The organism is Nonomuraea sp. NPDC001831, assembly GCF_042892035.1.
Lineage (GTDB): Bacteria > Actinomycetota > Actinomycetes > Streptosporangiales > Streptosporangiaceae > Nonomuraea.
Genome location: NZ_JBIATU010000002.1, coordinates 1,055,046 through 1,111,332 on the forward strand (window position 1 = coordinate 1,055,046; position 56,287 = coordinate 1,111,332).

General features: G+C 72.3%; 49 protein-coding genes (2 of these 49 only partly in view). 21 read left to right on the forward strand and 28 right to left on the reverse strand.

Annotated features, from left to right (window positions below):
* From ACFYYW_RS10430 to ACFYYW_RS10465, 8 genes are all read left to right on the forward strand, one after another.
* Positions 1-918: the 3' portion of an AMP-binding protein gene (locus ACFYYW_RS10430; RefSeq protein ID WP_387647144.1), read on the forward strand. 396 nt of this gene lie to the left of the window's left edge; 918 of the gene's 1,314 nt are visible here — the last part of the coding sequence; its start codon lies beyond the left edge, outside the window; it ends in the stop codon at positions 916-918.
* Complete coding sequence (locus ACFYYW_RS10435; protein ID WP_387647147.1) at positions 915-1,943, forward strand: acyl-protein synthetase; 1,029 nt, start codon at positions 915-917, stop codon at positions 1,941-1,943. The genes ACFYYW_RS10430 and ACFYYW_RS10435 overlap by 4 nt, the downstream gene beginning before the upstream one ends.
* A complete protein-coding gene (locus ACFYYW_RS10440; RefSeq protein WP_387647149.1) occupies positions 1,943-3,211 on the forward strand; it encodes an acyl-CoA reductase in 1,269 nt (422 codons plus the stop codon). The genes ACFYYW_RS10435 and ACFYYW_RS10440 overlap by 1 nt, the downstream gene beginning before the upstream one ends.
* Positions 3,212-3,254: 43 nt before the next feature.
* Positions 3,255-5,429, forward strand: a complete 2,175-nt coding sequence (locus tag ACFYYW_RS10445; protein ID WP_387647152.1) for a hypothetical protein — start codon at positions 3,255-3,257, stop codon at positions 5,427-5,429.
* Positions 5,430-5,534: 105 nt separating this feature from the next.
* On the forward strand, positions 5,535-6,785 hold the full coding sequence (locus tag ACFYYW_RS10450) for a glycosyltransferase (RefSeq protein ID WP_352318748.1): 1,251 nt from the start codon (positions 5,535-5,537) through the stop codon (positions 6,783-6,785).
* On the forward strand, positions 6,772-7,470 hold the full coding sequence (locus ACFYYW_RS10455; protein ID WP_352318746.1) for a class I SAM-dependent methyltransferase: 699 nt from the start codon (positions 6,772-6,774) through the stop codon (positions 7,468-7,470). Before ACFYYW_RS10450 ends, ACFYYW_RS10455 begins: the two co-directional genes overlap by 14 nt.
* An 84-nt stretch (positions 7,471-7,554) precedes the next feature.
* On the forward strand, positions 7,555-8,229 hold the full coding sequence (locus ACFYYW_RS10460) for a polysaccharide deacetylase family protein (protein WP_387647156.1): 675 nt from the start codon (positions 7,555-7,557) through the stop codon (positions 8,227-8,229).
* Between the two features lie 28 nt (positions 8,230-8,257).
* Complete coding sequence (locus ACFYYW_RS10465) at positions 8,258-9,793, forward strand: hypothetical protein (protein ID WP_387647159.1); 1,536 nt, start codon at positions 8,258-8,260, stop codon at positions 9,791-9,793.
* Here ACFYYW_RS10465 and ACFYYW_RS10470 read toward each other — a convergent pair.
* From ACFYYW_RS10470 to guaA, 4 genes are all read right to left on the reverse strand, one after another.
* Positions 9,790-10,254, reverse strand: coding sequence for a response regulator (locus tag ACFYYW_RS10470; protein ID WP_352318742.1), 465 nt, complete (start codon positions 10,252-10,254; stop codon positions 9,790-9,792). The genes ACFYYW_RS10465 and ACFYYW_RS10470 overlap by 4 nt on opposite strands.
* The gene (locus ACFYYW_RS10475; RefSeq protein ID WP_387647163.1) at positions 10,251-11,873 is read right to left on the reverse strand and encodes a CHASE3 domain-containing protein; all 1,623 of its coding nucleotides are present in this window, start codon (positions 11,871-11,873) and stop codon (positions 10,251-10,253) included. Before ACFYYW_RS10475 ends, ACFYYW_RS10470 begins: the two co-directional genes overlap by 4 nt.
* Positions 11,870-13,048, reverse strand: coding sequence for a PP2C family protein-serine/threonine phosphatase (locus ACFYYW_RS10480; RefSeq protein ID WP_387647166.1), 1,179 nt, complete (start codon positions 13,046-13,048; stop codon positions 11,870-11,872). Before ACFYYW_RS10480 ends, ACFYYW_RS10475 begins: the two co-directional genes overlap by 4 nt.
* Before the next feature lie 288 nt (positions 13,049-13,336).
* A complete protein-coding gene (gene guaA, locus ACFYYW_RS10485; RefSeq protein ID WP_352318736.1) occupies positions 13,337-14,884 on the reverse strand; it encodes a glutamine-hydrolyzing GMP synthase in 1,548 nt (515 codons plus the stop codon).
* A 97-nt stretch (positions 14,885-14,981) separates the two neighbouring features.
* Between guaA and ACFYYW_RS10490 the strand changes: the two genes are divergently transcribed.
* Positions 14,982-15,935 carry a hypothetical protein gene (locus ACFYYW_RS10490; RefSeq protein WP_352318734.1) on the forward strand — a complete coding sequence of 318 codons (954 nt, stop codon included), beginning with the start codon at positions 14,982-14,984 and terminating at the stop codon, positions 15,933-15,935.
* On the opposite strand, the gene ACFYYW_RS10495 is transcribed toward ACFYYW_RS10490, so the two are convergent.
* The 4 genes from ACFYYW_RS10495 to ACFYYW_RS10510 all read right to left on the reverse strand — a co-directional run bounded on the left by ACFYYW_RS10495 (position 15,880) and on the right by ACFYYW_RS10510 (position 20,662).
* Positions 15,880-16,764, reverse strand: a complete 885-nt coding sequence (locus tag ACFYYW_RS10495; protein WP_387647170.1) for an SDR family NAD(P)-dependent oxidoreductase — start codon at positions 16,762-16,764, stop codon at positions 15,880-15,882. The genes ACFYYW_RS10490 and ACFYYW_RS10495 overlap by 56 nt on opposite strands.
* 39 nt (positions 16,765-16,803) lie before the next feature.
* The gene (locus ACFYYW_RS10500; protein ID WP_364415196.1) at positions 16,804-18,294 is read right to left on the reverse strand and encodes a DUF885 family protein; all 1,491 of its coding nucleotides are present in this window, start codon (positions 18,292-18,294) and stop codon (positions 16,804-16,806) included.
* A 10-nt stretch (positions 18,295-18,304) separates the two neighbouring features.
* On the reverse strand, positions 18,305-19,546 hold the full coding sequence (locus tag ACFYYW_RS10505; RefSeq protein ID WP_387647173.1) for an MFS transporter: 1,242 nt from the start codon (positions 19,544-19,546) through the stop codon (positions 18,305-18,307).
* Between the two features lie 117 nt (positions 19,547-19,663).
* Entirely contained in the window at positions 19,664-20,662 is a 999-nt protein-coding gene (locus ACFYYW_RS10510; protein WP_387647176.1) for a LacI family DNA-binding transcriptional regulator, read from the reverse strand.
* A gap of 50 nt (positions 20,663-20,712) precedes the next feature.
* Here ACFYYW_RS10510 and ACFYYW_RS10515 point away from each other — a divergent pair, with 50 nt between their 5' ends.
* Positions 20,713-21,426, forward strand: coding sequence for an alpha/beta fold hydrolase (locus tag ACFYYW_RS10515; protein ID WP_387647178.1), 714 nt, complete (start codon positions 20,713-20,715; stop codon positions 21,424-21,426).
* Here the strand turns inward: ACFYYW_RS10515 and ACFYYW_RS10520 are convergent.
* From ACFYYW_RS10520 to ACFYYW_RS10540, 5 genes are read right to left on the reverse strand one after another with little or no spacing between them, the layout of a single operon-like run.
* Complete coding sequence (locus ACFYYW_RS10520) at positions 21,401-22,378, reverse strand: PLP-dependent cysteine synthase family protein (RefSeq protein ID WP_387647180.1); 978 nt, start codon at positions 22,376-22,378, stop codon at positions 21,401-21,403. The two genes, ACFYYW_RS10515 and ACFYYW_RS10520, sit on opposite strands and share 26 nt — an antisense overlap.
* 23 nt (positions 22,379-22,401) lie before the next feature.
* Positions 22,402-23,142, reverse strand: a complete 741-nt coding sequence (locus ACFYYW_RS10525) for an MBL fold metallo-hydrolase (RefSeq protein ID WP_387647183.1) — start codon at positions 23,140-23,142, stop codon at positions 22,402-22,404.
* Positions 23,143-23,147: 5 nt separating this feature from the next.
* Positions 23,148-23,753: a TetR/AcrR family transcriptional regulator gene (locus ACFYYW_RS10530; protein ID WP_387647186.1), complete on the reverse strand. Its 606-nt coding sequence runs from the start codon at positions 23,751-23,753 to the stop codon at positions 23,148-23,150.
* Positions 23,754-23,755: 2 nt separating this feature from the next.
* On the reverse strand, positions 23,756-25,414 hold the full coding sequence (locus ACFYYW_RS10535) for an FAD-dependent oxidoreductase (RefSeq protein WP_387647189.1): 1,659 nt from the start codon (positions 25,412-25,414) through the stop codon (positions 23,756-23,758).
* Positions 25,411-26,916 (reverse strand): succinic semialdehyde dehydrogenase, encoded by a 1,506-nt coding sequence (locus ACFYYW_RS10540; RefSeq protein WP_352318716.1) that lies wholly within the window; start codon positions 26,914-26,916, stop codon positions 25,411-25,413. The genes ACFYYW_RS10535 and ACFYYW_RS10540 overlap by 4 nt, the downstream gene beginning before the upstream one ends.
* Before the next feature lie 124 nt (positions 26,917-27,040).
* Here ACFYYW_RS10540 and ACFYYW_RS10545 point away from each other — a divergent pair, with 124 nt between their 5' ends.
* Positions 27,041-29,308, forward strand: a complete 2,268-nt coding sequence (locus ACFYYW_RS10545) for a serine/threonine protein kinase (RefSeq protein WP_387647192.1) — start codon at positions 27,041-27,043, stop codon at positions 29,306-29,308.
* Between the two features lie 32 nt (positions 29,309-29,340).
* The gene (locus tag ACFYYW_RS10550) at positions 29,341-31,392 is read left to right on the forward strand and encodes a beta-propeller domain-containing protein (RefSeq protein ID WP_387647194.1); all 2,052 of its coding nucleotides are present in this window, start codon (positions 29,341-29,343) and stop codon (positions 31,390-31,392) included.
* A gap of 36 nt (positions 31,393-31,428) precedes the next feature.
* Here the strand turns inward: ACFYYW_RS10550 and ACFYYW_RS10555 are convergent, their stop codons facing one another.
* Together ACFYYW_RS10555 and ACFYYW_RS10560 are read right to left on the reverse strand one after the other, a co-directional pair.
* Entirely contained in the window at positions 31,429-33,165 is a 1,737-nt protein-coding gene (locus ACFYYW_RS10555) for a glycerol-3-phosphate dehydrogenase/oxidase (protein ID WP_364415242.1), read from the reverse strand.
* 68 nt (positions 33,166-33,233) lie between these two features.
* On the reverse strand, positions 33,234-34,004 hold the full coding sequence (locus ACFYYW_RS10560; RefSeq protein ID WP_387647196.1) for a DeoR/GlpR family DNA-binding transcription regulator: 771 nt from the start codon (positions 34,002-34,004) through the stop codon (positions 33,234-33,236).
* 128 nt (positions 34,005-34,132) lie between these two features.
* Between ACFYYW_RS10560 and ACFYYW_RS10565 the strand changes: the two genes are divergently transcribed.
* From ACFYYW_RS10565 to ACFYYW_RS10580, 4 genes are read left to right on the forward strand one after another with little or no spacing between them, the layout of a single operon-like run.
* Positions 34,133-35,005 carry an SIS domain-containing protein gene (locus ACFYYW_RS10565; protein WP_387647199.1) on the forward strand — a complete coding sequence of 291 codons (873 nt, stop codon included), beginning with the start codon at positions 34,133-34,135 and terminating at the stop codon, positions 35,003-35,005.
* Positions 35,002-36,135: an N-acetylglucosamine-6-phosphate deacetylase gene (nagA, locus tag ACFYYW_RS10570; protein ID WP_387647202.1), complete on the forward strand. Its 1,134-nt coding sequence runs from the start codon at positions 35,002-35,004 to the stop codon at positions 36,133-36,135. The genes ACFYYW_RS10565 and nagA overlap by 4 nt, the downstream gene beginning before the upstream one ends.
* Positions 36,135-37,037: a 1-phosphofructokinase family hexose kinase gene (locus ACFYYW_RS10575; protein ID WP_387647204.1), complete on the forward strand. Its 903-nt coding sequence runs from the start codon at positions 36,135-36,137 to the stop codon at positions 37,035-37,037. The genes nagA and ACFYYW_RS10575 overlap by 1 nt, the downstream gene beginning before the upstream one ends.
* Positions 37,038-37,047: 10 nt before the next feature.
* Positions 37,048-37,872: a class II fructose-bisphosphate aldolase gene (locus tag ACFYYW_RS10580; protein ID WP_352318705.1), complete on the forward strand. Its 825-nt coding sequence runs from the start codon at positions 37,048-37,050 to the stop codon at positions 37,870-37,872.
* On the opposite strand, the gene ACFYYW_RS10585 is transcribed toward ACFYYW_RS10580, so the two are convergent.
* The 6 genes from ACFYYW_RS10585 to guaB form a co-directional block, all read right to left on the reverse strand.
* Positions 37,862-38,296 (reverse strand): GNAT family N-acetyltransferase, encoded by a 435-nt coding sequence (locus ACFYYW_RS10585; RefSeq protein WP_387647207.1) that lies wholly within the window; start codon positions 38,294-38,296, stop codon positions 37,862-37,864. The two genes, ACFYYW_RS10580 and ACFYYW_RS10585, sit on opposite strands and share 11 nt — an antisense overlap.
* The gene (locus ACFYYW_RS10590) at positions 38,293-39,069 is read right to left on the reverse strand and encodes a phosphotransferase (protein WP_387647209.1); all 777 of its coding nucleotides are present in this window, start codon (positions 39,067-39,069) and stop codon (positions 38,293-38,295) included. Before ACFYYW_RS10590 ends, ACFYYW_RS10585 begins: the two co-directional genes overlap by 4 nt.
* Positions 39,070-39,109: 40 nt before the next feature.
* The gene (locus ACFYYW_RS10595) at positions 39,110-39,796 is read right to left on the reverse strand and encodes an SDR family NAD(P)-dependent oxidoreductase (protein ID WP_352318699.1); all 687 of its coding nucleotides are present in this window, start codon (positions 39,794-39,796) and stop codon (positions 39,110-39,112) included.
* Between the two features lies 1 nt (position 39,797).
* Positions 39,798-41,009 carry an RNA polymerase sigma factor gene (locus tag ACFYYW_RS10600; protein WP_387647211.1) on the reverse strand — a complete coding sequence of 404 codons (1,212 nt, stop codon included), beginning with the start codon at positions 41,007-41,009 and terminating at the stop codon, positions 39,798-39,800.
* Between the two features lie 192 nt (positions 41,010-41,201).
* Positions 41,202-42,323, reverse strand: coding sequence for a GuaB3 family IMP dehydrogenase-related protein (locus ACFYYW_RS10605; protein WP_352362831.1), 1,122 nt, complete (start codon positions 42,321-42,323; stop codon positions 41,202-41,204).
* 4 nt (positions 42,324-42,327) lie between these two features.
* The gene (gene guaB / locus ACFYYW_RS10610; protein ID WP_352318693.1) at positions 42,328-43,809 is read right to left on the reverse strand and encodes an IMP dehydrogenase; all 1,482 of its coding nucleotides are present in this window, start codon (positions 43,807-43,809) and stop codon (positions 42,328-42,330) included.
* A gap of 434 nt (positions 43,810-44,243) precedes the next feature.
* Here guaB and ACFYYW_RS10615 point away from each other — a divergent pair, with 434 nt between their 5' ends.
* Both ACFYYW_RS10615 and ACFYYW_RS10620 read left to right on the forward strand, forming a co-directional pair.
* A complete protein-coding gene (locus ACFYYW_RS10615) occupies positions 44,244-45,254 on the forward strand; it encodes a LuxR C-terminal-related transcriptional regulator (RefSeq protein WP_387647215.1) in 1,011 nt (336 codons plus the stop codon).
* Between the two features lie 39 nt (positions 45,255-45,293).
* Positions 45,294-45,671 carry a DUF5319 domain-containing protein gene (locus ACFYYW_RS10620; protein WP_090930411.1) on the forward strand — a complete coding sequence of 126 codons (378 nt, stop codon included), beginning with the start codon at positions 45,294-45,296 and terminating at the stop codon, positions 45,669-45,671.
* Positions 45,672-45,810: 139 nt separating this feature from the next.
* Here ACFYYW_RS10620 and ACFYYW_RS10625 read toward each other — a convergent pair whose 3' ends face one another.
* The 5 genes from ACFYYW_RS10625 to ACFYYW_RS10645 form a co-directional block, all read right to left on the reverse strand.
* Positions 45,811-46,446: a sigma-70 family RNA polymerase sigma factor gene (locus tag ACFYYW_RS10625; protein WP_090930520.1), complete on the reverse strand. Its 636-nt coding sequence runs from the start codon at positions 46,444-46,446 to the stop codon at positions 45,811-45,813.
* A 765-nt stretch (positions 46,447-47,211) separates the two neighbouring features.
* Positions 47,212-47,901: a GNAT family N-acetyltransferase gene (locus ACFYYW_RS10630; RefSeq protein ID WP_387647218.1), complete on the reverse strand. Its 690-nt coding sequence runs from the start codon at positions 47,899-47,901 to the stop codon at positions 47,212-47,214.
* Between the two features lie 170 nt (positions 47,902-48,071).
* Positions 48,072-49,691: a chaperonin GroEL gene (gene groL, locus ACFYYW_RS10635; protein WP_352318685.1), complete on the reverse strand. Its 1,620-nt coding sequence runs from the start codon at positions 49,689-49,691 to the stop codon at positions 48,072-48,074.
* A gap of 69 nt (positions 49,692-49,760) precedes the next feature.
* Complete coding sequence (gene groES / locus ACFYYW_RS10640) at positions 49,761-50,075, reverse strand: co-chaperone GroES (protein WP_226899011.1); 315 nt, start codon at positions 50,073-50,075, stop codon at positions 49,761-49,763.
* A gap of 171 nt (positions 50,076-50,246) precedes the next feature.
* Complete coding sequence (locus ACFYYW_RS10645; RefSeq protein WP_387647220.1) at positions 50,247-51,101, reverse strand: NAD-dependent epimerase/dehydratase family protein; 855 nt, start codon at positions 51,099-51,101, stop codon at positions 50,247-50,249.
* A 104-nt stretch (positions 51,102-51,205) separates the two neighbouring features.
* Here ACFYYW_RS10645 and ACFYYW_RS10650 point away from each other — a divergent pair, with 104 nt between their 5' ends.
* The 3 genes from ACFYYW_RS10650 to ACFYYW_RS10660 all read left to right on the forward strand — a co-directional run bounded on the left by ACFYYW_RS10650 (position 51,206) and on the right by ACFYYW_RS10660 (position 54,965).
* Positions 51,206-51,700, forward strand: a complete 495-nt coding sequence (locus tag ACFYYW_RS10650; RefSeq protein WP_352318681.1) for a MarR family transcriptional regulator — start codon at positions 51,206-51,208, stop codon at positions 51,698-51,700.
* 97 nt (positions 51,701-51,797) lie between these two features.
* On the forward strand, positions 51,798-52,961 hold the full coding sequence (locus tag ACFYYW_RS10655) for a methyltransferase domain-containing protein (RefSeq protein ID WP_387647224.1): 1,164 nt from the start codon (positions 51,798-51,800) through the stop codon (positions 52,959-52,961).
* A gap of 258 nt (positions 52,962-53,219) precedes the next feature.
* Positions 53,220-54,965: a hypothetical protein gene (locus ACFYYW_RS10660; protein ID WP_387647227.1), complete on the forward strand. Its 1,746-nt coding sequence runs from the start codon at positions 53,220-53,222 to the stop codon at positions 54,963-54,965.
* 88 nt (positions 54,966-55,053) lie between these two features.
* Here the strand turns inward: ACFYYW_RS10660 and tsaD are convergent, their stop codons facing one another.
* Entirely contained in the window at positions 55,054-56,085 is a 1,032-nt protein-coding gene (tsaD, locus tag ACFYYW_RS10665; protein WP_352318676.1) for a tRNA (adenosine(37)-N6)-threonylcarbamoyltransferase complex transferase subunit TsaD, read from the reverse strand.
* Positions 56,078-56,287, reverse strand: the end of a protein-coding gene (gene rimI / locus ACFYYW_RS10670) for a ribosomal protein S18-alanine N-acetyltransferase (RefSeq protein WP_352318789.1). Its footprint extends 222 nt past the window's final position; 210 of the gene's 432 nt are visible here — the last part of the coding sequence; its start codon lies off the right edge, out of view; the stop codon is at positions 56,078-56,080. Before rimI ends, tsaD begins: the two co-directional genes overlap by 8 nt.

The following is a 56,287-nucleotide window of genomic DNA, read 5'->3' on the forward strand; positions in this document are numbered from 1 at the left end:
TCCCGCGAGGCGGTCGCGGCCAACGCCGCCGCCATCGCCTCGGCGCTGTCGATCATGCCCGGCGAGATCGCGCCCACCAGCCTGCCGCTGCACTACAGCTACGGCCTGTCGGTGCTCAACAGCCACCTGCACGCGGGGGCGACGGTCGTCCTGACCGAGGCTGGGCTGCTCGAACGGTCCTTCTGGACCCACCTCGACGAGCACAAGTGCACCTCGCTCGCGGCCGTCCCCTACCAGTACGAGATGCTGCGCAGGCTGCGCTTCGACCGGGCCGAGCATCCCACGATCCGCACGCTCACCCAGGCCGGCGGCCGGCTCAGCCCCGAGCTGGTGTCGCTGTTCGCCGCCCAGGCCGACCGCTTCTTCGTCATGTACGGGCAGACGGAGGCCACGGCCCGCATCGCCGTCCTGCCGCCCGACCGGCTCGCCGACAAGCCGGGCTCGGCCGGGCAGGCCGTCCCCGGCGGGCGGCTGACGATCGACGGCGGCGAGGTCGTCTACCACGGGCCCAACGTGATGATGGGCTACGCCGAGACCGCCGCCGACCTGGCCAGGCCCGACGACCTGGGCGGGGTGCTGCGCACCGGCGACCTCGGCCGGCTCGACGACGAGGGCTTCCTCTACGTCACCGGCCGGCTCCGGCGCATCGCCAAGATCTTCGGCGTACGGGTCAACCTCGACGACGTCGAGCAGCTGCTGCGCGACACCGTGCCGGTCGCGGCGACCAGCGGCGACGACCGGGTCACGGTGTGGGCCGAAGGGCTCGACGCGGCCGGGTGCCGCAACCTGGCCCGCCGGCTGGGCGCCGAGCTGCGGCTCCACTGGAGCGGCTTCGACGTGCGCGCCGTCGAACGGCTGCCGCTGCTGCCCACCGGCAAGATCGACTACCGGGCGCTGGAGTCGGAGGCCGGGCGGTGAGCGTGTTCACGCTCGACGCGGCCGCCCGGGAGGAGGTGCTGGCCGGGGAGCTGGCGGCGCTGACCGAGCGGCACCGGCGGGCGTGCCCGCCCTACCGGCGGATCCTCGACGCGATCGGCGCCCGCCCGCCCTACGAGCGGGTGGCCGACCTGCCGTGGCTGCCAGTGCGGCTGTTCAAGACCCACGAGCTGCGCAGCGTCCCCGCCGAGGCGGTGTTCCGGGTCCTTACCTCCAGCGGCACCACCGGGCAGCGGCCGAGCCGGGTCTACCTCGACCGGGAGGCGGCCGCCGCGCAGCCGCGCATGCTGGCCGCGACCCTGCGGGCGGTGCTGGGCGAGCGGCGGCTGCCCATGCTGATCGTCGACGGCCGCTCGGTCGTCCGCGGCCCGGCCCTGAGCGCCCGGGGGGCCGGGGTGCTCGGGATGATGAACTTCGGCAGAGACCACACCTTCGTCCTCGACGAGCAGGGCGAGGTCGACAAGGCGGCCGTCGAGGCGTTCCTGGCCCGCCACGGCGGCGAGCCGTTCCTGGTCTTCGGGTTCACCTTCATGGTCTGGCTCCACCTGCTCGGCCTGGGGGCCGACCTGTCCCGGGGCGTGCTGATCCACTCGGGCGGCTGGAAGCGGCTGGCCGAGCAGGCCGTCGACAACGACGCCTTCCGCCGGCGGCTGGCGGCCGAGTGCGGGCTGACCAGGGTCCACAACTTCTACGGCATGGTCGAGCAGATCGGCACGGTCTTCCTGGAGGGCCCCGACGGCGACGGGCTCTACTGCCCCGACTTCGCCGACGTCGTCATCCGCGACCCCGGCACCTGGCGGGAGGTCCCGCCCGGTGAGCCGGGGCTGATCGAGGTGGTCAGCACCCTGCCCACCTCCTATCCCGGCCACGCGCTGCTGACCGAAGACCTCGGCGTGGTGCACGGCGTCGACGACGGCCACTGGCCGGGCAAGCGGTTCACCGTGCTGGGCAGGTTGCCGCGGGCCGAGGCGCGCGGCTGCAGCGACACGTTCGGGCAGGGCGGCTGATGAGCGATCCATCGATCACCACCCGGATCCCGCGAGTGGGCGACGCGGGCGGGGTCGAGGTGCGCTTTCCTCCCGGCGGCTCGCCCGTCCCCGTGGAGGAGCTGGTCGCGCAGGTGCGGCAGGGCGCGCCCCTTGAGGTGGGCGACGAGCGGGTGCGCGCGTTCCTGGCGGCGTTCGGCAAGCGGCTGCTGCGGCCCGCGCTGGCCCGCCGCCATCCCGAGCTGGGCTCGCTGGGGTTCTTCCTGCGGCCCAGCGAGCTGGCCCGCACCCTCGACGAGCTGCGCACCCCGCACGTACGCGTGCCGCGCGGCCTGGTCTTCCACCTCCCGCCGGCGAACGTCGACACCGTCTTCGTCTACTCCTGGGCCCTGTCGGCCCTGATGGGCAACCGCAACGTCGTCCGCCTGTCGCCGCGCGCGGGGGCGGTCGCCGAGGTCGTCCTCGACACGCTCCGGGAGGCGCTGGCCGACGCCGATCCGGTGGTGACGGCCACGCAGCGCATCGTCTCCTACGACCGGCGGGCCGAGGCGGTCACCGCCGCCCTGTCGGCGGCCTGCGACCTGCGGGTGATCTGGGGCGGCGACGACACCGTACGCGAGGTGCGCCGCCATCCGCTCGCGCCGCACGCCCGCGACCTGACCTTCCCCGACCGCTCGTCGTTCGCGGTGGTGAACGCGGCGGCCTGGTTGTGCGCGCCGCGCGCGGCCAGGGTGGCGGCGGCCGAGGGGTTCGTCAACGACAGCTACTGGTTCGACCAGGCCGCCTGCTCCTCGCCCCGCACCGTGTTCTGGGTGGGGGCCGACGACGCCTGCGAGGCGGCGCGGGCCGACTTCACCGAGCAGGTGTCGCGGGTGCTGGCCGGGCGCGGCTGGGACGTCGACGCGGCGATGGCGGTGGAGAAGCGGGTCTCGGTCTACGGGCTGGCCGCCGACGGGCTGGTCGATCTGATCGAGTTCCGGGGCAACGCGCTGGCCAACGTGACACTGGCGGCGGCGGCCGCCATGCCGCGGCGGTGGCTGGGCGCGGGCACGTTCGCGCACGCGCGGGTGCGCACCCTGGCGGAGCTGATCCCGCTGGTCGAGCGCAAGGACCAGACGCTGACCCACTTCGGCTTCTCGCTGGGCGAGCTGGAGGAGCTGGCCCGGGAGCTGGCCGGGCGCGGGGTCGATCGCATGGTGCCGGTGGGCAGCGCGCTGAGCTTCCACCGGGTGTGGGACGGCGTCGACCTGCCGGGCGAGTTCACGCGACTGGTGACCGTGGTCAGATGAGCCCTCATCGGACGAACCGGCCGCGCACGAGGCCGCAACACCGATGACGGCTGTGGTGGCGGAGGCCGCGGTCGGGGAACGGCGGGCGCCGGGATGGGTGCGGCGGCTGCTCGGCGGGTGGCTGCCGGCCGGGACGGTGCTGGGCGCGGCGGCCTGGGTGTTGCTCTGGTGCGGCGTTCCGGCAGTCGATCTGGCGGCCTTCGGCGCGTACGTCCTGCTCGGGGTGGCGCTGCCCGGGACGTTGCTCTGGCGGGCTCTCACCGGCGGCGGCCGGTCGTTCGCCGAGGACGTGGCCGCCGGGCTGGCCCTCGGGTACGCGGTCGAGGTCCTGGTCTACATCCCCGCCCGCGCGGCCGGCCTGCCGCTGCTCGTCCTGGGCTGGCCGGTCGCCGCCGTCGCGGCGTTCCTCGCGGTGCCGCGGTTGCGGCGTCACTGGCGGGGCCGGGCCGATCGCGAACGGATGCCCTGGTGGTGCGCCTGGTCGCTGGCGGGGGTCGCCGGTTACCTGCTGGCCTTCTGCGCCCGCTCGCTCTACCGCGTGCCGATCACCGACGCGTACGTCGACATGCCCTACCACCTGGCCCTGCTCGGCGAGGTCAGGAACCACGTGCCGCCCACGGTGCCGTCGGTGCTGGGCGAGCGGCTGTCCTACCACTGGTTCGTCTACGCCGAGATGGCGGCCACGAGCTGGGTCACCGGGATCGAGCCGGTGACGCTGGTCTACCGGCTGTCCACGTTGCCGATGACGTTCGCGATGGTCGTGCTGGTGGCGGTGCTCGGGCGGCGGCTCGGCGGGCGGTGGGGGGCGGGGGTGGCGGCGGCCGGCGTCACGTACTTCCTGTTCGCCCCGGTGTTGCAGGAGGGCGTGGTGTTCACCTCGCGGTCGATGTTCACCGCGTGGGCCAGCCCGACGCAGACGTTCGGCGCGTTGTTGTTCGCGCCCGTGATGCTGGTGCTCACCGCCATGCGGCCAAGAGGGTGGGCGGCGGTGGCCGTGCTGCTGCTGGCACTGACGGGGGCGAAGGCGACGTTCCTGCCGTTGCTGCTGGCCGGGCTGGTGTTCGTGCTGGTCGTGCGGTTGCCGGTGGAGCGGCGGCTGCCGCGGGAGTGGGCGGTGCCGGCGGCGATCACGTCCGGCTGCCTGCTGATCGCGCAGTTCGTGGTGTTCGGGCGGGGGGCGCAGGGCACGGTGGTGGCGCCGTTCGCCACGATGCGCACGTTGTGGGGGGTGGTGGCGGACGTGCAGCCGCCCGCACTGGCCGCCGAGCCGTGGGGGCCGGTGCTGGTGTTCGCCGGTGTGCACCTGTTCTGCCTGTCGTGCGTGTGGGGCGGCGTGGCGGCGCTGAAGGCCCGGCTGCTGGACCCGGCGGTGCTGCTGCCGGTCGGCGTCGGGCTGGCGGGCATCGGCGCGATCATGGTGCTCGGCCATCCGTCCGACGCGCAGCTCTACTTCCTGGAGGGGGTGCGGCCGTACCTGTCGGTGGCCGCGGTGTGCGGGGTGGCGGCGGCCGTGGAGCGGCGGCGGGTGCCGTGGGCGGTGGTCGCGGGCCTGGCCGGGGCGGGGGCGGGGGTGGCCGTCGCGGCCTCGCGGCTGGTGCCGCCGGGCGCGGCGCTGGTGCGGGTGCTGGTGCCGTACCTGGTGCTCGCGGGGGTGGCCGTGGTGGTGCTGGCGTTCCGGCGCAGGGGGTTCTCGCTGGCGGTGGTGGCGCTGCTGGCGGGGTACGCGGCACCGGCCTCGCTGCGGGAGGTGGTCGTGCACGTCGCGCCCGAGCCGTGGGAGCGCGAGCGGCTGATCCCGGCCGGGGCGCTGGAGGCCGGACGGTGGCTGCGCGATCATTCCTCGCCCGGCGACGTGGTGGCCACCGACCTCCACTGCCGCAACCCGGCGCCCCGCCGTACGTGCGACAGCAGGCACTTCTGGGTCGCGGGGTTCACCGAGCGCCGGGTGCTCGTCGAGGGCTGGGCGTACGCCGAGAGCACGCTGTCGCGCGCCGAGATGTTCGTGACCCCCTACCTCCAGGTGCCGTTCGCCGACCAGGCCAGGCTGGCGGACAACGACGCGGCCTTCCGCGAGCCGTCGGCGGCGAACGTCGGCAGGCTCCGATGGAAATACGGCGTCAAATGGCTGTTCACCAGTAATGATCCGGCGTTGGGGAAATACGCCGAACTGCGCTTCCGCAACGCCGACGTCTCCGTGTACGAGCTCACGGACGGGTAAAGCTTGTCCCCGTTCATGGAATGGTGACAAGAAACGGCACGCGCCCCGCTGGACGTCCCCAGCACCATTTCCGTGAACCTACCGCCGCAAGCGATCAGGAATTCTATGGACACGCGCGCCGCCATGGACCCGAGCCCCAACGTCCTGGACACCTCGGCCGGCCTGGCGACCGTCGACATCGTCATCCCGGTGCTCAACGAGGAGCGGGCGCTGCCGGGCTGCGTGCGCACGCTGACCGGGTTCCTGGAGGACAGGTTCCCGCTGCCGTGGCGCATCACGGTCGTGGACAACGGCAGCACCGACGACACCTGGCCCATCGCCACCCGGCTGGCCGCCGAGCACGACCGGGTGCACGCCCGCCGGCTCGACATCCGGGGCCGCGGAGCCGCGCTCAAGGCGGCCTGGCGGGAGAGCCCGGCCGACATCGTCGCGTACATGGACGTCGACCTGTCCACCGACCTCGGCGCGCTGTTCCCGCTGGTCGCCGCGGTGGCGAGCGGGCATTCCGAGATCGCCATCGGCACCCGGCTCGCGCACAGCGCCCGCACCCTGCGCTCGATCCGCCGCGAGGTGGTCTCGCGCAGCTACAACGCGCTGCTCAGGTACGGCTTCGGGGTCAGGTTCAGCGACGCCCAGTGCGGCTTCAAGGCGGCCAGGACGGACGTGGTCCGGCCGCTCATGGACAAGATCGAGGACGACGCCTGGTTCTTCGACACCGAGCTGCTGCTGCTGGCCGAGCACAACGGCCTGCGCGTGCACGAGGTGCCGGTCGACTGGATCGAGGACACCGACTCGCGCGTCCGCGTGGTCAGGACGGCGATCGACGACCTGAAGGGCCTGGCCAGGGTCGCCTGGTCGATGTCGACGGGCCGGGCCGACGTCGAGGTGGCGCGTGCGGAGCTCACGCCCACGCATCCCGACGCGGTGGTCGCCCGGCCGAGGGCGGTGACGCTGGCGAAGTTCGCCTCGTTCGCCGCGATCGGCGTGTTCTCCGTCCTGCTGTACGCGCTCATCTACCTGCCGCTGCGCGGCGTCTGGGCGCCCGCGCCGGCCAACCTGGGCGCGCTGGTGCTCACCGGGTTCGTCAACACCGAGGCGAACCGGCGCTGGACGTTCAACCGGCTGGGCGGACGGCGTACCGCGATGCACCTCCGGGCGGCGCTGCTCTTCCTGGCGAACTACCTCCTGACCACCTCCGCCGTGCTCGGCCTGCGCAGCGTGTCCCCGGGGGCCGGGCGGCTGATGGAGATGAGCGCGGTGGTCGCCACGTACGGACTGCTCACCCTGATCCGCTTCACCGCTCTGGACCGCTGGGTCTTCTCCCGCACAAGGAACCAACCACATGGAAACCACTGAGATCCGCCGGCTGCTCGAACTCGAGGACACCCACTGGTGGTACCGGGAGCGCCGGGCGATCCTGCGCAGGGAGCTGCGCGAGCTGGGCCGTCCCGGGCGGGCGCTGGACGTCGGCGCGGCCGGCGGCGGGAACACCCGGGTGCTGGTCGAGGCGGGCTGGGACGCCACCGCGACGGACTACTGCGAGACGGCGGTCGAGGTGGCCAGGGAACGCGGGCTCAAGGCCGTGCACGCCGACGCGCGGGCACTGCCGTTCGAGTCGTCGAGCATGGACCTGGTGACCGCGTTCGACGTGCTCGAACACATCCACGAGGACCACCTGGTCACCGAGGAGATCGCCCGGGTGCTGGCGCCAGGCGGGCACGCGCTGATCGCCGTCCCGTGCGACATGGCGCTGTGGTCGGCGCACGACGACGCCGTGGGCCACGTACGCCGCTACGGCCGGGACACGCTGACCGTCGTGGTGGAGAAGGCCGGGCTGAAGGTGGACCGGCTGTGGAGCTGGAACGTGCTGCTGCGTCCGCTGGTGGCCCGGCACCGGCGGCGGTCGAGGGGCAGCGACCTGCAGCGGACGCCCGCGGTGGTGAACGCGGGCCTGTCGATGGTGGTGCGCGCCGAACGCTACCTGCCGGTCAGGTCGTTGAAGGGCGTGACGCTGTTCCTGCGGGCCAGACTGGGCAGGTGACGGGTTCCGGACCACAGGCCGGGGTCAGGTCTCAAGTCGATGTCCGGTGCGCGGGCGGGCCCGGATGGTTCTAGGCTGTCGCGTGTGGTGATTCACGCCCTCCTCGCGGCCACCCTGGCCCTGACCGCCACGCCCGCGGCCGCCGCCCCGAAGATCGACTGCGCCCGGCTCAAGTGCCTGGCGCTGACCTTCGACGACGGCCCGAGCGAGCACACGGCGACGTTGCTCAAGGCACTCAGGAAGGAGGGGGCCAAGGCCACCTTCTTCCTCGTCGGCAAGCAGGTCGAGCGCCGCCCGGCGCTGGCCCGGCAGCAGGCCGCGGAGGGGCACGCGATCGGCGACCACACCTACTCCCACCCCTCGCTGCCGACGCTGGCCGACAACGCCATCATCGAAGAGCTGCGCACCACCCAGGCCCTCATCCAGGACGCCACGGGCCGCCGGCCGACGATGTACCGCCCGCCCTACGGGCACACCGACGAACGCGTGCTGCGCATGGCCGACCAGCAGGACCTCGCCGAGATCCTGTGGACGGGCACCACCCTCGACTGGAAGCTGCGCGACGCCAGGAAGATCAAGGCGACCGTGCTCAAGCTGGCCAAGCGCGACGGCGTCATCCTCATGCACGACACGGTCCCGCAGACCGTCAAGGCGATGCCCGAGATCCTCAAGGAGCTCAAGAAGCAGGGCTACACCCTCGTCACCGTCCCCACGCTGCTACGCGGCAAGGGGCCCGACTCCGGAGTGAGCTACTTCTGAGCACGTCCCCCTCCTGAGTGCCGGAACCATGGAGAGTGTCAGCCCCGCCGCCGCACGTCCCAGGCCGTGGGCCGCCCTCGTCACCTTCCTGATCATTCAGGCGGTGCTCGCCTGCTGGTGGGCGGCCTTCTACCCCGGGCTGTTCAGCCGCGACTCGGTGCTCTATCTCAGCCACACGATCGTCGGGCCCTGGGTGAGCGATCATTCGGTGGCCTACGACGCGTTGTTGTGGCTGAGCTTCACCAGGACGGGTGACCTCGGGGCGGTCACGTTCGCGCAGACAACGGCGATGGCCGGGGCGCTGACGTACCTGGCGCGGTCGCTCGGGGCGCTGGGGGCGCCGCGGTGGGCCACGACGCTGGTGGCGGTGCTGGCTCCCCTGACGCCGACCGTGGGGGCGTTCACGGTCACGTTGTGGAAGGACGTGCCGTTCACGATCTGCGCGATCATGATCGCGGGGGTCTGCGCGCGCATGGCCGCGCGCCGGCGGGTCTCCCTGGCCGGGCTCGGCGTGCTCATGACGCTGCTCGGGCTGTTCCGCGCGAACGGCTTCCTGGTGGTGGGCATCGCCGTCGTCGTCCTGCTGGTGGTCGTCGCCACGCGGCGGGTACGGCTCGCGCTCGTCGGCACGGTGGCGGCCGCCGTGCCGCTGCTGCTCACGAACCTGCTGTTCCCGCGGTTCGGCATCACGCCGCCGTCCAGCACGTACGTCTACCACACGGCCTTCGCCGACGTGGCGGTGGCGTTCAGGGAGCGTCCTGAGCTGTTCACCGAGCGGGACAAGGCGCTGATGGCCTCGGTCGCGCCGCTCAGCAGGTGGTGGGAGGGCGGCACCTGCGCCACGGTCAACCTGCTGATCTGGCGCCGCGACTTCAGCTGGCCGGCCGCCGACGCGCACGCGGGCGAGCTGCTCGGCCTGTGGGAACGGCTGCTGGCCGACGATCCCGGGATGATCGCCCGCACCCGCCTGTGCCGGGGTGCGATCGCGTGGAGCCCGGTCCAGGACCCTTACGTGGTGGGCGGGACGACCTACCGGTTCTCGCGGCGGCCCACCGCCGACACCTACGTGGGGCCCGGCAAGGTGCCGGACTTCGCCGGGCGGGGGGTGTTCTCGCTCCGCCCGTTGTCGGCCGAGCTGAACCAGGTGGCCGAGCCCTGGCTGACGGGGGCGCTGCTCCCGCAGTGGGACTGGGTGTTGTGGCGGGGGGCCTCGTGGGCCTACCTGTCGTACGCGGCGGTGGCGCTGGGGGCGCTGGCCCTGCGCAACCGCTACGTGGTCGGGGTGGCGGCGGTCGTGGCCGGGCAGCAGCTCGCCGTGCTGGCCAACATCTCGGCCCAGGACTTCCGGTACATGGCCGCGCCGATCTTCGTCGGGCTGCTGCTGGTGCCGCTGCTCCTGGCGAGCGCCGGACGGCTGCTGCTCGCCGCGGCCCGGTCGGCGCGGCGCGCACTGCGCCGGCCGGCCCCGCCCGCCGCCGAGACCCCGCCTGCCGCCGGGACCGGGCCGGACGACCAGGCCGAACGACCAGGCCAGGCGACCGGGACGGACGACCAGGCTGACTAGGCCAGGCCCTGGCCGTCGGGCAGCCGGGTACGGCCCGGCAGCCGCACCACGGTGACGAAGAACTCGTCGATCTGCCGGATGACGGCCATGAACTGCTCAAGGTCGACCGGCTTGGTCACGTACGCGTTGGCGAACAGCTTGTAGCTGCGCAGGATGTCCTCCTCGGCCGAGGAGGTGGTCAGGACGACGACCGGGATCGCCCGCAGCTCCGGATCGCCCTTGATCTTCTCCAGCACCTGCCGCCCGTCGTACTTGGGCAGGTTGAGGTCGAGCAGGACGAGGTCGGGCCGCGGCGCGCCCACGTGCGCCCCGCGCTGGTAGATGAAGTCGAGCGCCTCCAGGCCGTCGCGCACGACGTGGAGGTTGTTGCGGATCTTGTTGTCCTCGAACGCCTCGCGGGTGATGAGCTCGTCACCGGGATCGTCCTCGACCAGGAGCACTTCGATGGGCTGGACGGTCATGCGGTTGCTCCTTCGTCGGTGACGGCGGGCAGGGTGAAGCTGATCCGGGCTCCCTCGGTGTGGCCGGTGTCGAGCCAGATCGTACCGCCGTGGTTCTCCACGATCTTCTTGCACATCGCCAGGCCGATGCCGGTGCCGCTGTAGGCCTCCCGGCTGTGCAGGCGCTGGAAGATGATGAAGATCTTATCGGCGAACTCGGCCTCCACGCCGATGCCGTTGTCGGTGACCGAGAACAGCCACTCCTGCTCCCGCTGCTCGCAGGTGATCCGGATGCGGGGGGCGCGGTCGGGGGCGCGGAACTTCAGCGCGTTGCCGACGAGGTTCTGCCAGAGCATGCCGAGCATGGTGGGGTCGCCGATCACGTTGGGCAGCGGGTCGGGCCGCTCGATCTCGGCGCCGGTCTCCTCGATCACCGCCGACAGGTCCACCAGCGCCTTGTCGAGCGACTCCGCCAGGTCGACCGGCTTGCGGTCGTCGTACAGGCGGCCGACGCGGGAGAAGGTGAGCAGGTCGTTGATCAGGACCTGCATGCGGGTGGCGCCGTCCACGGCGAAGTGGATGTACTGGACGCCGCGCTCGTCGAGCACGTCGCCGTAGCGCTTCTGGAGGAGCTGGCAGAACGTGGCGATCTTGCGCAGCGGCTCCTGGAGGTCGTGCGAGGCGACGTAGGCGAACTGCTCCAGCTCGGCGTTCGACCGCCGCAGCTCCTCGGCCTGGGCGTCGAGGCCGGCCGCCTGCTCGCGCAGCACGACGTGCTGCTTGCGGAACTCCTCAAGAGCGAAGACGATTTTCGTACGCATCGACTCCACGTCCCGGGCGACCTCGCGGATGTCGGCCGGCCCGCTGGCGGGGATGGCCCGGTCGAAGTCGCCGGCGGCGATGTCGCGGGCGGCCTCGCGCAGCTCGTCGAGCGGCCGCCCGACCGCCCGCCGCAGCAGCACCGCCATCGCGACGCCGGCCATCAGGAACAGGATCAGCATGACGAGGAAGGCGATGTTGCGCACCTGCTCGACCTGTCGCAGCTCGTCCTGGGCGTGCTGCCGGGCGTCGGCCAGCCGGTCGTCCTGCCGGTCGAGCAGCGCCCTGATCTCATCGAAGGCGTGTTTGCCGCTCTCGATGCGGGCGGCGGAGACGACCCCGTCGGCCCGCTTGTCGGCGGTGAGCGGCTCGGCGTAGTCGCGCCGCCAGGTGGCCGCCGCGTCCCTGACCGCGTTCAGCTCGCCCACCAGCTCCGGACGGTCGCCGATGAGCGTGGCGATGCGTTCGCGGCTGCGCAGCTCGGCCGCCACGCCCGCCGTGTACGGCTGGAGGAAGTCCTCGTTGCCGGTCAGCAGGAAACCGCGCACGCCGGTCTCCTGGTCGATCAGCGTGCTGCGCAACTGGGCGGCCTCGATCCTGGCCGGCGAGATGCGCAGGATGACCTGGTCGGACAGCCGCGCGGTGCGGTCGAGCATCACGGTGGCGACCACGACGCAGGTGACCACCAGGACCGACACGGCCGCGATCATCAGCACGAACCAGCCGTGGACGGTCAGCCGCCGCCAGCCCTGCTCGCCGCCACGCGTACGGGAAACCTTCTGCACGGACTGCCTCTCCAGCACGGACGCCTGTTCGCTCACGATTCGTCTTTCCAGCGCAGGTGCACGACGGCGACGTCGTCGGCCGCCGCGTCGTGGACGGCGGCCGCCTCGACGTCGGCGAGGATCGCGTCGAGCAGTTCCTCGCTGCCCAGGCCCGTCCAGCGGGAGGACAGCTCCAGCAGGCCCTCCTCGCCCAGCCACCGCGGCGGGTCGCCCGGCAGCCGGCGCTCGAAGAGGCCGTCGGTGTAGAGCGTCACGCCGCCGCCCTCGGGCAGCTCCAGCAGGTCCTCCTCCCAGTCGGCCTCGATGGGCAGGCCGAGCGCGGGCCCCTGCCGCGGGTCGGCGAGGACCACCGAGTCGGCCGTGTGCACCAGCAGGCCGGGATGCCCGGCGCGCCAGACGCGCATCGTGTGCCGGTCGGGCTCCAGGACGACCGTGGACATCGTGACGAAGACCTCCGAGCCGGCCCGCTCGGCCCGCAGGATGCGTTCGAGCTGGCGCAGCAGCGGGACGCCGGTCATGCCGTTGAGCACCAGCGCCCGCCAGGCGATGCGCAGGCAGACGCCGAGCGCCGCCTCGTCGGGCCCGTGGCCGCAGACGTCGCCGATCACCGCGTGCACGACCTTGTCGTCGGTCTCGACGACGTCGAAGAAGTCGCCGCCGAGCGTGGCCGAGCCGCGGCTGGCCCGGTAGCGGGAGGCGACCTCCAGGGGCATCTCCTGCAGCAGCGGCGTCGGCAGCAGGCCGCGCTCCAGGCGGGCGTTCTCCTTGGCGCGCATGCGTGCGGTGTGCAGCGCCACGGCCGCCTGCTCGGCCTGCTTGCGCTGCATGGCGTAGCGCAGCGTGCGGCCCAGCCATTCGGCCTCGACCCGGCCTTTGACCAGGTAGTCCTGGGCTCCGGCGGTCACCGCGGCGAGGCCCGCGCTCTCCTCGGCCAGGCCGGTCAGCACGACGACCGCGGCGTCCCCGGCCTCCTCCAGCACCGACGACAGCGCGGAGAACTCGTAGGCGTCGGGCAGGCCGAGGTCGAGCAGCACGCACTGGGGACGCAGGCGGGCCAGCGCCCTGCGGGCCTCGTCCACCGAACGCGCCCACTCCAGCCGGACGGCAAGGCCGCTGTCCTCCAGCAGCTCCTGGACGATCAGCGCATCCTGCGGATCGTCCTCCACGAGCAACACCAACGGCTGCCGGACATCCTCACTCGCATGGGCCATGTTGGCAATTGCACCCTTCGTCACCGGCACCGAGCTCTAACGAATCGACGCCTCAGGTGCCCCACTGCCCACTACGGCCAAGAAGTGGCCCAAACTCACACACTTTTCCCAAGAAACTTTGCGGTATGCGTCCACGAGCTGAGCAATCGTAACGGGCCGGGGTCGAGGGGGTCTGGCGAATCGACCTCCTTCCACCATAACCAACGCCCTGACCTGCCTTAACCGCTCATGGCCGGACATGCGAACGGCCCGGAACCGTCAACCGGTCCGGGCCGTTCGCACACGGCGCTATTCCCACTCGATGGTGCCCGGGGGCTTGCTCGTGACGTCGACCACCACCCGGTTGACCTCGCGCACCTCGTTGGTGATGCGCGTGGAGATGCGCGACAGGACGTCGTAGGGCACCCGGGCCCAGTCGGCCGTCATCGCGTCCTCGGACGTCACCGGCCGGAGCACGACCGGGTGGCCGTAGGTGCGGCCGTCGCCCTGCACGCCCACCGAGCGCACGTCGGCCAGCAGCACCACCGGGCACTGCCAGATCTGCCGGTCGAGGCCGGCGCGGGAGAGCTCTTCGCGGGCGATGGCGTCGGCCTCGCGCAGCAGCGCCAGGCGGTCGCGGGTGACCTCGCCGACGATGCGGATGCCGAGCCCGGGGCCCGGGAACGGCTGCCGCCAGACCATGGCGGGCGGCAGGCCGAGCTCTTCGCCGGCCCGGCGGACCTCGTCCTTGAACAGCGCGCGCAGCGGCTCGACCAGCTTGAACTGGAGGTCTTCCGGCAGGCCGCCGACGTTGTGGTGGGACTTGATGTTGGCGGTGCCCGTGCCGCCGCCGGACTCGACGACGTCGGGGTAGAGGGTGCCCTGGACCAGGAAGTCGACCGGGCCGTCGGCCATGATGGCGCGCTGCTCGTCCTCGAAGACGCGGATGAACTCGCGGCCGATGATCTTCCGCTTCTCCTCCGGGTCGGTGACGCCCTCCAGCGCCTTCAGGAAGCGGTCGGCGGCGTCGACGACGCGCAGCTTGACGCCAGTGACGGCCACGAAGTCGCGCTCGACCTGCTCGGCCTCGCCCTTGCGCAGTAGCCCGTGGTCGACGAAGACGCAGGTCAGCCGGTCGCCGATGGCCCGCTGGACGATCGCCGCGGCCACCGCGGAGTCGACGCCGCCCGACAGCGCGCAGATGGCCCGGCCGTCGCCGACCTGCCGGCGCACGGCCTCGACGGAGTCCTCGACGATGTTGAGCATGGTCCACGACGGACGGCAGCCGGCCGCGTCGAGGAAGTGCTTGAGCACGGCCTGACCGTGCTCGGAGTGGAGCACCTCGGGGTGGAACTGCACGCCGTACAGGCCGCGCTCGGGGTGCTCGAAGGCGGCGACCGGCGTCTCGCTCGTGGAGGCGGTGACCGCGAAGCCCTCGGGGGCCGCGGCCACGCTGTCGCCGTGGGACATCCAGACGGTCTGCGCGGCGGGCAGCCCCTGGAAGATGACGCCCTCGTTCAGCACCTCCAGCGCGGTGCCGCCGTATTCGGCGACGCCCGTGCGGGCGACCTCGCCGCCCAGCGCCTGGGCCATGGCCTGGAAGCCGTAACAGATGCCGAACGTGGGCACGCCGGTCGAGAACAGGCCGTGCGGCACGGGCGGCGCGCCCTCGGCGTAGACCGACGACGGACCGCCGGACAGGATGATCGCCTTCGGCTTCTTGGCCATCATCTCCTCGACGGACATCGACGACGGCACGATCTCGGAGTAGACGTGGCACTCGCGCACCCGCCTGGCGATGAGCTGCGCGTACTGTGCGCCGAAGTCGACCACCAGCACTGTGTCGAATTCAGACACCGTGAGAACCCCCCAAAGGCGAAATGCGGTGCCTTCATTGTATCGGCCTCGGGTATTACGCCTGGCCTCACACCGTCACTCGTGCTAACACAGAACGGTGGATCTTGTCTGGCCGGCCTCGGCGTGGGCCCTGTGGTTCGCCGCGCTGGCCGCCGCGTTCGGGTTGACGACGCGCCGGGCCGCCGCGCCCCCGGCGGCCCCTGCTCCCCCGGCGCCACCCGCCGTGGTCGAGCTTTTACGCGGGCTGCGGGCCGGCGAGGTCTTCCACGCCACGGTCTTCGAGCTGGCCAGACGCGGGTTCCTGACGATCCGGGACGACCGGCTCACGCTCTCCGCGACGGGCGAGGGGCAGGTGTGGCCGTACGAGCGATGGGTGCTCGACCGGGTGGCGGCGCGGATGGGCGGAGCGCCGCAGGCGCCGGTCGTCGCCCTGATGCCGGACAGCGGCGACCTCGACGCCGAGTTCGTGCCCCTGGTCCGGCAGAGCGCCATCGACCTGGGGCTGGCGCGGCGGCGCTGGCAGAGCATGCTCGTGCCGCTGCTGCTGGCCGCCGGGCTGGCCGTGCCCTGGTACGTCACCATCTCGCAGGCGGGCGTGTCGTGGCCCGGCTGGATCGCCACGGCGGGGGCGTTCGTGGCCGGGGCCGCGCTGCTGCTGGGCGGGCGCGGGTTCGTGCTGACGCCGCTCGGCCGCGAGGTGGCCGGGCCCGAGCCGGCTCCGGTGGACCCGCGGCAGGAGTGGATCTTCACCGGCGACGGGTGGCGCGGCGTCCTGGTCGAGCCCGCCGCGCGCGACGGCGGCGCGCCCAAACGGCAGGAGGTCGAGGGGCGGGTGGTCAAGCGCTGGATCGTGACCGAGCACGGCGAGGACCTGACCTCCTCGCGCACCTGTTACCTGGCGGTGCACGACGGCACGTCGGAGCGGGCGCCGGCGTACCGGGCCAAGGAGCGCGTCTACCAGGACGTGCTGCCGGGCGACTTCGTCCGGCTGCTGGTCAATCCGCGGCGCGGGAGCGTGGTGAGCGTGCTGGCCCACGAGCGCCGCTGGTAGCGCCGGGCAGTTCGCCGGCCAGCAGCAGCTCGGTCTGCCTGCGCAGCCGGTCGGCGAACTCGGGGTGGGTCAGCACGAGGAACCGTTCCTCGTGGATGGCCCGCACGACCAGGGCGGCGATCTCGGCGGGCTCGACGCCGCGCGCCATGGCCGCCCCGACGGCCTCGCGGGCGGCTTGTTCGTCGTCCGTCGGGGTGGTGACCAGGCCGGCCGGGCGGGACCGGGCCGAGTCGTCGATCCGCGTCCTGACCGCGCCGGGGCACAGCGCGGTCACGCGCAGCTTGGAGCCCACGGCGGCGAGGTCCTGGGCCAGCGACTGCGAGGCGGCCAGCGCGGCGTACTTGGTGAGCGCGTAACCGCCCGCGCCGGGCGCGGCGAGCAACCCGGCCACGGACACGGTGTTGACGACGTGCCCCTCGGTGTCCTGTGCCATCATGCGCGGCACGAACGCGCGCACGCCGTGCAGCACGCCCCACACGTTCACGCCGAGCAGCCAGGCGAAGTCCTCGGCGGTCCTGGTCCACAGGCGGCCGCCCTGATGGACGCCGGCGTTGTTGCACAGCACGTGCACGGCGCCCAGCTCGCCGAAGCTCCGGTCGGCCAGGTGCTGCACGGCCGCCGCGTCCGAGACGTCGGTGACCTGCGTGAGCACCTCACCCGGCCCGGCGGACGCCTTCCGCGCGAGCGCGGCCGTCTCGGCCAGCCCGCCGGGATCGACGTCGGCCAGCATCAACGCCATGCCCTCGGCGGCGAACCGGACGGCCAGGGCCCTGCCGATGCCGCTGGCCGCGCCCGTCACCACCGCGACCCTGCCGGACAGTTCACGCACCGCCTGAACCTCCCTAGCGCTCGCTCGGCTACCCCGACGCTACAGGATCGCGCCGATCAGGCCCAGGGGCGGCGAGCCGAGGTCGAACAGCGCCTTGTGGAAGCGCTGGAGCGTGAAGCCCGATCCCCACTGCGTGCGCGCCTGCTCGCGCAGGTCGAGGATGAGCAGCTTGCCCCAGGTGTAGCGGCCGTACGTCGGGTCGAAGGAGGCGCGGCGGGCCTCCGACAGCGCGGCCGGACCGGCCAGGTGGGTGTCGGACTCGAAGCGCCGCGCGCCCTCCTCGACCGTCATCTGGCCGGTGTGCACGCCGATCGCGCAGGCCAGCCGGGTGACCCGGATCAGCGCCTCCACCCAGACGCCGATCTCGAAGCGCGGGTCGTCGGGCGCGTAGCCCTCCTCGACGCACAGCTCCTCGGCGTAGTGGGCCCAGCCCTCGACGAAGGCCATCGACTGCAGCAGCCGCCGCACGTCGGAGGGGGCCCGGCGGAGCGCGCGGCTGTGCGAGAAGTGGCCGGGGGCCACCTCGTGCACGTTGATCGCGGGCAGCGTGGTGGCGCTGAAGACCTCCAGCCACTCCTCCTGGTCCTGCTCGCTCCAGGACGCGTCCGGCGGCGTGATGTGGTACCAGGACGGCCCCTCGGGCTCGCCCGGCGAGTTCCACGCCATCATGGCCATCGCCCAGCGGCGCGACTCCGGCGCCAGCCCGACCAGGCACTCGCCGTCGTGGTAGGGCACCAGGTCCTTCTCGCGGGTGAAGGCGATGGCCCGTTCGGTGCCGATCCTGGCCGCCTCGATCACGCCGTCGGCGTCGGGGTGGTCCTTGACCAGCTCGCGCACGACGTCGAGGGGCCGCTCGGTACGTCCGAGCCTGGCGCAGGACTCGGCCAGCAGGCCCATGAGCCGGTCGCGTTCGGCGTCGGCGCGCTCGGCCAGCCTGCCCAGGTCGACCGGCAGGCCCTCGGCGCTGCTCATGAGCTTGACCAGGGCAGCGCCGCCGAGCGCGGCGTCGGGGTCGCCCTCGGCGGCGGCGCGCGCCACGTGCGCCACGAGCCTGCCGTGGGCCTCGATCGCGGCCTCGTCGGTGATGCCCGCGGCCAGGCCCTTGACCGCGCCCAGCAGGGACGCGGCGACCGGGGCCGCGACCTGGTCCAGCGAAGCGATCGCGGCGTCCACGGCGGCGGGCCACTGCGCGAGGTGGGCCGCCCTGGCGGCGGCGCGCTCGGCCTCGGGGCCGTAGTCGCGGTCGTAGCAGGCCAGGTCGAGGTTGGACAGGTGGATCAGGGGGTTCTTGCGGTGCAGCTCCAGCTCGCCGAACTGGGTGCGCATGGCCTCCTCGAAGATCTCCAGGTGCTCGGCGTCGTGCGGGTCGGCCGGCGCGTCGCCCTTGCCGAGGCGCGTCAGGCCGTCCCGTACGCCCTCGGGCGACAGGTCCTGGATCTGGCCGTCGTACTCGTGCCTGCCGCCCCCTTCGCGCGCCTCGGACACCATCAAATCGGTGATCGCACGCAATCTGGGGTCAAGTTCCGTCATGCCGCCGACGCTAGCGCACACCCCTGATCCTGAGGACCCCGACGGAGCCGACCAGCGAGATCACGATGCCCACGACGAACAGCGCCGGGTAGCCGCCCGTCCCCACCACGACGGCGGCGAGGGCGGGCGCCAGGATCTGCGGCCCGGCGTTGGCGATGTTGATGACGCCCATGTCCTTGCCCGCGTCGGCGGGGTCCGGCAGCACCTTCGTCACCAGGGCCATGTCCACGGCCAGGTAGACGCCGAACGCGATGCCGTGCGCGACGTTGTAGACGATCATGCCCCCGAACGTCGGCATCGCCAGCGGGATGCCCAGGAACACCGCCGAGGACAGCCCGGCGACGAGTGCGAACAGCCGGAAGCGGCCGAGGCGGTCGGAGATCGGGCCGATCACGAGCACCGCGAGCAGTGTGGCGGCCTGGCCGATGAGCATCAGCAGGCCCATCGTGGCGACCACCTCGCCCCTGGGGATCTTGATGAAGTCCTCAAGAAGGAAGAGGTTGAAGGTAAAGATGACGAAATATCCGAGCATGACGCCGAAACGCGACACGAAGGCCCAGGCGAAGTCCGGCGTCTTCAGCGGCCGCAGGAAGCCGGCCAGGAACGCGCCCAGCGCGAACGGCTCGCGCGCCGTCCCCGCCGAGGACGTGTCCGGCGTGGCGACGACGACCAGCACCGCCGCGACCAGCAGCAGCGCCATCGTCACGTAGTACGCCCCGCCGGCGGCCAGCTGCGGGAACACGATGAACATGATCGCGGCCGCGATCGTGGCCAGCGGCGTGCCGAGCCCGAACAGGCCGGAGTAGGTGCCGTACCGGCTCGGCGGGACCCGGTCGGGCAGGATCGCGGTCATGGCGGCCTGGTAGCCGTTCATGATGGTCTGCACGGCCGCCCAGCTGACGCCGAGCATGAGCACGCTGCCCGCGTTGGCCTGCGCGAACAGGGCGAGCACGCCGAGCAGCACGCAGCCGAGTATCCACGGCGAACGGCGGCCGAAGCGCGATCTGGTCCGGTCGGAGATCTGGCCGAAGACCGGGTTGGCGAGGGTGGCCATGAGCGGGCCGATCGAGTTGGCCAGGCCGAGCGCGGCCACGTCGTTGACGCCGGTGATGCGCTGCACGTGAACGGGCAGGACGAACGCGCCCACACTCAGCCACAGGAACATGACGGCGACGTTGGCCAGCGGAAGCGTCAGGTAGAGCGGCCCTAGGCGCCGGGTGTCCCGGTGCGCGCCGCTCAGGACTTCAGCCATGGGGGGACCTTTCCGAGCAGTGATGATACGTATCACCGACGATTGCTCTGGACTGTAGGTCGCACGGGAAGGGCTGACAAGACGCGCGTCCAACTCGTTACGCGCCCGACGACGGCCTCAGGCGCTGGCCCGGACCACCAGCCGGGGCTCGAACCGGGCGACGACCTCGCCCGCCGCGGACGGCCGCACGCCGCGGACCATCCCGTCGATCTCGCCCGCCAGATCGGCCGGGCTCGCGGTGGCGTCGAAGTGCACGGTGGTCAGCCGGGGCCGCATGAGCGTGCAGATCGGCAGGTCGTCGGCGCCGACCACGGCGACGTCGCCGGGGACCCGCAGACCGGCGTCCTGCAACGCGCTGATCAGCAGCATCGCGTACTCGTCGTTGTAGGCGAAGACGCCGTCGGGCAGGTCGCCCGCGCGGACGATCCGGCCCGCCTCCTCCTCGGAGAAGGCCAGGTCGATGCGCGCGGCCCCGGGGACGACCTCCCGCACCCCCGCCAGCCGGGCCCGCCCCATGGCGTCGATGCCCTCCTCCCGGGGCACGACGGCCGCCAGCCGCCTGCTCCCCCGTGCGACCAGGTGGCGGGCGGCCACGGCGCCGAGGGCCCGGTGGTCGAACACCATGGCCGGCACCAGCGGCGAGGGCTGGTCGGACAGGCCGACGACGGCCCGGACGCCCGAGGCGTGCAGCAGGTCCACGGCGGGCCTGGTCAGCCGCGCGGCCTCGACGAGGACGGCCGAGGGCCGCAGGGCGAGCCAGCTCCTGGCCGCCGCCACGCCCCTGAGGGTGCGCTCGCCGTACTGGACGAGGGTGTAGCCGCGGGCCCTGAGCTCCTCCTCCAGCTCTTCGGACACCTGCTGCGCCAGCCGGCCCGTCCTGGCCCGCGACAGCGGCATGAGCACGATGTCGCTGCGGCCCGTACGCAGCGCACGGGCGGCGGCGTCGGGGACGTAGCCGAGCCGGGCGGCGGCGTCGCGGACCCGCCTGCGGGTCTCCTCGCTCACCCGGGCGTGGGGGTTGTCGGTGAGCACGTAGGAGACCGTGGCCTGTGAGACTCCCGCGGCCCTGGCCACGTCGACGCTGGTCGGCGGGCGGTCCCCCCTTGTCGTGTTCACGGGGTGGATGGTATCAACTGCTTATACGTATAATCAGGAGAGGCTGCCGCATGAAGCTGCACACTCGTGAATGGGGTTCGGGCGGCCGCGTGGCCGTCCTCGTCCACGGCATCATGGCCGACTCGCGATGCTGGTGGCGGGTGGGCCCCGAGCTGGCCGCGCGCGGCTACCGGGTCATCGCCGTCGATCTCCCCGGCCACGGCGAGAGCCCTCGCGCCGACGCCTACCCGCCCGAGCTGTTCGCCTCGTCGCTGGCGGAGTCGGTGCCCGCGCGCCCCGAGCTGGCCATCGGGCACTCCCTGGGCGGCCTCACGCTCGGCCTCGCCGTCGAACGGCTCATGCCCGGACGGGCGATCTACTCCGATCCGGCCTTCCGTCTGCCGACGGTGGAGAGCGGCGCCCTGGAGTCGATGGCCGGCTTCACCGACGAGACCGGCGAGCTGATCGCCGCCCTGCACCCCGGCTTCTCGGCCGAGGAGGTGGCGGTCGAGGTCGAGATGCTCGCGCGCTGGGACCGCGGGTCGGCGCTGTCGCTCGTCGAGGCGTCGGGCATGGACTTCACGCCCGCTCCCGTCGTGCCGTCGCTGGTGCAGGTGGCCGACCCGAGTTTCCTGGTGCCGCCGGCGTTCCAGGAGGAGTTGCGGGGCAAGGGATTCGAGGTGCGCGTGGTCACGGGGGCCGAGCACACGATCCACCGCCACCTGTTCGAGGACTTCCTGGCGGGGCTGGAGGGCTGGATCAGACCCGCTGCCGCAGCTCGGTGAGGCGGCCGGCGACGTCGAGGCCCTTGCCGGCGGCCCAGGCGTCGTCGTGGTACGTCGCCAGGTGCCGCTCGGCCGCGTCGCCCAGCAGCGAGACGATCGTGCCGCGCTCGCCCCTGGCCCGCATGCGCCCGGCCAGTTCGAGCGCGGCCCACAGCGCGGTGCCGGACGAGCCGCCCACCGGCAGCCCGGTGACCTCCCTGAGGTGCCTGGCCGCCGCCACGCCCGCCGCGTCGGGCACCGGCACCACCAGATCGACCAGCTCCGGCCGGAACCCCGGCTCCACGCGCGGACGGCCGATGCCCTCGATCCGCGAGGGCATGCCGGTGGCGTAGTCGGGCACGTCGAGGGTCCAGCCCGGGAAGTAGGCGGAGTTGTCGGGATCGGCGACCGCCACCCGGCAGCCGTGCTCCCCGGCCGCGGCGCCGAGCGTGGCCGAGGTGGCGCCGGTGGCGGCGCCGGTCACCACCCAGTCGGGACGGACCTGGGCGAACAGCTCTTCGGCCAGGTCGTGCGGCGTGGCCCGGCCGAACTGGTCGAGGTAGTGGCCCCCGACCGCCCTGGCCGCCTCCTGGGCCGCGTCGTAGATGGCCAGGGGCGGCGTCACGAACCTGCACTCGCCGCCCAGCGCCTCGACCGGGCGGGCCCGCGCCGGGTCGGGCGCGCCCGGCATGATCACGACGTAGGGCAGGCCGAGCCGCCGGGCGAACCACGCCTGCGCGACCGCCGCGTTGCCGCCGGCGGCCTCGACCACGGTGGTGCCCTCGGTGATCGAGCCGTCGAGCAAGGCCCGCCGGAACAGCGCCCTGGCGTGCCGGTGCCGCAGGCTGCCCGTGGGGTGGCCGGACTCGTCCTTCAGCAGCAGGCGCACGCCGGGGGCCCGGACGGGGAAGTCGATCAGCCCGGTCGGCGGCCCGGCGGCCAGCGCGTCGAGCGCGCGCGTGCTCCAGCTCACCGGACCACCCTGTCAGGACGGACTCAGGAAAGCTCCACCTGTTCGCCAGGGGCGAGCAGCACGAACCGCTCCCCGAGCCCCGCGAACGCCTTCTCCAGCGTGTCCCTGCCCTGCGTGAAGTGCGCCCACTGCTCGAAGTGCAGCGGGACGACGTGCCGCGCGCCCAGGATGTCGGCGGCGGTGACGACGTCCTCGCTGGTCAGCGTCAGGAAGCCGTCCACAAGAGGGGTGCGCGCGCCGCCCGCGAACAGCAGCGCCACGTCGATCCGCGGGAACCTGGCGGCCACGGCCCGTACGACGTCGAGCGAGGCGTTGTCGCCGCTCACGTAGACGGTGGGCAGGCCCTCGCCGCTGAGCACGAACCCGGTGACCTCGCCCGTCAGGTGCTCGGTCCCGTCGGGGCCGTGCTGGGCGGGCACGCCGGTCACCCGCAGCGGGCCGACCTCGGTCTCGCTCCAGTTGGGCAGGGCGCGCACCGGCTCGCCGACGCGCTCGGCCGCCGAGGCGGTGGACAGCGCCAGCGGGGCCGTGGCGAGGAACGCGCGGCCGGCGTCGTCGAGGTTGTCGGGATGCTGGTCGTGCGACAGCAGCACGGCGTCCACCGGGCCCACCTCGTCAGGGCCGAAGGCGGGGCCGGCCGTCTTCTTGAGCACCCTGGCGCCGACCGGGTGATCGCCCGGCGCGTCGAAGGTGGGATCGACCAGTAGCCGGACGCCGCCCAGCTCGATGACGGCGGTCGGACCACCGGCGTAACGAATCTTCATGTCCGTCAAGGACACGGAGGGACATAAGGTTTATTCCGTACGCCGTTGAGCACCCGGGTCACCGTGCGGTGGCACAGGGCGCGGAAGTCGGGCTCGGCCATGCTCATCCGGCCGCTCAGGTACTGCTGGACCAGGCCCTGGGTGCTCGCCGTGACCGCGAGCGCGGTCTCCAGCGGGTCGTCCTCGCGCAGCACGCCCGCGCGCATGCCCTCCTCGGCCAGCGCCACCACCACGCTGAACGGCGGGCCCTCCCCGTCGCGGAAGTCGTCGGGGAAACGGCGGGCCCGCGCCCAGGCGTCGGAGGTCAGGAAGTTGTACAGGTGGGGGCTGCCGAGCGCGAAGTCGAGGAAGTCGTCGAGCGCCGCCATCATGCGCTCCTCCACGTCGCCCGTGCCGGGCCTGCGGGTCCACGCCTCGGCCAGCTCGCGGGCGGCGGCGTCGGCGACGGCGCGCAGCAGGGCCTCCCTGTTGGGGAAGTGCCGGTAGATGGCCATGGCGGTGACGCCCACGGCCTCGCCGACCCGCCGCATGCTGACGGCGTCGGCGCCCTCCTCCAGCAGGATCTGCCGGGCCACGGCCTCGATGCGGGCCGCCGTCCCTCGCTCGCTCATGTTTACAGTGTATACAGACGGAGTGCCCCCGGAGCCCGCTCCGGCACGGCGGGCCGGCGGGGCGTCACCGGAGGCAGCCGGACGTACGGCGAGCCCGTGGCGGGCCTGGGATCGGGGTCGCCGGCGTTGGGCCACAGGGACATGGCCCGCTCGGCCTGCGCGGTGATGGTGAGCGACGGGTTCACCCCGAGGTTGGCCGACACCGCCGAGCCGTCCACGACGTGCAGCCCCTCGTGGCCGTAGACGCGGTGGTAGGCGTCGATCACGCCGGTCTCGGGCGAGTCGCCGATCACGCAGCCGCCGAGGAAGTGGGCCGTCGTCGGGATGTCGAACAGGTCGAGCCAGGTGCCGCCGGGCACCCCGCCGATCTCGGCCGCCGCGTGCCGGACGGCCTCGTGCCCGGCCGGGATCCAGGTCGGGTTGGGCTCGCCGTGGCCGCGGGCCGACCGCAGGCCCCAGCGGGTGCGCCGGATGGTGATCGAGTTGTCCTTGGCCTGCATGACCAGCGCGATGACGGTCCGTTCCGACCAGCGGCGCAGGTCGAGCAGCCGCAGCGCCTCCAGGGGCCGCGCGGCGATCTCCCGGAACAGCGCCGGCCACCGCGGCTGGCCGCCGTCCACGAGCAGGGTGCGCAGCAGGCCCATGGCGTTGGAGCCGTCGCCGTAACGCACCGGCTCGATGTGGGTCTCGGCGTCGGGGTGGATGGAGGAGGTGATGGCCACGCCCTTGTTGAGCTTCTCGCCGCCCGCCGACGTGCGCTCGAAGCCGAGCAGGGCCTCGGAGTTGGTCCTGGTCAGCGTGCCGAGCCTGGGCGACAGGCGGGGCAGGTCGCCGGTGGCGCGCAGCTTGTGCAGCAGGCGCTGGGTGCCGTACGTGCCGGCCGCGAAGATCACCTGCTTGGCGGTGAACGAACGGCGGCGCAGCGCCGACCCCGTCCGGCGGGCGACGACCCGGTAGCCGCCGGAGGGCAGCGGGCGCACCGAGGTGACCGTGCACTCGGCGTAGACCCGGGCGCCCGCCCGCTCGGCCAGGTGGAGGTAGTTCTTGACCAGCGTGTTCTTGGCGCCGTGGCGGCAGCCGGTCATGCACTGCCCGCACTCGATGCAGCCGCGCCGCCGCGGCCCCGCGCCGCCGAAGTACGGGTCGACGCCGTCCTCGCCGAAGTAGACGCCGACCGGGGCCAGGTGGAAGGTGTCGCCCACGCCCATCTTCTCGGCGACCCGGCGCATGACGTCGTCGGCGCGGGTGACGGTGGGGTTCGTGACCGCGCCGAGCATGCGTCGGGCCTGGTCGTAGTGGGGGGCCAGCTCCGCCTTCCAGTCGGTGATGCCGGCCCACTGCGGGTCGCGGAAGAACGGGTCGAGCGGCTCGTAGAGGGTGTTGGCGTAGACCAGCGACCCGCCGCCCACCCCGGCTCCGGCCAGCACCATCACGCCAGTGCCGCGCTCTCCGCGCAGCACGTGGATGCGCTGGATGCCCTTCATGCCCAGCCAGGGCGCCCACAGGAAGTCGCGCAGCTTCCACGAGGTGGCCGGCAGCGCGGAGTCGTCGAACCGGCGGCCCGCCTCCAGCACGCCGACCTTGTACCCCTTCTCGCTCAGCCGCAGCGCCGAGACGCTGCCGCCGAACCCCGACCCGATGACCAGAACGTCGAACGTCACTTGATCCGCAGCTTCCGCATCGCCTTGAGGGTGCCGGCCAGGACGTCGGCCCACGTCTCGTACGTCAGGTCGAAGGGCGGCTCGAAGCCCAGCCAGGACGCCTGCGAGGCCACGGTCTTGGACTCGGTGTAGCGCAGCAGGCCCTCCGCGCCGTGCCGACGGCCGAGCCCCGAGGCCTTCATGCCGCCCATGGGCGCGTCGTAGGAGGCGTAGGCCGAGCCGTACCCCTCGTTGATGTTGACCGTGCCGGCCTTGACGCGGGCGGCCAGGGCGCGGCCGCGGGCCGGGTCGGTGGTCCAGATGGAGGCGTTCAGGCCGTAGATGGTGTCGTTGGCCAGCTCGATCGCCTCCTCCTCCGAGTCGAAGGGGTAGAGGGCGACCACCGGCCCGAACGTCTCGTTGCGGCACAGGTCCATGTCGTCGCGCACGCCGGTGAGCACGGTCGGCTCGTAGAACAGCGGGCCGAGGTCGGGCCTGGCCCGGCCGCCGGTCAGCACGGTGGCGCCCTTGGCCACGGCGTCGTCCACGTGGGCACTGACCGCGTCGAGCTGGCGTTGCGAGGTGAGCGAGCCCATCTGGACCGACCAGTCGTGGCCCGCGCCGAGCTTGAGGTTGCCGACCTGCCTGACCAGGCGCGCGGCGAAGTCGTCGAACACGGACGTGTGCACGTACAGCCGCTCGATGGACAGGCAGAGCTGGCCGGCGTTGGTGAAGCAGGCCCGGATCGCCCCCTGGACGGCGAGCGGCACGTCGGCGTCTTCGAGCACCACCATCGGGTTCTTGCCGCCGAGCTCCAGCGAGCAGCCGATGAGCCGCTTGGCCGCCTCCTCGGCGATCTTCCTGCCGCCCCTGGTCGACCCCGTGAACGCGACGTAGTCGGCGTCGTCGAGCAGCGCGTCGCCGATCTCGGCGGGCTCGCCCAGCACGACCTGCCAGATCTCGCGCGGCATGCCCAGCTCGGCCAGCAGGTCGATGGTCCACAACGTGGACATGGCCGTCTGGGTGTCCGGCTTGTGCACCAGCGCGTTGCCGGCCAGCAGCGCGGGCACGGCGTCGGTGACGCCGAGCGAGAGCGGGTAGTTCCACGGGGAGATCAGCGCGACCACGCCCTTGGGCTGGCGCAGCTCGGTCACCCGGGTGGCGCCGGGGAAGATGCCCTTGCGCGTGCGCGGCGCGAGCAGTCCGGACGCCCGCCGGGCGTAGTAGAGGCTGCACCCGGCGACGTCGAGCACCTCCTCGAAGGCGTGCTTGCGGGCCTTGCCGGTCTCGTTCTGGACGATGTCGAGGATCTCGTCCCTGCGGTCGAGGATGGCGTCGTGCAGCAGCAGGAACGGTCTGGCCCGCGCCGCGGCGGGCCTGGCCGCCCACTCGGCCTGGGCGGCCCTGGCTCGCTCGTAGGCCAGGCGTACGTCGTCGGCCGTGGAAATGGGCAGCTCGGCGAGCGGCTCGCCGGTGAAGGGGGCGGTGATCTCCCGGGTCTTGCCGCTGGACGTGACGTGCATGCCCGAAGGATATTCCGCTTGGCTACCGGCGGGTAGTTTTTGCGGATTCGCGGGGTGGGGTCAGAATCCTCTTATGCCATCGTTCGCTCCGCTACGCCCGGGAGATCCGGCGAGTCTGGCCGGCATGGATCTCCTCGGCCGGCTTGGCGAGGGCGGCCAGGGCGTCGTCTACCTCGCGAAAGATCATTCCGGCGCGCACGTCGCCGTCAAGTGGCTGCGCCCCGACCTGTCCGGCGACGACGTGAGCGTCGAGCGGTTCCTGCGCGAGGTCCAGGTGGCCCAGCAGGTGGCGCCGTTCTGCACCGCGGCCGTCCTCGGCACCGGCGTCGAGCAGGACCGGCCCTACATCGTCAGCGAGTTCATCGAGGGGCCCTCGCTGCAGCGGGTGGTGCAGGAGGAGGGGCCGCGCACCGGGTCCACGCTGCACCGGCTGGCCATCGGCACCGCGACCGCGCTGGCCGCCATCCACCAGGCCGGCATCGTCCACCGCGACTTCAAGCCCGCCAACGTCATCCTGGGCGCGGACGGCCCGCGGGTGATCGACTTCGGCATCGCGCGGGCGCTCAACGCGACCTCGACGATCAGCAGCATGGTCGTGGGCACGCCGTCGTACATGCCGCCCGAGCAGATCATGGGCCACACCGCCGGGCCGGCGGCCGACATGTTCTCGTGGGCCAGCGCGATGGTCTACGCGGCGTCGGGGCGGGCGCCGTTCGGCAGCGACACCATGCCGGCGGTGATCAACCGGGTCCTCAACCAGCAGCCCGACCTCGGCGTGCTCGACGGCGCGCTGCGTGACGTCGTGGCCGCGTGCCTGGCCAAGGACCCGGCGCAGCGGCCGACGGCCGAGCAGGTGATCATGCGCCTGCTCCAGCACCCAATGCCGGCGAACTCGCCCATCCTCGCCGCGGCCGCCGCCGAGGCCATCCCGGCCGGGCCGGCCATGACCGGGCCGGCAGCGGGGCCGGCAGCGGGGCCGGCAGCGGGGCCGGCGGCGGGGCCGGCAGCGGGGCCGGCGGCGGGGCCGATGGCGGCGCCGCCGCAGCAGCACCCGCAGGGACCGCCCCAGGGAGCGCCCCACGCGCCGCCGCAGGGACCACCGCAGGGACCTCCACAGGGGCCTCCCCAGGGACCGCCGCAAGGGCCTCCGCACGGGCCGATGACGGGGCCGGTGCCGGGAGGCCCGCAGCCGTACCCGCAGCAGCAGTGGCACCCGCCCGGCCCGTACGCGCAGCCCACCCACCCGGGCGTGCACCCCCGGCGGCCGGCCGGGAAGAGCAGGGCGCCGCTGGTCATCGGGGCCACGCTGGGCGTCGCGTTACTCGTGCTGGCCGGGCTCGCCGTGCTCATCGCCAACAACAGGACGACCCTGGCCGCCGACGGCGGCGTCACGACGTCGGCGTCCGGCCGGCCGTCCGGGCGCAGCGTGCCGCCCGCCACGCCGTCGGTGACGGCGTCGGTCGCGCCGGTCGCCGTCCCCGAGGAGGGGCCGCGCAAGACGCTGCCCGGCGCCGCGATCGACCTGTACGAGAACACCTCCGACGCCATCGTCCTGACCTCCTACGAGATCTACGACAAGAAGAAGGACGACTGGATCGACCACGCCAGGGACTCGCTGCGCGGGCCGTTCCGCAAGTACGCCGGCAACTGGGAGTCGAACGTCTCCCCCGGCGGCCGCTACCTGGCCACCCGCGGCCGCAAGTACACCGACGACAACTACGACTACATCATCGTCAGCGACCGCCAGACGGGCGGGCGCACCACGATCAAGACCGTCCGCGGCCCGCTGATCGCCAGCATCCGCAGCTGGTCCGAGGACGGCTCCAAGATCCTGCTCAACATCGAGCGGAAGAGCGGCGACACCTGGACCTACCCCGGCTTCGTCATCGTGGACGTCGCCACGATGAAGGCGAAGACCGTCATGGTGGACGACTCCGCCGTCCGCAAGACCGCCTTCGGCTGGGACGGCGAGGGCACCGGCGTGATCAACGTCTTCGGCCCGGAGAAGAACCGCAGCCTGCGCTTCTTCGACGCCGACGGCAAGGCCACCCGCGACCTGCGCTCGATCGGCACGCTGCCCGCCGGCACCCAGGACGTCTTCTCCCCCTCGGGCGAGTCGTTCCTGTCCGACTGCCCCAACGGCAGCGACGGCGACACCTGCGTGTGGGACGTCAAGTCGGGCGACCGCACGCACAAGTTCACCTCCGACTGCGACAAGGTGCTCGGCTGGTACGACGACACCCACCTCTACTGCTGGGAGCAGGACAACAACACCAAGGACGAGATCCAGGTCGTCGACCTCAAGGGCACCCTGCTGCGCAAGATCCTCGACGTGCCCGGCGACGTCGACTTCAGCCCGGTCTTCACCGCCAACCCGGCCAAGGGCTCCTGAACCATCCGGCCCGCGCAGCCGTCATGGAGGTCATGAAGACGCTGTTCCGTACGGCCGTGACCGCCGCGGCCCTCGCCATGGCCGCTACGGCCTGCACCTCGGCGGCCACGGGCCAGGCGCCCGTGCCGAAGGTCACGCTCGACGCCGTCCGCCTGGTCGCCTACGACAGTTGCGACGACATGCTGTCGGGCCTGCGGGAGCACGCCGCGGAGAACGTCGGCCCGTGGGGGTTCGGCGGCCCGCAGATCATGTACATGGAGGACACCGCCGCCACCGCGCGGGCGAAGACCACCTCCAACACCCCGGAGCACTCCACCACGAACGTGCACGAGGCGGGCGTGGACGAGCCGGACCTGGTCAAGACCGACGGCAACCGGATCGTCACGGTCGTGGACGGCACCCTGCGGGTCATCGACACCGCGACCAGGAAGGTCACGGCGTCGCTCAAGCTCACCAAGAAGGACGAGCCGACCTTCACCCCCGCCGACCTGCTGCTGTCCGGCGACCGCGCGCTGGTGCTGTTCCGCGGCGGCGACATCATGGTGAAGTCCTTCGCGCCGCCCGGCGAGACCCGTTACGTCGTGGTCGACCTGGCCGGGCAGCCGAAGGTGCTCAGCACGATCCGGGCGCAGGGCTCGTACGTGGACGCCAGGATGATCGGCTCCACGGTCCGGCTCGTCACCCGCAGCCAGCCCGACATCACCTTCCCCGAGCCCAAGAACCCGGACGCCTCCGAGGCCGACCGCAAGAAGGCCAACCAGGACGTCGTGCGGCGGGCGCCGCTGTCCGCCTGGCTGCCCACGGTCGAGATCACCGGCGGGTCCGGCGCGGTCAAGAAGGACACGGTCAAGTGCGAGCGGGTCAGCCACCCCGCCGACTACACCGGCACCTCGCTGCTCACCGTCCACAGCATCGACCTGACCCAGGACGTCGCCGCGACCGGCACCGAGCCCATCAGCCTGGCCGCCGACGGCGACACCGTCTACGGCAGCGGCACGAGCCTGTACGTCGCCAGCAACCCCCGCTGGTGGTTCCCGGTGGTCACCGAGCCGATGCCGGTCGAGCCCGTGCCGACGGCCACCGACGGCGCCGCCCCGGCCGTCGAGCCCACCCCGAGCGACCCGCCCGTGACGAGCGACCCCACGGTGACGAGCGACCCCACGGTGACCGGCGACCCCGCTGTGACGAGCAGCGCCCCGGCCACGCCCGCCACCTCCGAGCCCGTGCCCGACCCCACCCCCACGGCGCCGCCCGAGGAGACCGAGGTCCACCGGTTCGACATCAGCGCCGCCGGCGCCCCCTCGTACGTGGCCTCCGGCAAGGTCCCCGGCCGCCTGCTCAACCAGTACTCGCTGTCGGAGTACGAGGGCCACCTCCGCGTCGCCACCACCCTCACCTCCCCCGACGGCAGGAACAGCGCCAGCAGCGTGTACGTGCTCGACGCCGCCACCATGGCCAAGGCCGGCGAGGTCGGCGGCCTCGGCAAGGGCGAGCGCATCTACTCGGTCCGGTTCATCGGCCCGGTGGGCTACGTCGTGACGTTCAAGCAGGTGGACCCGCTCTACACGCTCGACCTGCGCGACCCGGCCGCCCCCAAGGTGACCGGCGAGCTGAAGATCACCGGCTACTCGGCCTACCTGCACCCCGGCGCGGACGGCCGGCTGATCGGCATCGGCCAGGAGGCCAGCGACAAGGGCAGGACGCTCGGCACGCAGGTCTCGCTGTTCGACGTCGGCGACCCGGCCGCCCCGCGCAGGCTGTCGCAGCTCTTCCAGAAGGAGTCGGGCTCCGAGGCCGAGTGGGACCCGCACGCGTTCCTGTACTGGCCGAAGACCGGCCTGTCGGTGCTGCCGCTGATGACCCCCAAGGAGTCGGGCGCGCTCGTGCTGAAGATCGACGACTCGGCCGTCAAGAAGCTCGGCATGATCAAGCACCCCACGCACCAGGACAAGGACTACGCCTACCAGCCCGGCATCCAGCGCTCGATCGTCATCGGCGACGCCCTCTGGACGCTGTCCTGGGACGGCCTCCAGGTCAACGACGCCACGACGCTGGCCCGTCAGGCGTGGATCCCGCTGCGCTGACCCCCGTCGGGGCGGGTGGCCGGTCCGGCGGGCCGGTCACCCGCGCTCGGGCGCGACCACGGGCACGATCTCGGGGGCGCCCAGCCGGATGGCGTCGGCCTCCTGGTCGGAGTCCTGCTCCTGGGAGCGCCGTTCGGCCTCGACGCGCTTGGTGTAGTACTCCACCTCGCGTTTCACCTGTTCGGCGTCCCAGCCGAGCGGCCCGGCCAGCAGCTCGGCGGCCTCCTGCGCCACGGCCAGGCCGCGGTGGAAGGTCTCGATGGAGATGTGCGTGCGCCTGGTCAGCACGTCGTTGAGGTGCCTGGCGCCCTCGTGGGTGGCGGCGTAGACGATCTCGGCCCGCAGGTAGTCGTCGGCCCCGGCCAGCGGGCGGCCCAGCGACGGATCGTCCTCGATCAGCTGCAGCACCTCGTCGATGAGCGAGCCGTAGCGCTGGAGCAGGTGCTCGATGCGGGCGACGTGCAGGCCCGAGGTGTGGGCGAGGCGGTAGCGGGAGTTCCACAGCGCCTGGTAGCCCTCGGCCCCGGCCAGCGGGATGCGGTCGGTGCACGAGCGCGGCACCCGCTGGTCGAGCCCGTGCGCCACCGCGTCCACCGCGTCGCGGGCCATCACCCGGTACGTCGTGTACTTCCCGCCGGCGATCATCACCAGCCCCGGCACCGGATGCGCCACGACGTGCTCGCGCGACAACTTCGACGTCTCGTCGGACTCCCCCGACAGCAGCGGACGCAGCCCGGCGTAGACGCCCTCGACGTCGTCGCGGGTCAGCGGCACCGACAACACGGCGTTGACGTGGTCGAGCAGGTAGTCGATGTCGGCCCGGGAGGCCGCCGGATGGCCCTTGTCGAGCGTCCACTCGGTGTCGGTGGTGCCGATGATCCAGTGGCGGCCCCACGGGATCACGAACAGCACCGACTTCTCCGTGCGCAGGATGATGCCGGTGCGGGAGTGGATGCGGTCGCGCGGCACCAGCAGGTGGATGCCCTTGGAGGCCCGTACGTGGATCTGGCCGCGCCCGCCGACCAACTCCTGGATGTCGTCGGTCCACACACCCGTGGCGTTGACGACCTGCTGGGCGCGTACGTCGAACTCGGCGCCGGTCTCCAGGTCGCGCGCCCGCACGCCGGTGACCCGCTCGCCCTCCCGCAGGAACCCGACCACCTGGGCGCGCGGCGCGACCCGGGCGCCGTACGTGGCGGCGGTGCGCAGCATGGTCATCACGTAACGGGCGTCGTCGACCTGGGCGTCCCAGTACTGGACGGCGCCGGTGAGCGCGCTCTTCTTCAGCGCGGGGGCCAGCCGCAACGCCCGTGACCTGGACAGGTGCCGATGGCCCGGCACCCCGCGGGTGAGCCCGGAGGCGAAGCCGAGCGTGTCGTAGAGCGCCACGCCGGCGCCCACGTAGCCGCGTTCCCAGCCGAAGTGGGTCATCGGGAACAGGAACGGCACCGGCCGGACGAGGTGCGGCGCCAGGCGCTGGAGCAGCAGCGCCCGCTCCTGCAGCGCCTCGCGCACCAGGTCGAAGTTGAGCTGCTCCAGATAGCGCAGGCCACCGTGGATGAGCTTGGACGAGCGCGACGAGGTGCCGGAGGCGAAGTCGCGGGCCTCCAGCAGGGCCACGTCGAGGCCCCGGGTCGCGGCGTCGAGCGCGGTGCCCGCCCCCACGACGCCGCCGCCGACCACGACCACGTCGAACTCCTGGGCGGACATCTCCGCCAGCGCCGCCGCGCGCTCGGTGGGCCCGAGCCGGGCCACGCTCCTACCCGCCGTCATCATCTCCCCTTGCGTCGTCTGCGTCAGTACCTACCCGTACGCCCGGTTCCATGTAACGCAGGGACGGCTCAGGCGCGTACGACCTTGACGCCCGCGTCGGTGAGCCGGCCGGTGAGCTCGTCGGACAGCCGCTCGTCGGTGACCAGCGTGTCGATCTGCTCGATCGGGCAGATGCGGGAGAAGGCCCGCCGGCCCACCTTGGAGGAGTCGGCCACCACCACGACCTGGGCGGCCCGGCTGATCAGCAGGTTGTTCACGCTGGCCTCGCCCTCGTGGTGGGCCGAGGCGCCCAGCTCGACGTCGATCGCGTCGACGCCGAGGAAGGCCACGTCGAGGGTGACCTGTTCGAGCACGCCCGAGGCCAGCGGCCCGATCAGCTCGTACGACTGCTGCCTGGCCACCCCGCCGGTGACCACGATCTTGACGTGCTGCCGCACGGTCAGCTCGGCGGCGATGTTCAGGGCGTTGGTGACGATCGTGAACCCGCTCTCCAGCGTAGACAGCGTGGCGAGGGTGCGGGCCAGCTCGGAGGTCGTGGTGCCGCCGTTGAGCCCGACCACGGCGCCCGGGCTCACCAGGTCGGCCGCCGCGGCCGCTATGCGGTGCTTCTCGTCGGCGTGCCTGGCCGTCTTGTAGCGCAGCGGCAGGTCGTAGCTGACGCTCTGGGCGACGGCTCCCCCCCGCGTGCGCATGAGCATCTGCTGCTGGGCGAGCTGGTCGAAGTCACGCCGGATCGTGGCAGTGGAGACGTCGAGGGCCTGGGCGGCGTCCTCCACCGACAGCCTGCCCTCCTGGGCGAGCAGCTCCAGGATGGCGTTCCAGCGATCGTAGCGGGACACGAAGCCTCCAATGAGATCCGGACGGGATCAAGCGTGGCACAGGCAGGCAGGTGGGAGCGACCACTGCACAAAACTGCGCTTTTACTGTATAAAAAAGGCAGAAACAAACACCAACGGGGAGGAACGCGGTGACCACCCATACCGAAGCCGAGATCGAGTCCCAGCCGTCCTGCTGGCGCCGCGCGGTGGCCGACGTGCCCGCGGGCGCGCTGCCCGAGCCAGGCGAGCGGGTGGCCGTCGTCGGCTGCGGCACGTCGTGGTTCATCGCGATGGCCTACGCCACGCTGCGCGAGCGGGCCGGCCTGGGCGAGACCGACGCGTTCGCCGCCTCCGAGGCGCCGGTCGGCCGCTCCTACGACAGGGTGCTCGCGCTGACCCGCTCCGGCACCACCACCGAGGTGCTGGAGCTGCTGTCCAGGACGAACGCCCGCACGACGGCCATCACCGCCGACCCGAAGACGCCGATCATGACGGCCGCCGACGAGGTCATCGTGCTCGACTACGCCGACGAGACGTCCGTCGTGCAGACCCGCTTCGCCACCACCCAGCTCGCCATGCTCCGCGCCAGCCTCGGCGAGGACCTGACCGGCGCGATCGCCGACGCCGAGCGGGCCCTGGCCGAGCCGCTGCCCGCCGCGCTCGTCGAGGCCGAGCAGTTCAGCTTCCTCGGCAGCGGCTGGTCGGTCGGCCTGGCCCAGGAGGCCGCGCTGAAGATGCGCGAGGCGTCCCGGTCGTGGACGGAGGCGTACCCGGCGATGGAGTACCGGCACGGCCCGATCAGCATCGCGGGGCCCGGCCGCGTCACGTGGATGCTCGGCACCGCCCCGGAGGGCCTGCGCGAGCAGGTCGAGGCGACCGGCGGCACGTTCTTCGACAGCGGCCTCGACCCCATGGCCGAGCTGGTACGCGCCCAGCGGGTGGCGGTCGCGCGGGCCTTCGCCCGCGGGCTGAACCCCGACGAGCCCATGCACCTCACGCGATCTGTGATCCTTTCTTCATGAGCCTTACTCTCGCCGACGCCCGGATCGTGACCCCCGAAGGGGTGCACGAAGGGTGGCTGACCATCGAAGACGGCCGTATCACGCATGTCGGCCACGGATCGGCCCCCAGCCCCGGCCTGAGCCTCGGGGGGCGGCACGTCGTCCCCGGGTTCGTCGACATCCACAACCACGGCGGCGCGGGCGGGTCGTTCCCCACCGGCGACCAGGACAGGGCCCGCGACGCCGTGGCCCTGCACCGGCGGCACGGCACCACCACGATGATGGCCAGCCTGGTCACCGACGCGCTCGACGAGCTGTCCAGGGCCGCCTCCTCGCTGGCCGAGCTGTGCGAGGAGGGGCTGCTGGCGGGCATCCACTTCGAGGGGCCGTACATCGCCAAGGCCCGCTGCGGCGCGCACAACCCCGCCCTGCTGCGCGAGCCGTCGCCGCAGGAGCTGTCGGCGCTGGTCAAGGCCGCGCGCGGGCACGCGCGCATGGTCACCGTCGCCGCCGAGCTGCCCGGCGGCCTCGACACGATCCGCACGGCCGTCGGCGAGGGCCTGATCGCGGCGCTCGGCCACAGCGACGCCGACTACGACCAGGCCATCGCCGCCATCGAGGCGGGCGCCACCGTCGCCACCCACCTCTACAACGCGATGCCGCAGCTCGGCCACCGCGCGCCCGGCCCGATCGCCGCCCTGCTGGAGGACGAGCGCGTCACGGTCGAGCTGGTCAACGACGGCGTCCACGTGCACGCGGCGATGTTGCGCCTGGCCTACGAGGTCGCCGGTCCCGGCCGGACGGTGCTGATCACCGACGCGATGGCGGCCACGGGCCTCGGCGACGGCGACTACGTGCTCGGCCCCATGCGGGTGCGCGTGACCGACGGCGTGGCCAGGCTGGTCGAGGGCGGCTCGATCGCGGGCTCCACCCTCACCATGGACGCCGCCTTCCGCCGCGGCGTGCGCGAGCTGGGCATGTCCCTGCCGGACGCCGTCCAGGTGGCCTCGCTCACCCCCGCCAGGGTGCTCGGCCTGGCCGAGGAGATCGGTTCGATCGCCGTCGGCAAGGCGGCCGACCTGGTGGTGCTCTCCGGCGGGCTGGAGGTCGACGGCGTGATGAAGAACGGCGACTGGATCACGGAGCCCTGATGATCATCACCGTGACGCTCAACGCCGCGCTCGACGTGACCTACGAGGTCCCGTCCGTCGCCTGGGACGGCGTCAACCGGATCGGCGCCGTCCACCGGCGGGCCGGCGGCAAGGGCGTCAACGTGGCCCGCGTGCTGGCCGCCCTCGGCCAGGACGTCCTGGTCACGGGGCTGGCGGGCGGGCCCACGGGTCGCGCGATCGAGCGCGACCTGCGAGCCGCGGGGCTGCCCGCCGCGCTGACCGGCATCGCCGCCGAGTCCCGCACCACGCTGGTGGTCTCCGAGCCGGGCGCGGCCACGCTGTTCAACGAGCCCGGTCCCGAGGTGACGGCGGCCGAGCTGGCCGCGTTCGTGGAGCGGTACACCTCGCTGCTGGCCGGCGCCGACGCGGTGGTGGTCTCCGGCAGCCTGCCGCGCGGCGTCCCCGCCGACTTCTACGCGATGCTGGCCGCCGTCGCCGCCCGCGCGGGCGTGCCGGCCGTCGTCGACGCCGACGGCGACCCCCTGCGGCACGCGCCGGAGGGCCGTCCTGCCGTCGTCAAGCCCAACGCCGAGGAGCTGGCCAGGGCGGTTCCCGGCGGCACCCCCGAGGAGGGCGCCCAGGCGCTGCGCGAGCGTGGGGCCGAGGCCGTGGTCGTCTCCATGGGCGCCGACGGGCTGCTCGCGGTGACGGGCGAGGGCACCTTCCGGGCGCGGATGCCCTACACCGTGCGGGGAAACCCGACCGGGGCCGGCGACTCGCTGGTCGCGGGGCTGGCGCTGGGCCTGGTCGAGGGCTCCCCGTGGCCCGACCGGCTGCGGCGGGCCGCGGCGCTGGGCGCGGCCGCCGTGGCCGCGCCGGTCGCCGGCGACTTCGACGGCGAGGTCTACGCCGACATACACCCCCAGATCGTCATCACGTAAGGAGCTCGTCATGGCCCTCGCCGGAATCGGCGACATCGTCCGGCAGTCCCCCGCAGGGGTGGGCGCGTTCAACGTGATCCAGTTGGAGCACGCCACCGCGATCGTGGCCGGCGCCGAGGCGCTCGGCCTGCCGGTCGTGCTGCAGATCAGCGAGAACTGCGTGCGCTACCACGGCGCGCTCGAACCCGTCGCGCTGGCCGCGCTGGCCGTCGCGCGCCGCGCGGAGGTGCCGGTCGCGGTCCACCTCGACCACGCCACCGACCGCGCGCTGGTGGAGGAGGCGGTCGCGCTGGGCCTCGGCTCGGTGATGTACGACGCCTCCGCCCTGCCCGACGAGGAGAACGTGGCGGCCACGGCCGAGGTGGCGGCCTGGTGCCACGAGCGCGGCGTCTGGGTGGAGGCCGAGCTCGGCGAGGTCGGCGGCAAGGACGGCGTGCACGCGCCCGGCGCCCGCACCAAGCCGCACGAGGCCGTCGACTACGTCGCCAGGACCGGCGTCGACGCGCTCGCCGTGGCCGTCGGCACCTCGCACGCCATGACCACCAAGGACGCCGTGCTCGACCTGGAGCTCATCGCCGAGCTGCGGGCGGCGGTGCCGGTGCCGCTGGTGCTGCACGGCTCGTCCGGCGTGCCCGACGACGTGCTGCGCGAGGCGGTGGCCAGCGGCATGAAGAAGATCAACATCGCCACCCACCTGAACAAGGCGTTCACCCGGGCCGTACGCGACTACCTGGCCCACGACGAGCGGGTGGTCGACTCCCGCAAGTACCTCAACGCCGGCCGCGACGCCGTGGCCCGCGAGGTGAGTCACCTGCTGGGCGTGCTCACCGGCTGAGCTCCTTGCGCATCACCACGGCCGACCGGCCGTCGAGGTCGGCCCGGCCGATCTCGGCGTAGCCGAGCGAGGTGTAAAGCGCGATGTTGGAGGCCATCCTGACGTTGGTGTAGAGGCGCAGGGCGGGCAGGCCGAGCCGGGCGGCCTCCCGCTCGGCGTAGGCCAGCAGCCCCCGGCCGATGCCCCTGCCGTGCAGGTCGGGCCGCACCGCCACGTTGTCCACCAGCAGCGTGCCCTCCTCGGGGATGAGCACGACCAGCCCTTCCAGGCCGTCGGTGACGTGCACCCGGCCGGCGGCGATGAGGGCCGCGTAGTCGGCCTCCATGGGCAGCGGCCGGGTGCCGATGATCTCGGCCCATGGCTGGTAGGCGTCATGGACGAGTTGCTCGACGGCGGCCCTGTCGGCCTCCTGCGCCAGTCTCATGCCCCCAATGATCGCAGCACCCTGTCGACCTGACGATCGAAGGTGCCGGGCGGATTGCGCGGGCCGTCGTGCGAGAGCAGGAACAGCCAGATCAGGCTCTGCAGCCTGCGGCAGTCGCGCAGCCGGCGCGCCTGCGGCCCGCTCAGCTCGAACCGGTCGGCGATCTCCACCTCGCCGTCCACCCACATCGAGACGTGCTCGGCCAGCTCGGCCAGCTCGAAGGCCAGGTCGCTGCGCCCGGAGTCCTCGAAGTCGACGATGCGCACGCGTGTGCCGTCCCACAGGAAGTTCGCCAGGTTGCCGTCGCCCGCCCCGAACACCGGCCGGACGCCCGACTCCCCCGGACGCCAGCCCGCCAGCCAGCGCAGGCCCTCCCTGACCGCGTGGTCGGCCCGCGGGCCGCGCGGCCGCCAGGCGCCCAGCCATTCCCTGACCTGCCCCGCGACCGCCTCGGCCTGCCAAGGGCGCACCGGGACGGCCGCCAGCACGCCCGGCGGGACGGCCTCGTACAACTCGGTGAGCGCCGCGGCCATGGCGGCCAGGGGCGTCTGCCCGGCGGCCAGGCCGCGCAGGGGCACGCCGTCGATCCTGGTCATGCGGACGACGCCGTCCTCGAAGGCGATCGGCCACGGGGACAGGCCCGGGGCGTGCTCGGCCAGCAGGGTGAGCGCCCGCCACTCGCGCTCGGCCGCGCCCGCCTTGCCGTCGACGTAGCGCTTGGTGACGACGTCGCCGTCGATGTCGAGGACGTGGGTGTGCACGAGATCGGCCATGCTACGGCAGGATACGGCCTGCCTCAGAAGCTCGCGCCCGTCACCACGGCAACGGCTCGCCGTCGCGGAAGAAGCCGCCGGCCGGCCCGTCGTCGGGCAGGTCCGCCGCCCACAACACGCTCCGCGCGCCCTCGGCGACCGGCCGCCCGCCGGGGCCGCCCATGTCGGTCGCCACCCATCCCGGGCAGACGGCGTTGACCAGGATGCCGTCCCCGCGCAGCTCGGCCGCGAGCATCCTGGTCAGCGCGTTCAGCGCCGTCTTCGACACCGTGTACGCGGGCGTGCCGCCGCCCATCGAGGCCAGCGAGCCGATCTCGCTGGAGACGTTGACGATCCGGCCGTGCGCGCTGCCGCGCAACAGGGGCAGCAGCGCGAGCGTGACCCGCCAGGCGCCCAGCAGGTTCGTCTCCAGCGCCTCCGACACCACGCCCAGGTCCGCGTCGCTGGCCCGCTGCCAGGTGTCGTAATGGATGGCGGCGTTGTTGACCAGTACGTCGACCCGCCCGTGGGTCTTCTCCAGCTCCCGCGCCAGGTCGGCCGCCGACCGCTCGTCGGCGACGTCGAGCCGCCGCGCCAGCACCTCGCCGCCGATGCCGGCCGCCGCCTCGGCGGCCTTGCGCTCGTCCCTGGCGGTCAGCACCACCGTGTCGCCCGCCGCCGCGAGCTGCCTGGCCACCTCCAGCCCGATCCCCCGGTTGGCCCCCGTGACCACGCACACCCGGTCCATCTCACGTCCCCCTCAACGTCGCGCGCCTGCGGCGCAGGAACTCCCGCTCGACCTCGTTGCCCGCACGGGCGATGGCCTCGCCGTACGCCCGCGCCGCCTCCTCGTCGCGTCCCAGCCGTCGCAGCAGGTCGGCCCGTACGGCGTGGAACAGGTAATAGCCTGTCATCTCCAGCCCCTCCACCAGCGCAAGCCCCGCCTCGGCGCCCTCCGCCTCGGCCACCGCCACCGCCCGGTGCAACGCCACGACCGGCCCCGGCGTGTACGCCAGCAGCAGGTCGTAGAGCTGGACGATCTGCCGCCAGTCGGTCTCCCCCGCGCTCGCCGCGTCGCCGTGCACGGCGTTGATCGCGGCCTGCACCTGGTAGGGCCCCGGCCGCCCCCACCGCAGGCAGCGCCGGACGATCGCCTGCCCCTCCTCGACCAGCGCGCGGTCCCACAGGGCGCGGTCCTGCTCGGGCAGCGGCACCAGTTCGCCGCCGTCCCCGGTGCGCGCCGCCCGGCGCGACCCAACCAGCAGCATCAGCGCCAGCAGGCCCCACACCTCGGGCTCGTCCGGCATCAGCTCGGCGAGCAGGCGGCCGAGCCGGACGGCCTCCGCGCACAGGTCCTCGCGCACCAGCCGCTCGCCCGAGCTGGCCGTGTAGCCCTCGTTGAAGATCAGATAGATCACCGCCAGCACCGCGCGCAGCCGGTCGGGCAGGTCCGCCGCCGCCGGCACCCGGTACGGGATCCCCGCCTGCCGGATCCTGCTCTTGGCCCGGACCAGCCGCTGGGCCATGGTCGCCTCGGGCACCAGGAACGCGTGCGCGATCTCGGCCGTGGTCAGCCCGCCGAGCAGCCGCAACGTGAGCGCCACCCGCGCGTGCGGGGCGAGCGCCGGATGGCAGCAGGTGAAGATCAGGCGCAGCCGCTCGTCCCGTACGGGCCCCTCCTCGACGGGCTCGTCCCGGGCGTGCAGCAGCGCCGCCTGCACGTACTTGTCGTGGCGGCCCGACTCCCTGCGCAGCCGGTCGACGGCCCGGTTCCTGGCGGTCGTGATGATCCAGCCGGCCGGGCTCGGCGGCGGGCCGGCCTGCGGCCACTGCCGCAGCGCGATCGCGAACGCCTCCTGCACCGCCTCCTCGGCGACGTCGATGTCACCGAACACGCGGACGAGCACCGCCACCGCCCGGCCGTACTCCTCCCGGAAGGCCCGTTCGACCTCATCGGACATCCTGCAACCACCTCGCCGGCACGTGCGTCACCCTTGCATGTCCTACACGAACGGCGGTGTCCCGATTCGACACGGCGAGCCGGCAGAACCCCCGGAAAGCACTCGGTTCCGGCGGGCCGGTGAGCCCCGGAAAGCAGCCGGCTCCCGGAGGCCGCAACCCCCGGGAGCCGTCGCAGACGTCGGTCGGCCGCCTCAGCGCTGGATCGGCGCGACCACGACCTCGACCCGCTGGAACTCCTTGATGTCGGAGTAGCCGGTGGAGGCCATCGTGCGCTTGAGCGCGCCCATCAGGTTCATCGAGCCGTCGGCCACGCTGGAGGGGCCGTGCAGGATCTGCTCCAGCGTCCCGACCGTGCCGAACTCCACGCGACGGCCGCGCGGCAGGTCGGGGTGGTGGGCCTCGGAGCCCCAGTGGAAGCCGTGGCCGGGGGCCTCGGACGCCCTGGCCAGCGGCGAGCCCACCATGACGGCGTCGGCCCCGCACGCGATGGCCTTGGCGATGTCGCCCGAGGTGCCCATGCCGCCGTCGGCGATCACGTGCACGTACCGGCCGCCGGACTCGTCCATGTAGTCGCGGCGCGCCGCGGCCACGTCGGAGATCGCGGTGGCCATCGGCACGGCCACGCCCAGCACGTTGCGGGTGGTGTGCGAGGCGCCGCCGCCGAAGCCGACCAGCACGCCCGCCGCGCCCGTGCGCATCAGGTGCAGCGCCGCGGTGTAGGTGGCGCAGCCGCCGACGATGACCGGCACGTCGAGCTCGTAGATGAACTGCTTGAGGTTGAGCGGCTCGGCGCGGCCCGAGACGTGCTCGGCCGAGACGGTGGTGCCGCGGATGACGAAGATGTCCACGCCGGCGTCGATCACGGCCTTGTGGTACTGGACCGTGCGCTGCGGCGACAGGCGGACGGCCGTCGTCACCCCGGACGCCCGGATCTCCTCGATCCGGCGCCCGATCAGCTCCTCCTTGATCGGCGCGTCGTAGATCTCCTGGAGCCGCCGGGTCGCGGCCGCGGCGTCGAGGGCGGCGCACTCCTCCAGCAGCGGGGACGGGTCTTCGTAGCGCGTCCAGAGCCCTTCGAGGTCGAGGGGGGCCAGGCCGCCGAGCCGGCCGATCTCGATCGCGGTGGCGGGCGAGACCACGCTGTCCATGGGGGCGACGACGACGGGCAGCTCGAACCGGTAGGCGTCGATCTGCCAGGCGATCGACACCTCCTCCGGGTCACGGGTGCGTCGCGAGGGCACGAGCCCGATCTCGTCGAGCGCGTACGCCCTCCGCCCGGTCTTGCCCCGGCCGATCTCCACCTGCTGAGTCATGAACTTACCTTCTGTGATAGTTCGGAGCTTCCACGGTCATCTGGATGTCGTGGGGGTGGCTCTCCTTGAGGCCCGCTGCCGTGATCGGCATGAGCTCGCAGTCGGTGTGCATCTGCTCGATCGTGCGGCAGCCGGCGTACCACATGCCCTGGCGCAGCCCGCCGATGAGCTGGTGGGCGACGGCCGCGACCGGCCCGCGGTAGGGCACCTGGCCCTCGATGCCCTCGGGGATGTACTTGTCGTCGCCGCCGACGTCGGCCTGGGCGTAGCGGTCCTTGCTGAAGGAGGTGCCGCCGCGCTCGCGGTTGCGCACCGCGCCGAGCGACCCCATGCCCCGGTACGACTTGAACTGCTTGCCGTTGATGAAGATCAGCTCGCCCGGCGACTCCTCGCAGCCGGCGAGCAGCGAGCCCAGCATGACCGTGTCGGCGCCGGCCGCGATGGCCTTGACGATGTCGCCCGAGTACTGGAGGCCGCCGTCGCCGATCACCGGCACCCCGGCCGGGGCGCACGCCTTGGACGCCTCGTGGATGGCCGTGACCTGCGGCGCGCCCACGCCGGCCACCACGCGGGTGGTGCAGATGGAGCCGGGGCCGACGCCGACCTTGACCGCGTCGGCGCCCGCGTCGACCAGCATCTGGGCGCCCGCCCTGGTCGCGATGTTGCCGCCGATGACCTGGACCTTGCTGTTGGCCTTGAGCTTGGCGATCATGTCGGCCAGGCCCTTGGAGTGACCGTGGGCCACGTCGACGACGACGACGTCGACCCCGGCCTCGATCAGCGCCTTGGCCCGCAGCTCCGCGTCGCCGCCGACGCCCACCGCCGCGCCCACCAGCAGGCGGCCGTCGGCGTCCTTGGTGGACAGCGGGTACTGCTCGCTCTTGGTGAAGTCCTTGACCGTGATCAGGCCGCGCAGCCTGCCGTCGGGGTCGACGAGCGGCAGCTTCTCGATCTTGTTCTGCCGCAGCAGCGCGAACGCGTCGTCGCGGGAGACCCCCACCGGCGCGGTGACCAGCGGCATCTTGGTCATGACCTCGCGCACGGGCCGGGTCTGGTCGGTCTCGAAGCGCATGTCGCGGTTGGTCACGATGCCGACCAGCGTGCCCGCCACGTCCGTCACCGGCACGCCGGAGATCCGGTACGTCGCGCACAGCCGCTCGACGTCGGCCAGCGTGTCGTCGGGGCTGCAGGTCACCGGGTTGGTCACCATGCCGGCCTCGGACCGCTTGACCAGATCGACCTGCTGGGCCTGCTCCTCGACCGACAGGTTGCGGTGGAGGATGCCGATGCCGCCCTGACGGGCCATGGCGACCGCCATGCGGGCCTCGGTGACGGTGTCCATGGCCGCGGAGATGAGCGGGATGGACAGCGTGATGTCCCGTGACAGACGGGATCTGGTGTCGGCCTCACCTGGTTGGAGATCGGAGTAGCCGGGCACCAGCAGCACGTCGTCGAAGGTCAAACCCATCTCGGTGAACTTGGACATGCCTCGGCCCCCTCCTGACCTCTGCGCTGATTGACCTAAGTCTAGGGCCTGCCTCCAAAACGCAACGAAGCCGGGAGCACGACGGCCCCACGCCCCGTCGTGCGCCCGGCCTCGCCGTCCGGAACGCGCAAAGTGCAGGGGGATGGGACGGTCGGTGATCCGTCCCATCCCCGGCCACCGGCACCCAGGCCTGGCGGCGTGTTCACGCCACCGAACCCCCCTCCGCGTCCTGATGGCGGCTGCCGCAAGGCCCCGCTTCAGGGTGCCGACGCTAGGTAAAGCCTGCGTCACTCAACGGCACGACGCAATGTGAAAACGTGCAATTGCACGAAGTTGCACGTTCCGCCGACGATTCCGCGGCAAGCCCCGGACACGCAGGCGGTACGGGGTTATCCTCGCGGCACGCCCGTGTCCCCCCGACGGAGCCGCCCATAATGCGTAATCAGCCCAGGCGCGTTGCAGAGCCCTTCGAGACGCTGGGCATCGACCCGGCGCAGACCGCCCTCTACACGGCGCTGCTACGCCTGCACAGGGCCACGCGCACCGACCTCGCCCAGGCCATGGACGGCCCCGTCGAGAAGGTCGGCCGCCAGCTCGACGACCTGGTCAGGCTGGGGGTGGTCGACGAGCAGTCCGGCGAGTACCTGGCCAGGCACCCGGCCGCGGCGCTCGGCCGGGTCATCGCCGAGCGGCTCGACCGGCTGGCCGAGGAGAGCCGCCGGATCGACTCCGCGCTCGGCTCCATCCGCGGCCTGATCCACGACTACGACGCCGGCCGCGATTATCAGAGCGGCACATTCCCGGTGGAGATGGTGAACGGCGCGGACGTCCTCTACGAGAGCGTCGTCGGCATAGCCGTGCAATCGCCGCCCATGGAGTTGTTGACCGCAATCCCGGACGAGCGCACAATGGCAGATTTTGTTCGTAAATTTGCGGACCCATGGATTGATGCGCAAAAACGGCAACTTCTTACCGTTCAGGCGATCATTCCGGTCTCCACGCTGAGCCTGCCGGGCGTACGCGAGCAGCTCACCCGGCTCCTCGACACCGGCGGCAAGGTACGCACGCTCGACCGGGTGCCGAGCTGGTTCATGACGGCCGGGCCCGAGGTCGCCGGCCTGCCCGCGCTGTGGGGCGGCAACCTGCCCGACCACGCCTACAACTTCTACCTGGTGCGCACGCCGATCGTCGTCGGCATGCTGCGCTCGCTGTTCCAGGAGCTCTGGGGCCGCGCCGTGCCGCTGCCCTGGGGGCGCAGGGGCGACGGCATGGTCCAGGTGCTCCGCCTGGCCGCGCAGGGCGTGTGCGACGACTCCATCGCCCGCCAGCTCGGCGTCTCGGTCCGCACGGTGCGCGCGAGGTTCGCCGACGCCATGGCCGAGCTGGGCGCGCAGTCGCGCTTCCACGCCGGTGTGGAGGCCGCCAGACGGGGATGGCTCAGCTAATACTCTCCGCCGGGGCCGCTTCGGTCATATGGTGGGAAGGTGCTGGAAGACGTCCCCCGCGACCCGTTCGCGGACGACCCGAACGACCCGTCCTCGGCGATGGGCGCTCTCGACGACGCCGAGCCACTCACCGCGGCCGAGCGCGACGAGGCCATCACCGACCTGGCAGACGTCGAGGTCTTTCGCTCCCTGCTCGAACCGCAGGGGGTGCTGGGCCTCGTGCTCGACTGTCCCGAGTGCGGCGAGCAGCACTTCTTCGACTGGGAGCTGCTGCGCGGCAACCTTCGCCAGATGATCGAGAAAGGCCAGCCCCAGGTGCACGAGCCAGCCTTCCACCCCGACCCCGCCGACTACGTCAGCTGGGAGTACGCCCGAGGCTACGTCGACGGCGTCATCGACACGGAGGAGCGCCGCTGATCGACTTCCTCCGAGACATCGTCCAGTAGCGCGCCCAGCAACCGCACCGCAGGGTCGGACGAATCCCGCGCCCGGCCCCGCGCGACCGCGTCGAGCAGCTCGTCGGTCTGGAGAAGCGCATGGAACTCGTCCTCCGGCGTCAAGCCGACTCCAGCTCGGCCATCTGCCGCAACCTGGCCAGCGCCCGATGCTGGGCTACGCGGACCGCACCTGGTGACATACCGAGTACATTACCGGTCTCCTCGGCCGACAGCCCCGACACCACCCGCAACAGCAGCAACTCGCGCTGGTTGTCGGGCAGCCTGGCCAGCAGCCTGCGCGCGTGCTCGACCTCGATGTAGCGGACCACCGTCTCCTCGGGCCCGGGGCCGTCGTCGGGCCCGTCGGGCAGATCCTGGGTGGGCACGGCCGAGCGCACCGAACTGCGCAGCGCGTCGGCCACCTTGTGCGAGGCGATCCCGAACACGAAGGACGCGAAAGGCCGCCCCATGTCCCGGTATCGCGGCAGCGCGGACAACACCGCGATGCACACCTCCTGGGCTACGTCATCGGCAATGTGATATTGCCCTGAAACCCTGCCCAGCCTGGCGCGGCAATACCGCACCACCATGGGACGCAACTCCCCGAGCAGGGATTCGATCGCACTGCGATCTCCCTGCACGGCGAGGCTCGTCAGTTCCCTAAGGTCGGAGTCATCCGTCCGTGCCGGAAGTCTCGACGCGAGCCTTACCCCAATTTTGGCGTCGGCGACGCTTCCCTCGCTCACGATAGGCATGATGCCCGCACTGATCCGGCCTGTCCCCCTGGCGAACGGCTACGGATTGGTCACATTGAAGCGACGATAACTAGCAGTAATCGACTGACCACACTAAGCCTGATGAGCTGACATAATGTTTCACTCGATAAGCCGAAATGCACGACAATTGCCAGACCCCGACGCTTAACCCGCACCGCCGGTTTACTCCAATAATCCACCTCTTCCCCCATTTTTCCCCGCCCCCACCCCCTTCCACCCCACAAGCCCCACCCACATTTCCAAGCCCCCAAAACCCATCAGTCCCCCCACCGGCCCCGCCCTGCCAGCCGACACCCCGATGAGGGGACTTCCGGGAGGACCTGGGAACGCGCACAGAGAAGCGGCCCGGCAGCGCCGCTAGAGCACCCCATGGTGGTCGGGCCGCGACGCCGAGAGCATGCACGACGCACATCTTGGGCGCTCCCGAACCTGGCATCAGGGGACCCGAGATGGGCGGCGCCACGAGTTCAGCGGTCGCCACCGACATGCCCTTACATGGGCGATCCGGTCAGCCCACAGCAACGCGGCTCAACGGCCTGCCACCTCAGGAACGTCCCCAAAGGCGCCGAATTGTCAGCCCACACTCGCGACCAGCTCGACGCCGTGGCCGCCGAGCTGAACGCCAGCCCCCCGCAAGACGCTCAACAGAGACACCCCGGCAGAGGTGGCTCGCCGAGCCCCTGGCACAACCACCTCGACCCCGACCCCGCTCTCCGACCCGGGAGGCGAGGCTGTGAGGGATGCTCAGGAGGCCAGATCCGCGGCCAGGCAAGCATGAAGGTGTTCATCATGAAGCCGGCCGTCCCCGAACCTCTTCGCTGATCGCATCACGCCTTCCAGCACGAACCCCGACTTCTGCGCCACCCGGCACGAGGCGTGATTCTCGACGGCATGCGTGAGGACGATCCGGGCGAGCTGCAGCGTGGTCATCGCCCATGTCGTGACTGCCTGGACGGATGCGGTGGCGGCGCCTCGGCCGCGCGCCCACGGCGCGATCCGGTATCCGATCCGGGCCTGGGCGTTCTCCAGGTCCAGCCCGTGCAACGCAATGTTGCCGACGTAACGCCCGGACTCGGCGTCGAGGATCGAGAACGTGGCGTGCGTTCCGTCTGACCAGTCGGCGCCCTTGAGGCAGTCCGCAACGGCTCCGGCCTCGTCCTCGATGCGGCAGCGGGGGTTCCAGAGAAGCACGTCCGGGTCCCTGGCAAGGCGCAGGACCTCCGGAGCGTCCGCCGTACTGGGCGGCCGGAGGACGAACTGCGCTGTGGACAGCTCGACCGACGCGGGCGGAAACGGTGGCATATCCCGAAAGGATGCCATGAAGATCGCCGAAAGCGCCCGTGCTTGGACATCCTTCGAGCGACCTGGTCGGCATCCGAAGACACCGAAAGTGCACACCATCGCCGGGCCGGCCGCCGACCAGGCCGAATCCACCAGGCCAGGGACGGGCCATGGAAAGCCGACGGCCCGCACCGGCGAGACCGGGGACGGGCTATGGAAGCCGACGGCCCGCACCGAGGAAACCAGGACGGTCCATGGAAAGCCGACGGCCCGCGCCGGAGGGAACCGGGGCGGGCCGTACGGGCGCGGGGGAAACAGGCGGGTCAGTGGCCGTGACCGTGGCCGTGGCCCTGGCCGGCGGCCGGAGCCTCCTCCTCGGGCTTGTCCACCACGAGCGCCTCGGTCGTCAGGAGCATGCCCGCGATCGAAGCCGCGTTCTGCACCGCGGACCGGGTCACCTTGACGGGGTCGATGACACCCTGGGCGATCAGGTCGACGTACTCGCCGGTGGCGGCGTTGAGGCCCTGGCCGGCGGGCAGCTCGGCGACCTTGTGGGTCACCACGTAGCCCTCCAGGCCGGCGTTCTCGGCGATCCAGCGGGCCGGCTCGACCAGCGCGCGGCGCACGACGCCGACACCGGTGGCCTCGTCGCCGGTCAGGCCGAGGTCGTCGAGCTCCTTGCCCACGTGGATGAGGGCCGAGCCACCGCCGGAGACGATGCCCTCCTCGATCGCGGCGCGAGTCGCGGAGATCGCGTCCTCGAGGCGGTGCTTCTTCTCCTTCAGCTCCACCTCGGTGGCGGCGCCGACGCGCAGCACGCACACACCGCCGGCGAGCTTGGCCAGGCGCTCCTGCAGCTTCTCGCGGTCCCAGTCGGAGTCGGACTGCTCGATGGCAATCTTGATCTCCTTGACGCGGTCCTCGATCGCCTGCTGGTCGCCGGCGCCGTCGACGATGGTCGTGGCGTCCTTGGTGACGACGACGCGGCGGGCCGTGCCGAGCACCTCGAGACCGACGTGCTCCAGCTTGAGGCCGACCTCTTCGCTGACGACCTGGCCGCCGGTGAGGATCGCCATGTCCTGGAGCATCGCCTTGCGGCGGTCGCCGAAGCCCGGGGCCTTGACGGCCACGGAGGTGAAGGTGCCGCGGATCTTGTTGGTGACCAGGACGGCCAGGGCCTCGCCCTCGACGTCCTCGGCGACCACGAGCAGCGGCTTCTTGGTCTGGGCGACCTTCTCCAGCAGCGGCAGGAAGTCGGCGATGGAGGAGATCTTGCCCTGGGTGAGCAGGATGTACGCGTCCTCCAGGACGGACTCCATGCGCTCGGGGTCGGTCACCATGTAGGCCGACAGGTAGCCCTTGTCGAACTGCATGCCCTCGGTGAACTCGAGCTCCATGCCCATGGCGTTGGACTCTTCGACGGTGAGGACACCGTCCTTGCCCACCTTGTCGAACGCTTCGGCGATCAGCTCGCCGATCTTGGCGTCCTGGGCGGAGATGGTGGCGACGTTGGCGATCTCCTTCTTGTCGCCCACCTCGCGCGCGCTGGCCAGCAGCCGGTCGCTGATCTCCTTGGCGGCCTTGTCGATGCCACGCTTGAGCGACAGCGGCGAGGCGCCGGCGGCCACGTTGCGCAGGCCCTCGCGGACCATGGCCTGGGCCAGCACGGTGGCGGTGGTGGTGCCGTCGCCCGCGATGTCGTTGGTCTTGGTGGCAACTTCCTTGGCGAGCTGGGCGCCGAGGTTCTCGTAGCGCTCCTCCAGCTCGATCTCACGAGCGATGGTCACACCGTCGTTCGTGATCGTCGGCGCACCGAACTTCTTGTCGATGACGACGTTACGGCCACGCGGGCCGAGGGTTACCTTCACGGCGTCCGCGAGGGCGTTGACACCGCGCTCAAGCGCGCGACGGGCGTCCTCGTCGAACTGCAGGATCTTCGCCATGCTGAAAGTCCTCTCCTGGCGTCGAAAGCCCCGGGCCCTCAAGAGCGCCCGGGGCTCGACACAACCGGCTTACTTCTCGATGATCGCGAGAACGTCGCGGGCGGAGAGCACGAGGTACTCCTCGCCGCCGTACTTGACCTCGGTGCCGCCGTACTTGCTGTAGAGGACGACGTCGCCCTCGGAGACGTCGAGCGGAATACGCTTGTCGCCGTCCTCATCCCAGTTGCCGGGGCCCACCGCGAGGACCTTGCCCTCCTGCGGCTTCTCCTTGGCGGTGTCCGGGATGACCAGACCGGAAGCGGTGGTCTGCTCTGCCTCAAGCGGCTGAACCACGATGCGGTCGCCGAGCGGCTTAACGGGAACCTTGGTGGCGGTCGTCACGATCGGACCTCCCCTTCAGATTTGAATGATCTAGAAGAGGCGACCAGCGGGGCCTGCCGTCGCGGGTGTCAGACCTGCCTCGTCGCACGTTGGCACTCTCAAGGTGAGAGTGCCAACAGGAAACATATGCAAGAGGGCCTTGACAGTCAACACGAACGCGTCTGCTCACAGCGATCAGACGTAGGAACCCTCGGTCAGATCGGCGACGACGCCGGGCCGGGAGGGGTTCCAGCCGAGTTCGGCGCGCGTGCGTGTCGCGCTGATGCGCTGGCCGAGCGCCAGGGCCTCGGCGAAGCCGGCCCCCAGCACCTGGGCCGCCTCGGCCTGCGGCCAGGGCTCGGCCTGCGGCTTGACGCCCGCGGACCTGGCCGCCGCCTCGGCCACCTCGGCGACCGGCACGGCCTCCTCGCTGATGCCGTGGTAGACGCGGGCGCCGCCCCTCTCCAGGACGGCCACGACAAGGTCGGCCAGGTCGTCGACGTGCACGAACGTCCAGGTGTGCGGCTCGCCGCCATCGGTGACGTAGACGCCGGCGCCGCGCTCGGCGGCCTGCGCGCGCATCATGGCGGGAATGCCGCCGCCGCGCCCGTGGACGACGGCGGGCCGGATCACCGAGCCGCCGCCGTCGATGACCAGCTGCTCGATCTCGTGCCGGTACGCCACGAGCGGAATCGGGTCGGCCGGGCTTTCCTCGTGCCCGTCGGCGGTGGCGCCCAGCACCCACACGCCGCTGGTGAAGACGACCTTCCGGCCCGACGCGGCGAGCACGCCGATCGCGGCGAGGTCGGCCTCCTTGTCGCCGCCGAGCTGGGCGGCGACCACGATGGCGTCGATGTCCGGGGTGATCGCGGCGGCCAGCCCCGCGACGTCGGTCAGATCGCCGTGACGCTCGTCCGCCACGCCCGGCACGCGCCGCGACCCGTCGGCGGCGGGCCGCACCAGGACGGCCACCTCGTGCCCCTGCTCGGCCAGCCGCTCGACCACCGCGCCGCCGATGTACCCCGTCGCGCCCAGCACCAGCACCTTCATGATGAACCTACCTCGAAAACTTCTACGTTGAACATTTCGACGTCGTGGACAGTATCGCACGATGCCGAACATTTCAACATCGAAGCTTTGGTAGGGTGATCCCCGTGGATGACGCGGTGGACGTGATTCTCGGACAGTGGGCGCGGACACGGCCCGACGTCGACGTGTCCCCGATGGGCGTGATCGGCCGGGTCTCGCGCGCCTCGCGCCTGCTGGAGCGCGGCGTGAAGGACTTCCTGGCCGAGCACGGGCTGGAGGCGTGGGAGTTCGACATGCTGGCCACGCTGCTGCGCAGCGGCGCCGACGCCATGTGCATGAAGGACCTGTCCGCCTCGGCCATGGTCAGCCCCGGCGCGCTCACCAACCGGATGGACCACCTGGTCCGGCGCGGCCTGGTCCACCGCTGGCCGGCGCCGAACAACCGGCGCATGACGCTGGTCGCCCTCACCGACGAGGGCAGGAGGGTCGCCGACGAGATGCTCGTCCTGCACGCCGCCAACGAGGAGCGGCTGCTCGCCGGGCTGTCCGGGGGCGAGCGCGAGGCCCTGGCCGGGCTGCTGCGCAGCCTGCTGGTCTCCCTCGGCGACACCTCCCTGTGAGCCATCCCGAGTCGTGAGTGGCCCCGGATCACGAGCGGTCCGAATCGCGAGCGGCCCCTGGTTGTGAGCGACCCTGAGTTGTGAGCGGAGTGCGTACATGGATCTCGACGCCTTCGGCGAGCTGCTGACCCCGCGCGGGCAGCGGGCGCTCGCCGAGGCCGCGGAGCTGGCCGGGACCGATCCGGTCGCGGCGGCGACCAGGCTGCGCCGCACCTACGACGCGGCGCTCACCTCCGCCGCGCTGACGCAGGCGGCGCTGCGCGAGCGCGCCGCGGCGAAGTTCGGCGCGGACGCCGCGGTCATGTACTTCACCCCGCACGGCCTGGAGCAGTCCACCCGCCGGGAGGTCGCCGACCACCGCGCCCGGCGCATGGGCGCCGGGCGGGTGATCGACGCCTGCTGCGGGGTCGGCGGCGACCTCCTGGCGCTCGCCCGCGCCGGCTGTGAGGTCGACGCCGTCGACCTCGACCCGCTGACCGTCGCCGTGGCGAGCGCCAACGCCGACGCGCTCGGGCTGGCCGACCGGGTGCGGGTTCGGGTGGGCGACGCCGCGCTGGTCCGGCCCGAGGAGTACGACGCGCTGTTCGCCGACCCGGCCCGGCGCAGCGGCAAGGGCCGCACGTTCGACCCCATGGCCTACTCGCCGCCCTGGCCGGTCGTGCTCGACCTGGTCGCGCGGGCGCCGCGGGCCTGCCTCAAGGTCGCCCCCGGCATCCCGTACGAGTTCATCCCCGAGGGCGCGGAGGCCGAATGGGTCTCCTACAAGGGCGAGGTCAAGGAGGCCACCCTCTGGACCGGCCCCCAGGTCGGCCCCGTCCGGCGCGCCACCCTGCTGCCCGGCGGCCACACGCTGGCCGCCACCGGGGTCCAGGCGCCGGTCGGCCCGATGGGCCGCTACGTCTACGAGCCCGACGGCGCCGCGATCCGGGCCCACCTCGTGGGCGAGGTGGCCGAGCTGATCGGCGGACGCCTGCCCGACCCCATGATCGCCTACATCACCGCCGACGAGCCCAGCCACACCCCCTGGGCCTCCGGGTACGAAGTGGACGAGGTCATGCCGTTCTCGCTGAAAAGGCTGCGCGCCGCTCTCCGCGAACGCCGGATCGGAAATGTCACCATCAAGAAACGCGCGTCGGCGATCGACATCGAACGCCTGCGCGCCGATCTCCGGCTTTCCGGCGAGAACGCCGTCGTCATTATCCTGACCCGCATTCTCGATAAGCCTTCAGTTATCATCTGTAACCCCCTCCCACCTGCCTGAACAATCCAAAGCGGGCATTCTTCCGCTAAATACGATCTTTCACTTCGACGCCGCCTGACCTTGATCGAAAGGCTAAGGTGGACGGGCGGGAGTTCTCCCCCTTATGCGGTAACCCGCGTACTCGCCCTTTCATCTGCAAACCGGACCTATCCCACCGCTGCGCGGCAGACCGTCGGCGAGCGAAGGAGCCTTTCGGTGGACCATTCCAACCACACCACCCTTCTTCAGGCAGGCGGCCAGTCCGCCATCTCCGAGAGGATGCGAGACCTCCTCGCGCGCGCCGCCCAGGACCATGTCTACGAGCAGCGCACCCAGGGAGCCGTGCTCGACGAGATCCGCCAGCGTCTTGAAGGCATGGAGTGGCTGCTGCGCGAGGTGCGCGAACGCGAGCTCGGCGGCCTGAGCGGCACCCTTGAGGCGGTGAGCGGGCGGCTCGACGACATCACCGCCAAGCCGCCGATGTGGGCGGAGGGCCTGGCCCAGCACGTCGAGGCCGTGCGCGACCACGTCGACGCCGTCGGGGAGAAGATCGGCCACGTCGACGCCCGGGTCGCGCCGGTGGCCGAGCTGCCGAGCCTGTGGGCGGACCTGGGCACCGTGGGCGAGGCGGTCGACGAGGCGCTCAAACGCCTGCAGTCGGTGCTCGACACCACCGACGGCATCACCCAGAACATGTCCGGCTTCGCCGCCAAGCTGACGCAGCTCAACTCCAGCATGGAGGCCGCGGCCAGCCGCTTCACCCGGCTCGACAAGTCGGTGGCCGACCTGTCGGGCCGCGCCGAGCGGGTCGAGAGCGTGGTCGGCGAGCTGGCCGAGAGCGTCGCGGCCACGTCGCAGCAGGTCGCCGTCAAGATCGACGCGGCCGAGCAGCGCCTGACCGGCCGCCTCGACGACACCGACCTGCACATCGCCGCCCGCCTCGACGAGGCCGACAAACGCCTGGCCGGCCGCCTCGACGAGACCGACGAGCGGTTGACCCGGCGCCTGAACGAACGGCTCGACCGCGCCGACGAGCGCCTGGCCGCCAAGCTCGACGAGGGCGACCAGCGGCTCACGGTCCGGCTGGCCGACGTCGAGCAGCGCCTCACCGCCCGCCTCGACGAGGCCGACCAGCACCTCGCCGTCCAGCTCGGGGAGAGCGAGCTGCGGCTCAGCGGGCGGCTCGACGGCGTCGACTCCCGGCTCGACCGGGTCGAGGGCCGGCTCATGGGGCTCGACACCCGGCTCACCGGGTTCGACAGCCGGCTGGAGTCGGCCGACGAGTGCCTGGCCGACATCGACACCAGGCTCGACGGCGTCGACGGCCGCATCAGCGGCGTCGACAAGCGCCTCACCTCGGTCGACGGCCAGCTCGGCGGCCTCGGCAAGCGCATGGGCGCCATCGACGGCCACCTCGTCCGCCACGACGACCGCTTCGACGCCCTCGACGGCCGCCTGAGCGCGCTCGACGACCGCGCCTCGGCCACCGACCAGCGCCTGGCCGAGACCGCCGTGCGCAGCGAGGGCCGCTTCAACAAGCTCGACAACCAGATGGAGTCGATCGACGAGCGGCTGGTCGAGGCGGAGGAGCACCTGATCACCCGGTTCGACACCCTCGACGGCCAGTTCAGCGGGCTCGACAGCCGCTTCAACGGCCTCGACACCCACCTCAACGGCCTGGCCGCCCGCGCCGATCAGGCCGGCGAGCACCTGGAGTCGGTCGACGACCGCATCGAGGCCATGAACCAGCACGTCAGCCAGCTCCCGGCCGCCCTGGCCATCCCCGAGCGGGTCGGCGAGCTCATCGAGTCGCAGGCCGGCGCGCAGGCCGACCGCCTGTCGGCCGCCGCCGACGCGCTGACCGAGCTGGTGCGCTCCCGGCCCGACCGCGACGAGCTGAGCGAGACGGTCAGCGGCATCGTGCAGCCGGCCACCGACGACCTCACCAAGCGGCTGGCCGCGCTGGAGGAGACCATGCTGGCGCTGGCCGAGGCCCTTCTCCGGCCCACCAGGACCAAAGACTGACCCACCAGGACCCAAGACTGACCCGCCCGGCGGTGGGGCACGCCCCGCGCCTCACCGCCGGCCGCAGGCCGCCGGTCCCGCCGGGGGCTCAGACGTGGACCGTCGTGATCGGCAGCGACGAGTCCGCCGGGATCTCCAGCGTCGAGGGGGTGACCCCCGCCGCCACCAGGTCGGAGCCCAGGGCGGCGACCATGGCCCCGTTGTCGGTGCACAACCCCGGCCGGGGCACCCGCAGCCGCACGCCCGCCGCGTCGCAGCGCTCCTGGGCCAGCGCCCGCAGCCGCGAGTTGGCCGCCACGCCGCCGCCGATCAGCAGGTCGTGCACGTCGTACTTCTTGCACGCCTGCAACGCCTTGCGGGTCAGCACGTCGACCACGGCCTCCTGGAAGGAGGCGGCCACGTCGGGCACGTGGATCGACTGCCCGGACGCCTCGCGCGCCTCGACCCAGCGGGCGACGGCGGTCTTGAGCCCGGAGAAGGAGAAGTCGAGCGTGCCGTCGTCGATCTTGCCGCGGGGGAAGGTCACGGCCGTGCCGGAGCCCTCGCGGGCGGCCCGGTCGATGTGCGGGCCGCCGGGGAAGGGCAGCCCGAGCACCCGGGCCACCTTGTCGAACGCCTCGCCGGCCGCGTCGTCGACGGTCGAGCCGAGCGAGATGACGTCTTCGGCCACGTCGGGCACCAGCAGCAGCGAGGAGTGGCCGCCGGAGACCAGCATGGCGATGCACGGCTTGGGCAGCGGCCCGTGTTCGAGCTGGTCGACGGCCACGTGGGCGGCCAGGTGGTTGACGCCGTAGAGCGGCACGCCCAGCCCCAGCGCGTACGACTTGGCGGCGGCCACGCCCACCAGCAGCGCCCCGGCCAGGCCCGGCCCGGCGGTGACGGCGATGGCGTCGATGTCGGAGAACTTGAGCCCCGCCTCGGCCAGCGCCGCCTCGACCGTGGGCGTCATGGCCTCCAGGTGGGCGCGGGAGGCGACCTCGGGCACCACGCCGCCGTATCTGGCGTGCTCGTCCATGCTGGAGGCGATGGTGTTGGCGAGGAGCGTGTGGCCTCTGACGATGCCGATGCCGGTCTCGTCGCACGACGTCTCGATGCCCAGGACCAGGGGTGCGTCAGCCATCCAGCTTCCTTCTCATCATGATCGCGTCGGTGCCGTCGTCGTAGTAGCGGCGGCGGGTGCCGATCTCCTCGAACTCGAAATGCCGGTAGACGGCCTGGGCGCGCGGGTTGTCGGCGCGTACCTCCAGGAAGATCTCGCGCGCGCCCCTGCGCCGCGCCTCGGCCAGCAGCTCGGTCAGCATCGCGCTGCCGATGCCGGTGCC

What these genes read in the sequence shown, in the direction of transcription:
- ACFYYW_RS10555 (WP_364415242.1), bottom strand. Translation starts at nt 33,165, where the DNA reads ATGACGGCGGGTAGGAGCGTGGCCCGGCTCGGGCCCACCGAGCGCGCG.
- ACFYYW_RS10500 (WP_364415196.1), bottom strand. Translation starts at nt 18,294, where the DNA reads ATGACGGAACTTGACCCCAGATTGCGTGCGATCACCGATTTGATGGTG.
- ACFYYW_RS10655 (WP_387647224.1), top strand. Translation starts at nt 51,798, where the DNA reads ATGGATCTCGACGCCTTCGGCGAGCTGCTGACCCCGCGCGGGCAGCGG.
- guaB (WP_352318693.1), bottom strand. Translation starts at nt 43,809, where the DNA reads ATGTCCAAGTTCACCGAGATGGGTTTGACCTTCGACGACGTGCTGCTG.
- ACFYYW_RS10590 (WP_387647209.1), bottom strand. Translation starts at nt 39,069, where the DNA reads ATGGCCGATCTCGTGCACACCCACGTCCTCGACATCGACGGCGACGTC.
- ACFYYW_RS10515 (WP_387647178.1), top strand. Translation starts at nt 20,713, where the DNA reads ATGAAGCTGCACACTCGTGAATGGGGTTCGGGCGGCCGCGTGGCCGTC.
- groL (WP_352318685.1), bottom strand. Translation starts at nt 49,691, where the DNA reads ATGGCGAAGATCCTGCAGTTCGACGAGGACGCCCGTCGCGCGCTTGAG.
- ACFYYW_RS10465 (WP_387647159.1), top strand. Translation starts at nt 8,258, where the DNA reads ATGGAGAGTGTCAGCCCCGCCGCCGCACGTCCCAGGCCGTGGGCCGCC.
- ACFYYW_RS10505 (WP_387647173.1), bottom strand. Translation starts at nt 19,546, where the DNA reads ATGGCTGAAGTCCTGAGCGGCGCGCACCGGGACACCCGGCGCCTAGGG.
- ACFYYW_RS10455 (WP_352318746.1), top strand. Translation starts at nt 6,772, where the DNA reads ATGGAAACCACTGAGATCCGCCGGCTGCTCGAACTCGAGGACACCCAC.
- ACFYYW_RS10440 (WP_387647149.1), top strand. Translation starts at nt 1,943, where the DNA reads ATGAGCGATCCATCGATCACCACCCGGATCCCGCGAGTGGGCGACGCG.
- ACFYYW_RS10550 (WP_387647194.1), top strand. Translation starts at nt 29,341, where the DNA reads ATGAAGACGCTGTTCCGTACGGCCGTGACCGCCGCGGCCCTCGCCATG.
- tsaD (WP_352318676.1), bottom strand. Translation starts at nt 56,085, where the DNA reads ATGGCTGACGCACCCCTGGTCCTGGGCATCGAGACGTCGTGCGACGAG.
- ACFYYW_RS10525 (WP_387647183.1), bottom strand. Translation starts at nt 23,142, where the DNA reads ATGAAGATTCGTTACGCCGGTGGTCCGACCGCCGTCATCGAGCTGGGC.
- ACFYYW_RS10585 (WP_387647207.1), bottom strand. Translation starts at nt 38,296, where the DNA reads ATGAGACTGGCGCAGGAGGCCGACAGGGCCGCCGTCGAGCAACTCGTC.
- ACFYYW_RS10645 (WP_387647220.1), bottom strand. Translation starts at nt 51,101, where the DNA reads ATGAAGGTGCTGGTGCTGGGCGCGACGGGGTACATCGGCGGCGCGGTG.
- ACFYYW_RS10660 (WP_387647227.1), top strand. Translation starts at nt 53,220, where the DNA reads ATGCGAGACCTCCTCGCGCGCGCCGCCCAGGACCATGTCTACGAGCAG.
- ACFYYW_RS10450 (WP_352318748.1), top strand. Translation starts at nt 5,535, where the DNA reads ATGGACACGCGCGCCGCCATGGACCCGAGCCCCAACGTCCTGGACACC.
- ACFYYW_RS10605 (WP_352362831.1), bottom strand. Translation starts at nt 42,323, where the DNA reads ATGACTCAGCAGGTGGAGATCGGCCGGGGCAAGACCGGGCGGAGGGCG.
- ACFYYW_RS10625 (WP_090930520.1), bottom strand. Translation starts at nt 46,446, where the DNA reads ATGCCTATCGTGAGCGAGGGAAGCGTCGCCGACGCCAAAATTGGGGTA.
- ACFYYW_RS10575 (WP_387647204.1), top strand. Translation starts at nt 36,135, where the DNA reads ATGATCATCACCGTGACGCTCAACGCCGCGCTCGACGTGACCTACGAG.
- ACFYYW_RS10445 (WP_387647152.1), top strand. Translation starts at nt 3,255, where the DNA reads ATGACGGCTGTGGTGGCGGAGGCCGCGGTCGGGGAACGGCGGGCGCCG.
- ACFYYW_RS10470 (WP_352318742.1), bottom strand. Translation starts at nt 10,254, where the DNA reads ATGACCGTCCAGCCCATCGAAGTGCTCCTGGTCGAGGACGATCCCGGT.
- ACFYYW_RS10540 (WP_352318716.1), bottom strand. Translation starts at nt 26,916, where the DNA reads ATGCACGTCACGTCCAGCGGCAAGACCCGGGAGATCACCGCCCCCTTC.
- ACFYYW_RS10600 (WP_387647211.1), bottom strand. Translation starts at nt 41,009, where the DNA reads ATGTCCGATGAGGTCGAACGGGCCTTCCGGGAGGAGTACGGCCGGGCG.
- ACFYYW_RS10615 (WP_387647215.1), top strand. Translation starts at nt 44,244, where the DNA reads ATGCGTAATCAGCCCAGGCGCGTTGCAGAGCCCTTCGAGACGCTGGGC.
- ACFYYW_RS10530 (WP_387647186.1), bottom strand. Translation starts at nt 23,753, where the DNA reads ATGAGCGAGCGAGGGACGGCGGCCCGCATCGAGGCCGTGGCCCGGCAG.
- ACFYYW_RS10580 (WP_352318705.1), top strand. Translation starts at nt 37,048, where the DNA reads ATGGCCCTCGCCGGAATCGGCGACATCGTCCGGCAGTCCCCCGCAGGG.
- ACFYYW_RS10595 (WP_352318699.1), bottom strand. Translation starts at nt 39,796, where the DNA reads ATGGACCGGGTGTGCGTGGTCACGGGGGCCAACCGGGGGATCGGGCTG.
- ACFYYW_RS10480 (WP_387647166.1), bottom strand. Translation starts at nt 13,048, where the DNA reads ATGGCCCATGCGAGTGAGGATGTCCGGCAGCCGTTGGTGTTGCTCGTG.
- nagA (WP_387647202.1), top strand. Translation starts at nt 35,002, where the DNA reads ATGAGCCTTACTCTCGCCGACGCCCGGATCGTGACCCCCGAAGGGGTG.
- ACFYYW_RS10545 (WP_387647192.1), top strand. Translation starts at nt 27,041, where the DNA reads ATGGATCTCCTCGGCCGGCTTGGCGAGGGCGGCCAGGGCGTCGTCTAC.